Source organism: Granulicatella sp. zg-ZJ (assembly GCF_010892355.1).
In the GTDB taxonomy this organism is placed as follows: domain Bacteria; phylum Bacillota; class Bacilli; order Lactobacillales; family Aerococcaceae; genus WM01.
Genome location: NZ_WNJY01000003.1, coordinates 57,672 through 115,342 on the forward strand (window position 1 = coordinate 57,672; position 57,671 = coordinate 115,342).

Genomic DNA, 57,671 nt, shown 5'->3' on the forward strand with positions numbered 1-57,671 from the left:
CCAAAAATCAATTGATGTGTTAATTATTGTTGTATTTGGTGGTATCGGTAGTGTTACAGGGTCTATTATTGCGGCTATTTCATTAGGTATATTAAATACGCTATTACAACCAGTAGGAGAATGGCGTACGATTATTTATGCGATTGCCCTTATTTTAGTGATGATTTTTAGACCGAGTGGTCTACTAGGACGTAGAGAATTGATGATTTCTCCGTTTTTAAATCGTCAGAAAGGAGCTAGTCAAAAATGAGTTTGTTAGAAGTAAAACAATTAACAAAAAATTTTGGTGGTTTATCTGCTGTATCATTAGTTGATATGACATTTGAGCAAAATGAATTGATTGGCTTAATCGGTCCAAATGGAGCAGGTAAAACAACTTTATTCAATTTATTAACGGGTGTATATGTACCAACAGAAGGAACAATCACGTTAAAAACAGATAAAGGTGTGGTACTATTAAATGGTAAAAAGCCTTATGAAATCAGTGATTTGGGATTAACAAGAACATTCCAAAACATTCGCTTGTTTAGTGATTTGACTGTATTAGAAAATGTTGAAATAGCTATGCATAGTAAAAAAGGTGTAGGGTTATTTGATAGCTTTTTTAGAACACCTAAATTTTATAAAAATGAAACCGATATGCAAGAAAAAGCACTGTCTTTATTGAGTATTTTTCATTTAGATGAAAAAAGCAACGTCGTTGCTAAAAATTTATCTTATGGGGAGCAACGTCGACTAGAGATTGTACGTGCTTTAGCAACAAACCCGAGAATTTTGTTTTTAGATGAACCTGCTGCGGGAATGAATCCTCAAGAAACGGCAGAGTTGACAGAGTTGATTTATCAAATTCAAAGAGATTTTAATATTACGGTTGTTTTAATTGAACACGATATGTCTTTAGTAATGTCGATTTGTCAGCGTATTTATGTTTTAGAATATGGGCGTTTAATTGCGCATGGAACGCCAGAGGAAATCAAAAAAAATCCTGATGTTATTCGTGCGTATTTAGGAGGTGAATAGTATGTTAAAAGTAGAAAATTTAAGCGTCCATTACGGAATGATTCAAGCGATAAATAATGTGTCTTTTGAAGTGAATGAAGGTGAGATTGTCAGTTTAATCGGAGCGAATGGTGCAGGAAAATCGACCACTTTACGTACTATTTCAGGGTTAGAACGTGCTTCTAGTGGACAAATTACATATTTAAATGAACCAATTCATACGATTTCTGCTAAAAAAATTGTTGAAAAGGGTATTGCTCATGTGCCAGAGGGACGTCATGTCTTTAAAGGAATGAGTGTTCAAGAGAATTTGGATTTAGGTGCCTTTTTAAGAAAAGATAAAGACGGTATTCAAAAAGATTTAAAAATGGTTTTTGAGCGTTTTCCAATTTTAGAGCAACGTAAAAATCAAGATGCATCAACCTTATCAGGTGGTGAACAACAAATGCTAGCCATGGGACGTGCGTTAATGACTCGTCCAAAATTGTTGTTATTAGATGAACCGTCAATGGGGCTTGCTCCTATTTTCATTCGTGAAATTTTCAATATTATTCAAGATATTCAGCGCTTAGGTACAACTGTCTTATTGATTGAACAAAATGCAAATGTCGCTTTATCCATTTCTGATAGAGGCTATGTACTTGAAAGTGGAAAAGTGGTATTATCAGGTACAGGGCAAGAATTATTGGCAAGTGAAGAAGTACAAAAAGCGTATTTAGGAGGTTAATAAAAATGGATGTTAGAACCTATATGACCGATAAAGTTGTGACAGCTACTGGAGATGTACGTATTTTAGAGGCACTAGATTTAATGAAAAAGCATAATGTGACACGTTTGCCCATTGTGCAAGGCAAACATGTAGTGGGTCTATTAACAGAAAAATTGATTGCGAAAAGTACACCGTCAACGGCAACAAGTTTAAGTATGCATGAAATCAACTATTTGTTAACAAAAACAACTGTTCAAGATATTATGGAAAAACATGTGATTACCATTCATCCAGATGCTTTATTAGAAGAAGCAGCTGAAACAATGCGTCAGCATCAAATTAGTGTCTTACCAGTTGTTGAAAATGATGCTTTAGTAGGTATTATCACACATTCTGATGTGTTAGAAGCCTTTGTTGATTTATTAGGATATTATAAAAAAGGCACACGTTTGACGATTGCGTTAGATGATAGAGTGGGTGAGTTTGAAAAAGTATTAGCTTTACTACGTCAAGAAAATGTTAATATTAACCAAATTGCTGTTTATCACGGTGGAGAAAAAGTGCAAGTTGTCTTACACTTAGCAAGTCAAAATGCAGATAAAGTATCTACTGTTTTAAAAGATGCAGGTTATCCAGTTTTATCAGCTATTGTCAAAGAAGGTAAAGAATAACAAACAGGAACGACTGGGGATCGTTCCTGTTTGTTTGCATAAAAAGCCAAATCAGAGCTAATCATTATCATTTTGTTTAATAAAATAAAAAGGAATGTTTTGTCTATGTTTTTCAAGTTGTTCTCTTGCGTGTTGATTTACTGCTTTTAAATCAACACCTTGTTGTTTAGCAGCAAAGACACAACCGCAATAACATTGACGATAAATGTCATATTCTTTACACATGTCAACAGAACGGCGATAACCATTATTTTTTTTGAAATCAGATGGTAAATAATGAACGGTTAAAAATGTTTCAATATTAAAGCCAACGTCATTGATGATTTGGCTATTTTTATGTGGTGATAATGTTAAAGCACTTGCGAAATAGTCAAAATCTAATTCTTTTGCTTTTTCAGCAGCACGGCTTAAGCGCATGTCATAGCAGGCATGACATCTTTTGCCACCTTCTACTTCATCTTCCATACCTTTTGCCATTTCTAAAAAACGTTTTGGATTATATTCATCCGCTAAAAATTGAACGGTATGATTGGTTCTTTGGTTGAATTGGATAATAAAATCTTCTTGCACTTGTTTACGGTAGTCATATTCTGATTTAGGATGAATATTGGAATTTGAAAAATAAATAGTGACATCTGCCACATCGGCTAAATACTCTAACACAACTGTACTACATGGTGCACAACAACTATGTATCATGATTTTAGGTCTAAAACCATGTTCTTGCCATGACTTTACCATATTTTGTAAAATGCGGTCGTAATTGATATTACAATTTTTATGTTTGGCGTTGATAAAGTTTTTCGCATTGAAAAGTTCGTCCATAATTGCTCCTTTGATATGATAACGATATGTTTGTATTTTAGTAGATAAAACCTAGTGGTGTCAATCAAATACATAAAAAAGAGAACCAACCTCATGAGGTCGGTTCTCTTTTTTAAGCAATTAAAGCTAAAATGATAAAGTTGGCAATGAATAATGCGGTAGATAACCAAACGATAGGGTGTATCTCTTTGATTTTACCACTGACACATTTCACAATAACATAGAAGATAAACCCAGCTGCGATACCATAAGAAATGCTATATGCAAATCCCATGAAAACAGATGCGAAGAATGCGGGAACGGCTTCTTCAAAGTTTGTCCAGTTAATATCTGCAAAAGAGGACATCATTAAAATACCAACGATAATTAACGCGGGTGCTGTTGCAGCTGCTGGGACGATACTTACAAGCGGAGCAGCAAGTGTGGATACAACAAATAATAATGCTGTGACAACACTTGTCAAACCTGTACGGCCCCCTGCACCAATACCTGCGGCAGATTCAACATAAGTCGTTGTATTTGATGTACCAAAAACAGCACCGATAGATGTTCCAATGGCATCAGCGAACAAAGCTTTATCCATTTTAGAACTGAAACCAGAACTATTTTCTAAAGCACGTTCATCTTCTTCAGAGAAGATACCAGTACGACGACCTGTCCCGATAAATGTACCGATTGTGTCAAAGACATCAGATAAACTAAAGGCGAAAATGGTTAGTAGAACAGTTGGTAATTTTGATGTATCTGAGAACAATGATAACAATCCTTCTGAACCAAAAGCCGCACCAAAGGTTGTACCTAATTCAGAAAAGGCTGTACCGATACCTGCAGCAAAATCAATGTGACCAACAGTAACAATACCTGTTAAAATACCGATAATGGTTGTTGTAATAATACTTACTAAAATAGCACCACGTACTTGTTTTACCATTAAAATAATTGTAAAAATAAGACCAAATAGGGCTAATAATGATGTTGGATTGGTGAATTTTACTAATTCGGGAACAATGCCACCGCCGGATACAACAGATTGAACCCCATTTACTGTTGCTGTTGCTTGATAAGGTGCGTTGTTGACAGACAAGATAGAGCCACTGTCTGATAAAAAGGCTAAAAAGTTTGCATTTTTAACACCAATATAAGCAACGAATACCCCAATTCCTGCTCCGATAGCATGTTGTAAACTTTCAGGAATAGATTTAATCATCAGTTTACGAATTTTTGTCACTGTAATCAAAATATTAAACATACCACATAAAAAGACCATAGCTAATGCTTGCTGCCAAGAAAAGCCTAAACTAAAGACAACCGTAAATGTGAAGAATGCATTTAATCCCATTCCAGGAGCTAAAGCGTAAGGAACGTTGGCAAAAAGTCCCATAATCAGCGTACTGATTGCTGAAGCAATAATTGTTGATAAGAAGACGGCTTGAGAGGGCATACCTGTTAATGATAAAATAGCTGGATTAACGAATAAAATATAAGACATAGCAAAAAATGTTGTAAACCCTGCAATAATTTCTGTTGCAACCGTCGTGTTATGTTGCGATAATTTGAAAAATTTTTCCATAATAACTCCTTTTTTATTTTAAAAAACGAATAAACAGCGAGAAAATAATAATTCTCCTGTTTAATGTTCGTGTTTTTATTTATTTTTTAACCTTATGAATAAAGTGTACAATAAAAATGACAAAAAATCAATACAAAAATAAAAAAGTGATAAAAAATGTACGGATTTTAAATTGGTAGTGTTTTAGACATAATTTATGTATAATGAAAGACAAGAATAAATGAGGTGACAATATGTTTTTTGATACACATACACATGTGAATGTAGAGGCATTTGAGTTAGATTTAGAAGAAACACTGCAAAGAGCGAACGAAAATGGCGTTACGCACTTTGCTGTTGTTGGGTTTGATACGCCAACTATTCAAAAATCTTTAGAATTGAGTGCTTTACATGATAATATATATAGCATTATTGGCTGGCATCCAACAGAGGCGGGTGTTTACACAAAAGCCATTGAGGAAAAGCTGCAACAACAGTTAATTGATAAAAAAGTTGTGGCTTTAGGAGAAATTGGCTTAGATTATCATTGGATGACAAGTCCAAAAGATGTCCAAGAGAAAGTATTTAGACGCCAAATTGCTATATCTAGAGAACATTGTTTACCGATTAGTATTCATACAAGAGAGGCAATGGAGGATACGTATCGTATTTTGAAGAGCGAAATGTTTTATGGTGGTATTATGCACAGTTTTAGTGGGACGGTTGAGGATATGTACCGTTTTTTAGATTTGGGAATGCATATTTCACTAAGTGGTGTTGTGACATTTAAAAAAGCGGTTGATTTACATGACGTTGCAAAAAAAGTACCTTTAGATAGATTGTTGATTGAAACAGATGCTCCCTATTTAGCACCTGTTCCATTTCGTGGGAAAAGAAATGAACCAAGTTATGTACGTTTTGTGGCAGAAAAAATTGCTGAGTTACGAGAGTGTAGCATACAAGAAATTGCAGAGGCAACGATGAAAAATGCAAAGGAATTGTTTAAATTAAGATGAAAGAGATAATTGTTGTTGAAGGTAGAGATGATACAAGACGATTGACCGAAGTTTTTGGAAAAATAGATACCATTGAAACGAATGGTTCCGCTATTGATGAAGAAACATTATTGTTAATTGAAAAGGCACATCAGCTACGTGGGGTCATTGTATTAACTGATCCCGATTTTCCGGGTGAAAAAATTCGGAAAATCATCACTCAAAGAGTGCCAAACGTTAAACATGCTTTTCTTCATGTGCAAGAGGCGTTGCCAAAAGGAAAAGGTAGTCTTGGTGTTGAGCATGCTAGTGAGATGGCTTTAAAAAGAGCATTACATGACGTGAAAGTAATTGTTGATGATTTTTCACATGATAATATTACAAAATCCTTTTTAATGAGATGTTCACTGATTGGGAGTGAGCAATCGGCTTATTTACGACAAGCGTTAAGTAAGCAATTAGGGATTGGGCATGTTAATGGTAAACAGTTAGAAAAAAGATTGAATATGTTTGGTATATCAAAAGAAGATGTATTAAATGTTTTAACGAAGATAGTAGAGGAAGAGAATATCAAAAATGGATAAAAAGAAAGATATAGCGACACCGACTAGAACAGCCGATATTTTAAAAAAATATGGTTTGTTTATGAAAAAGAGTTTAGGTCAGAATTTTTTGATTGAACCAAATATTTTAACGCGTATTGTTGATGTAGCAGAGATTGATGAGGACACAAATGTCATTGAAGTAGGTCCAGGAATTGGTGCGTTAACAGAACGTTTGGCACGAGTAGCCAATCATGTACTGGCTTTTGAAATAGATGATAGACTCATTCCTATTTTATCAGACACATTAAGTGAGTATCATAATGTGACTGTCTTACATCAAGATATTTTAAAAGCCGATTTAAATACCTCTGTTATAGAGCATTTAAATATGTCTAAAAAATTAAGTGTTGTTGCTAATTTGCCTTATTACATTACAACACCGATTATTATGCGTTTTTTAGAGGCTGATTTACAAATTGATACATTTGTTATGATGATGCAAAAAGAAGTGGCTGAACGTATGACAGCTAAAGTTGGAACAAAAGCATATGGCTCATTAACGATTGCTATTCAATATTATATGATGTCTGAAATTGCGTTCATTGTTCCTAAAACAGTATTTTCTCCACAACCAAATGTCGATTCGGCTATTCTTAAATTAACAAGACGACAACAACCATTGGTCAATGTTACTGATGAGGCATTTTTCTTTGATTTAATTAAATCAGCATTTGTACAACGTCGTAAAACATTGTGGAATAATTTACAGCACAGATTTGGTAAAACGGAAACGATTAAAGAATGGCTTATGACGAGTTTGAGTCAAGCCAATATAGAACCGAGTGTACGTGCCGAAGCATTAAGCATTGAACAATTTGCTACCTTGGCAAATATCATGGCATTACATAAACCTTAAAAAAAGATAAAGATAAATAAAAAACTACTTATTTCATGTTATGATATAAGTAGTTTTTTAATAAGGAGTGACACGATGCGTATTTTAGTTGTAGATGATGAAAGAGAAATTGTTGATTTATTAACCATTTATTTGCGAAAAGAAAATTATCAAGTGTCAAAAGCTTATGACGGTATGAGTGCTTTAAAAAAACTTGAAGAACATGCCGATATTAAATTGATTATTTTAGATATTATGATGCCTAAAAAAGATGGGATTTCTGTTTTAAGAGCGCTTCGAGAAGCGAATAATCATGTGCCTGTATTATTATTGAGTGCTAAAGGAAGCGACATGGATAAAATTAAAGGTTTCAATCTTGGTGCTGATGACTATGTGTCAAAACCGTTCCATCCTCTTGAAATTATGGCACGTGTAAAATTATTGTTACGTCGATATGATACACAATTACCAACGCAAGAAGATGATATACAGGTTGGGCCATTGATTATAAAAAAAGAATCTCACGAAGTGTTATTTTCAGGAGAAAATATTCCATTAACAGCACTAGAATTTGGTATTTTACACTTATTGGCAAGTTATCCTAATAAAGTGTTTAGTGCTGAAGAAATTTTTGAAAAAGTGTGGAAGCAAGAAAGTATTGTTTCTGCAAAAACGGTCATGGTACACGTTAGTCATTTAAGGGATAAATTAGAGGAAGCAACAGGTGGTGAAAAAATTGTTGAAACCGTTTGGGGTGTTGGATACAAAATATCAAAAAATTAAACATAAATGGAAACGACTAAAGGCACTTGATAAAAAGCAATTAAATCATTTAGTTGTAGAGGGTTTAATCACATTAACAGCGATTCTTTTTATTTATTTTGGATGCTTATTTTTATTTAATAAATTATTATTTCCACTACCTAATGAACCGTTTTATGCGTTACATCTTCGACAAGTATTTGGTATTACACATCAAATGATTGGGGTATATCGTCAGATTTTTACAGTGGTTATGATTTTAGGTGCTATTTGGTTTACATACTGGCGATTGAGTAGACGATATAGACAATATGAATTAAGTCATATTTTAGAAGAGTTAGATTATATTGCTTCGGGTAACTATCATCATCGTATATCAGAAGACTTATTGGGACGTATGAGAAAAGTAGCAATTAGTATCAATAAACTCGTCGATAGTACCGTATCGGCAATGGAAGAAGAACGACATATTGAACAAACAAAAAATGAACTCATAACGAATGTGAGTCATGATATTAGAACACCTCTCACATCTATTATTGGGTATTTAAGTTTGATTGAAGAATCGGATGAGATTGATGAAGAAGAATTGAAACAATACGTGCATGTTGCTTATATGAAATCTTTGCAAATGAAGCGTTTGGCAGATAATTTATTTGATTATATAAAAATGCAAGACTACAAAGAAGAATGGCAATATCAACATATTCCTATAAAAAATTTTTTGACACAAATTGTTGTGGAGAATGAATTAGAAGCATTGGAAAAAGATATGACGATTGATATTGATGTGACACCGCCCAATTTACTCGTTCAAATGAATGGAGAACAAATGGTAAGAGTGTACGATAATCTCATTTCTAATGCATTAAAATATAGTCAAGCTAAACGATTACAGCTCACGGCAAGACAAGAAAATAATGGTGTTATTTTAGAAGTTAAAAATGACGGACAAATGATTGACTCAGATGTGATGAATAAACTTTTTGTTCGTTTTTATCGAGGGGATCAATCACGTTCAAGTCAAATTAGTGGTTCGGGTTTAGGGCTAGCAATTGTAGAAAGTATCATTTTACATCATCAAGGACATATTGATGTTTATTCAACACCCTCGGAAACTGTCTTTCGCATTTGGTTACCACAAACAGTCGTTACTAAATAAAAAGTTTTTAATATAATGTTAGAACAAAAAAGATAAGCCTGACTATTATGTTGGGCTTTTTGAATATAATGGCTCTTCGTCAAATTGTGTTGGTGGATTATTTCCACCGACACGATTGATTATAGAGCAAAAAACAAAGGACAGCATCCAAATCTTGCTGTCCTTTGTTTTTGCCTATATAAGTCATGAAGTATCTATTTTTATACAATGTTTTTGTAACTATTTTACCAATTTTATATTATTTGGATGAATAAAACATTGCATATAAATAAATACATATCGAATGCTTACGCCCATACTTTACCACGTTCGTCTTATAATTTCAACTTATTTTCATTTTTTTATCATGAAAACGTTAAATCCCACATGATATGCGAACGATTCATGTGGGATTTTAGGTTTAATTCATGTTTTGGTTTGTTGTCAGTGTGACAGTGACTTTTTCGAGTTTTCCATTTCTGTAAACATCTAGTGTGACTTTTTCGCCAATTGCGTGACTATATAAATGTTTTCTAAGTGATACAGCATTTTTAATGTCTTCGCCATTCCATTTTATGATGACATCGTATTGTTTTAGACCTGCATTATCAGCAGAAGAATTTTCTTGGACTTGGCTAATTACGACACCTTCTGTTACGTTTTCTGGTAATGATAATAAACGTTTGCGTTGTGTTGTAGAAACATCAGTCATATCAACTAAACCAACACCTAAATAAGGTCTTGAAATTTTTCCTTTGTTTTCAAGTTCTTCAATAATTTTCACAACTTGATTACTTGGAATGGCAAACCCGATACCTTCTACGGATGTGTCGGAGATTTTCATGGAGTTAATACCGATGACATTCCCATTTTCATCCACTAAAGCACCACCAGAATTCCCCGGATTGATAGCTGCATCTGTTTGAATGGTTTCCATTGTCCAGTCAGGTTGTTTATCACCATTTGTATCAATATCTACGCTACGATTGACAGCAGATATAATTCCTTTTGTGACAGTAGATGCTAATTTAGAACCTAGAGGAGAGCCAATCGCAAGGGCTGTTTCTCCAACTTTTAGTTCATCAGAATTGGCAAAACTAGCTGTTGTAGACACATCGCTACTTTGAATTTTTAATACAGCTAAATCTGTTAGTTTATCCGTACCAACAAGTTCAGCTTGTACCGTTTTTCCGTTTTTTAATAATACTTCTAATTCTTGTGCGTTTTCAATAACGTGGTTATTCGTAACAATATAAGCTGTATCGCCAGATACTTTATAAATAACACCACTTCCTTCACCGGCTTTTTGTAAACCATTTGAAGCACCAGATAGACCAAATAAATTATTTTCGGTATTAGACTGATATTTTGCGATAGAAACAATAGCACCTTGTACTTTTTCAATGGCACTTGTTATAGATGTTTCTGCCTTTGGAGATGATACGGTTTTTGTAACAGATGTAACATTTGCTGGTTGCTGTGTAGGACGAGTTGTGGCTTGCTGTATATATAATCCACCCATGATAAGAGATGCCCCTAATAAACTACCAGCTATACCAGAAATCAGCCCTATTTTAATAGGAGAAGCGGTCTTTTTGTGTGGTTTTTCAACGAGTATAGGTTGTTCTTCATTTTCTATTATTTGTTCTTCTACTGTTTGTTCGTTATATTCACTCATGTGTTTACCTCCTAAAATAAGCATATTGTTTTGTATGTCTATAAAATAGCGTGTAAACCTTAAAAGATTCTGAAACGTATTTAGGCGTGATGTTCTTCTTGAATGGCTTGTGTAATACTTTCCCAAGCAGCATCTTTTCCTTCGCCAGTTTCAGCAGAAAATAAAATAATCTTATCATCATGAGAAAGCTGTAATTTTTTTCTAAAAGTGGACTCGTGTTTGTTCCATTTTCCACGAGGAACTTTATCAATTTTTGTCGCAATAATTTGGAAAGGGATATTGTAATAGTCGACAAATTCTTTCATTTGAACATCTTCAGCTGTTGGGTCATGTCTAAAATCCATGAGTAAATAGACTTTTTTTAATGTGTTTCGTTGTGTGAAATATTCTTCTAACATATGTCCCCATTTTTCACGTTCGGTTTTTGATACACGAGCATAACCGTATCCGGGAACATCTACAAAATAAAAAGAATGTTCAATATCATAAAAGTTAAGTGTTTGTGTTTTTCCTGGTTTGCTAGATGTTCTTGCTAAATTTTTACGATTGACTAATTTATTGATAAAAGATGATTTACCAACATTGGAACGTCCTGCCAAAGCAACCTCAGGATATTGTGTTGTTGGATATTGTTTTTGAGATACAGCACTAATGACAATATCTGCATAATTGACTTTCATAAGTAGCCTCCTATATTGAACTATGATACAATACATCATAGCACATAATTGCTAAAAACGCATATTGGAGGAAAGATGACGACAAAAGAATTTTATAGAGAATATATTAAAATTGTCATTCCGTTGATGTTTCAAGGTTTGGTCACGACATTGGTGGCTATGGTGGATAATTTAATGGTTGGGCAACTAGGAGATTTAGCTATTGCAGCAGTTGCCATGAGTAACCGAATTTTAGGAATAGTCCTGTTTACCTTATTTGGCATTGCGGCAGCGTCTAGTGTGTTTATTGCACAGTTTTATGGTGCACGAGATAAAGAAATGCAAAAAGAAGCCTTTAGAACATCGCTTATTTTATCATCGGGATTAGTGTTCGTATCTTTTCTTGTTTTATTATTGATACCTGAAACAGTTGTGCATTTTTTTGTACAAGATATTGAAATTGAACGCCTCGCCGTAGCGTATATTCGCATTATGATTTTAGGATTTGTACCCTATTTATTAACAATCAATTATGGAACAGCGTTAAAAGTAGTTGGACAAGTACGCTTACCGCTTGTTGCCAGTTTAAGCGGTGTTGTCTTGAATACATGTTTGAACTATGTTCTTATTTTTGGGAATTTTGGTTTTTCGGCAATGGGAGTAGAAGGTGCGGCTATCGCAACAGTTTTTGCACGACTATTGGAATTTGGTATTATTTATTATGTTGTCTATACAACAGGTTTTGATTTTAATACGAAGTTTAAAGATATTTTTAAAGTAGATAGAGCATTATTTAAAGACGTTTGTTACAAAGCTATTCCACTAGCTGTCAATGAAATTATTTGGGCATTTGGACAAGCGACTATTTTGAAATTATATGGAGTAAGAGGAAGTAATGTTATTGCAGCTTTATCTATTTCGGATACGACTACTTCTATTTTTTATTCTATTACATAAGGTATTTCAGCGGCGACACCAGTATTGGTGTCACAGCGTTTGGGTGCCGGTAAATTAGATGAGGCTTATCAGAATGGAAAAATGTTGTTAAAAACTATTGGATTTGTTGCAGCATGTTTAGGATTGATAATGTTTGGTATGAGTCATATTGTACCGAACTTGTATCAAGTATCCAAAGCATCACATGATTTAGCGGTACAAATGATACAACTAACCGGTATGTTTTTTTGGATTTATTTAACAGGTGCACAAAATTACTTTATTATGCGTGCCGGTGGCGATATGAAATCTACATTATTAATGGACGGTGGGTTTAAATGGGGAGTTACCATTCCTGTTATGGCAATATTAGCCTATTTCACACAGTTTTCAGCTATTGCTATTTTTATGTGTACACAAGTTTGTGAATTTATTCAAATGTGTGTTGGGTTACGCTTTTTCTTTAAGAAACGATGGTTGAAAAATTTAACAGTAAAAGGCAATCGGTAGTCATAATATGTGATGACTACTGATTGTTTTAGCAATATAAAGGAGTATCTATGAGTAAGACATTAGTATTGGCAGAAAAGCCGAGTGTTGCAAAAGACTTAGCGCGTGTTTTAGGAGCAACACAAAAACAAAAAGCCTATTTTGAAGGAAAAAATTATATTGTCACATGGGCTTTGGGGCATTTGATGACATTGAAATTACCCGAAGATATTGACAAAGATTGGCAAAAATGGGATATGGCAACATTACCCATGATTCCTAAAGAAATTGGTATAAAACCATTGCCTAAAACAACACATCAATTAAAAGCCATTAAAGAATTGGTACAACGAAAAGATGTGAAAGATATTGTGATTGCGACCGATGCCGGACGTGAAGGAGAGTTAGTCGCAAGATGGATATTAGCATTTGCTAAGTGTCAAAAGCCGATGTATCGTCTGTGGATTTCATCTCAAACAGATAAGGCAATTAAGCAAGGATTTGCGGCATTAAAACCGGCAAACGAGTATGATGCTTTATACCAATCAGCCATCGCTCGAGCAAAAGCTGATTGGTTGGTAGGGTTGAATGTAACACGTGCATTGACGGTGAAATATGAAGATAATCTTTCTGCCGGACGTGTGCAAACACCAACATTAGCATTGGTACGTGAACAAGAGAAAAAAATAGAAACGTTTGTACCTAAGACGTATTTTGTTGTGAATGTTCAATATAAACAGTTAAAAGCAATGTTTCAAAAGCAATTCGACACTAGAGAGGAAGCAGAACGCTTTATGGAAACAGTGAAAAAAGGTGTTGTTTTAGAGGTAAAAGAAAAAACACATGTGGAAAAAGCACCGTTACCGTACGACTTGACAGAATTGCAAAAGGAAGCGAATCAACGGTATCAATTCTCGGCTAAAAAAACATTGTCAATTGTACAAAGTTTATATGAAACACATAAAATTGTGACGTATCCTAGAACGGACAGTAAGTATTTGACAACAGATATGCAAGCAACCATGAAAGAAAGACTTCAAGCTATTGCCAAGTATGACGAACGAGCAAAAGAGTATATCAAGTTGGGCGGGAAAGTGATACAAACCGCTGTATTCCAAAACGACAAAGTTAGTGATCATCATGCACTTATTCCAACAGAACAAATGCCAAACTTGTCTAAATTATCATCTGATGAAAACAAAATTTATCGCTTTATTGTTGAGCGTTTTTTAGGTTTATTTGCACCACATCATCAAGTGAAAAGTGTGTCTATTAAAGTCCAATTTAATGACAAACAAGAATGTGTCTTTAAAGAAAACAGTGTCCTTGTTCAAGGTTGGAAAGAGCAAGAAGTCAGTCGTGTGTCTGTGGACGTAAAACAAGGCGATATACTATATGTTCAAACGAACTGCGAGAAAAAAGTCACTACCCCTCCGAGTGCTTTGTCAGAGGGAACATTATTGGGTGCTATGGAAAAACACAGTTTAGGTACACCAGCAACACGAGCAGAAATTATTGAAAAATTGATTAAATCTGACTTAATGGAAAGACAAGCCGTGACATTGAGAGTAACACCTAAAGGAAAACAGTTGTTACAACTTGTTAATCCTTCTCTTGTGACACCGACTTTAACAGAGCAGTGGGAAAAATCTCTTGAAAAAATTGCCCATGGCAAAGAGCGTTCAGACAGCTTTTTAAAAGATATTGAAAAAAGTACACGACATCTAGTAGAGGAAATTAAGGGGAGTGAGGTTGCTTACAAAGATTTCACGATTACGTCCAAAAAATGCCCAGAATGCCAATCTTTGTTGCGTGAACGTAATGGAAAAGATGGCAAGCGTTATGTATGTACGAATGCTGAATGTTCATACCAACGACGTAAAGACCCTAAAGTATCCAATCATCGTTGTCCACAATGCCATAAAAAAATGGAAATCATTGACGGTAAAAATGGAGCATTTTTCAAATGTAAATTCTGTTCCATTACAGAAAAACTAGAAAATAAATCACAACGTCAACAAAAATTAAGCAAACACGAAGAAAAAAGATTGTTACAAAAAATCAATGCTAAACAAGAAACTGTTGAAAGTCCATTTGCTGTGTTAAAGCAATTAGCGAATGATAAGGTAGAGTAATCGAAAAAGAGCGAACCCATAGATAGTGGTTCGTTCTTTTTTGTTCAAAAAACTCTTTTTGTATATAGGGGGAGGTTGTTGAATCCGAGGGATTTTGAGGATATTTTATCTGTTTTAAGGATATAATATTATTTTTATAGATATAATATTGGAGCCATTGACAATTTTTGGATAATTTTATAATATTATTATAATGACTTTTCGCTTTATTTGCTTTCTAACATAAGGAGGAGAAAGAATGAAAAGTAAAAAAATGATATTAGGTGTTGTGATGTTAGCGTGTTTGTATGGTGTATCTACGGTAGATGCAGCTAGAGGGAATCTGACATGTGTTCATGGTGAAGAAAACGGGGAAGCAATGGCAGAGATTATTTCTACACATACAGAGGCTAGCAAGAGAATTGACATGCAACTAGTTTTTGATGATGGTTCAACAGGATATCCAAAAGGAGAAGCTAGAGATGTATCTAGATATAAATTAAAATCTGGTTTTAATTTTTGGAAACATGGCAGAAGTACAGCTGATTATTATGTTAACGGTGTACATGTTCATACAACAACAGAAACATATGCATTTTGATTTTTAAAATGTAAACGGATTAACTAGGGTGTAAACTTTTTAAGTGAGAGCATTGAAAGTAAAGGGTTTAAATTTTTGGGAGGGGATCTTATGCTTGTTTTAGAGAATATTGATGTATCAGTCGGAAAAAAGGAGAATAGACAACATGTGTTAAAAGGTGCATCATTTAGCGTACAAAAAGGACAAATTGTAACGATTGTTGGGAAAAGTGGTTCAGGAAAAAGCACTTTATTAAAAACAATTATGGGAATGCTAGATATTGATAATGGGGATATAATATTTCATAATCAGTATTTATCTCGTTTACCACTAAAGCAAAGACGCACTTACTCACATCAACATATGTCTTTTATTTGGCAAGATTTTAAATTGGTTGAGGAAATGACTGTCAAAGATAATATTTTATTGCCATTAGTCATTCATAAAAAGAAAATAGATACGACATTTTTTCATCATGTTGTTAAAACAATAGGGATTGAGCATCTTTTAAATAAATATCCCCATACTATTTCTGGTGGAGAACAACAAAGATGTGCAATTGCACGTTCTATTCTGTATAAGCCTAAATTAATATTAGCAGATGAGCCAACGGGTGCGTTAGATAGTCAAACGTCGAATGATATTGTGACTTTATTTTATCAAAGCCTTAAACAATTTGCCGATATGGTCATTATTGTGACACACGACAAAGATCTTGCGAGAATTGGTGATAAAAAATTGATGTTAATAGACGGAAAGGTTGTTGACCTATGAACCTTTTTAAAATTGTTTTAAAATCATGTCATATAAGAAATAAAGCATTTATAATGATTGTGATAACGTTAACATTTATTTTCGCTAGTATGGTGTCTATTGTTTCTGTAACGAATATTTATTTGAATGAAACGCAAAAAGCAAAAGAAAGCGTGTATGGTTCTTTTACAGATATTATTTATAAAGAACATACAAATGGGGACTTTGATTTAAATGAGCGTTATGGTCGTTTTTATATATCAAAATTACAAAACAATGGTCAAAGTGTTACGTATATAGGTGTTTTAAATGATAAGGCAAAAATATTGTCTAAGTTGAAAATAAAGAATATATCGTTACAAGAGAATGAAGTGATTGTTACTCGATCATTTGCGAAAGAAAATGAGTTAAATAAACAAGATAAACTCGTCATAAAAGGATATTCACTTGTTGTGAAAGACATTATAGATGATTATGGTATGCTTTGGGTAAAAGGTGAGGAAGAAGTACGGAAAGGGTATCATGAACCTAATGTACTTGTGTCACCAAATGTATTTTCTGAATTGAAAAGTAGTATCGTTTTTAGTGTAACTTTAGAAAAATTCAATGGACAACCGAGTGAACAGTGGCTAGATTTGGAAGGTAATCATTATCATAATGTGTTTATTGATAAACAGAATACCACCGCTATTTATTACTTCCCAAGTTTTTTTGAAAAACTTTTATCGATTATTTTTTCGTTTATTGTATTTACGCTAATAAAAGTTTATCAATCATCTGCACGCAAAAAATATCATGTATATGATTTAATGGGAATGAATACAAAATATATTGGCATGACGTGTGTTATAGAAACTATTTATATGGTATGTCTAGCAATGGTTTTAGGTTTAACTTTTTCATTTGTTTTTTCATCATGTTTATTAAGTCTTGTTTTTAAAAAAGTATTTTTTGTACCTGTTGATTATTTAATTATTTATATAGGGAAATACATGATATTGATGAGCATCATGTGCTTATTCTCTTTTTTATTTTTACCAATATTTACAAAAAAAGAAAGACGAGTAAAACGTCAATCTCATCAATTCTTTTTTATAAAAGGGACAAAACGGTATATGGTGTTTGCAGGAATGTTTAGTATCTTGCTTGTTTTTTTAGTGAGTTTAATGACAACTTATTTTCAAGCAGTCAATAAAGGAGTTTTATCAAGTGATGCATACGGAAAAATGACAGATCATTTTGATTATGAATTTTCAATAAAAAAACAGAATAATATAGTAAATAAGACTTATTATCATCAAGAGTGGCATGAGGCAAGTCAGCATTCTGATTGGATTTTGCAATATTATCGTGATACAGGTGAATTGGAAAAATTAGCTAAAAATATTAAAAGTAGTTTTCCAAATGCACAAGAAGATATCTATCAAGAACTATCTTCTGTTTATTTAGTCAATAAGGATAATGTATTTAATCAACCGTATATTGAAAGATTATACGTGGATAAAGTATTAGAAAATAATCCGTTCTTTACGTCTTTACTAGATGAAAATAGAAAAATATTACGTATTTCTTTAATCACGTATCCAGATGATACAATTAAAGAACTATCTTCTTTTTTTAATAAAGAGGTTGATGTAGATAGTGTTTTATCGGGAGAGGAAGCTTTAGTTGTAGCACCTGCTTATGAATATTTTGAGGAGAGAATAAAAGATGGAAATATTGTGAATAGATTTTCAAAACCGATTGATGCAACTCACTCGAATGCGACATTAGATACAAAAATTAGTAAAGAAAGTATTTTAGAAACAGTATTTTTATCGTCTTCTAGTTCGGTATATGGACGCCTTTCAACACAAGAAGCAAAAGATATTTTTAAAGTACATAAAGTGCCAATTACTGTTGCAGGGGTTGTTTATAGACAAATTGGTTGGTTTACACTTGAGGAAATGAGTGCTCCGTATCGCTTAATTGTTTCTCATGCTTTTATGGAAAAGCACCATTTACCACAATATATGACACGCTTAAGGGTGCGTATACCAGATAAAGAGTATGAACATGTGAATAGTCAAATAAGAAACTTTATGAGTGGATATAAGGATATTGATTTTATTGATCAATTTGAAAAATTAAAAATCTTTAAAGAATATAGTATTCTTCAACAAAGTTTTAATATATTGATTGTTATTATGTTTGTTACATTGATAACGCTTATTCTGAATAGTTTTATTCAAAGTTTTTTCATACATCATCAACAAAGATATAGTATCTATGTTTTATTGGGGTTATCTGATAAAAAACTCGTGATGATATGTTTTTTACCGATGTGTTTAAGCATTCTTTTATCTAGTATCATTACATTTGGATTAGTATTATTTTTGACTGCCGGTCCAGTAGTGTGGTGGACTGTTAAAATGATATTAGAATTTGTATGGAATGTAGGAATACCTTATCTTATAATTATCGTTATTTTATGGATTATCACATGGATTCAAACCAAACGTTTTATGAAACAAGTACATACATATTATTCAGAATAATATTAAAACGATAATAAAAAGACGACAGTATCATCATGCTGTCGTCTTTTTCGTTATTGATTTATCCAATGAAATCCGTCTTTTTCTAGTAGTTGGATGCTTTCAATAGGTCCCATGCTACCAGCAGTATATGTTGGTATGTTTGATTGTGTGTCATTGTCCCATGCGTGACGAATGCGGTCAATAAAAGCCCACGATAATTCAATTTCTTCACGGTGTGCAAAGTTTGTCATATCACCATGTAAGCATTCTAAAATCAAACGTTCATACGCTTCGGGAGCATTTTGTTGCGTATAGGTTTTTGTTAAGTCAATCATTTGGATATGATGTGATAATCCTTGTTCTTTTGTATTGATAAATAGACGTATTTGTTCTTCGGGTTGTATATGAATACTTAATAGATTACCTGCAACTTCTGGGCTTGTTGGTTTAAATTGGATATGTACACTCGTGTCTTTATGTGACAGACGTTTCCCAGTACGAATGTAAAAAGGAATGTTTTTCCAACGTGCGTTATCAATGAAAATTTTTCCTGCTACGAATGTTTCCGTACGTGTGGATGCATCAATATCTGGTTCTTCTTTGTATCCGATAATATCATCATTGCCAATGTATTGTGCACGAACAAAATGTTCTTTAATGGCATTTTCATCATACATACGAAGATGACGCAAAACAGAAGCTTTTTCTTCTCGAATATTTTCCCCATTTAATGTTTCGGGTAGTTCCATGCTTAATAACGATAAAATTTGGAAAATATGATTTTGTACCATATCTCGTAAAGCACCACTTTTATCGTAATAGCCAGCACGGTCTTCAAAGCCAACGGATTCAGCTAAGGTAATTTGAATATTGTCGATGTATTCAGCATGCCAACAAGCTTTTAATAGTGCATTATGGCAGCGTAAAGCGGTAATGTTTTGTACCATTTCTTTGCCGAGATAATGGTCGATACGGAATATTTGATTTTCATCAAATGTTTGAGTGAGTTGATTGTTTAACTCAATAGCCGTTTGTAAATTATGTCCAAATGGTTTTTCAATAATTAAACGATTAAACCCATTTGATGTTAACAAATGTTGCGTTTTAATATGTTGAGCAATCGTACCAAAAAAGTTTGGAGCAACAGATAAATAGAACACACGATTACCCAATGTGTGATATGTCGCATCTAGTGTATCTGCCAAATGTTTTAGTTGATCATAATGTTGTGTATGTTCGACGTTATGTGATAAATAGTAGAAATGGCTTGCGAATGCTTTTTTTTCTGCATCATCATTCGATAATTGTTGAATGGATTCTAAAACAACTTCTTGATAGTAATCATTACTCCATTCACGACGTGCTGTTCCTATAACGGCAAACGAGTTTTTTAAATGTCCTTTTTTAAAAAGGCGGAACAAGGCTGGATATAGTTTGCGTTTTGCCAAATCACCCGTTCCACCAAAGATAGTGATTAAAACAGGTATTTCTTGAATAATGGTCATAGTGTTCCTCCATAAATAATGTACGCTTTATTATACTAATGCGACGTATTTGTTGCAATGAAAAAGCAAGGGTTTTATAAAATATAAATTGGAATATTGCTTTTAGATGAAATAATGAAATTGACTGTGATATAATACCCATAACTATCATCATAGGAGGGAATCATGACGCAATTATTTATTAAAGGTACCGTTGAAACGATTTATTTTCAAAATGCATCCAATTTTTATAAAGTCATGCTCGTTTCCGTAGAAGATACAAACACTTCTTATGATGATACGACGATTGTGGTAACGGGGACATTTGGTGATATTCATTTAGATACTCAATATATTTTTTATGGTGATTTAGTGGAGCATGCCAAATACGGTCTGCAATTCCAAGTAACAACCTATCAACAATCGTCTACTCTCTCTGAAAAAGGGCTTATTCAGTATCTATCAAGTGATAAGTTTCCAGGGATTGGCACAGTGTTAGCAACACGTATTGTCGATATGTTTGGTGTAGAGTCGATTGAAATGATTTTGAATCATCACCCCAATTTAAAAACAATCCCAGGATTAACCACACAAAAAAGAGAAGTATTACATGATACCTTGTTGAGTATACAAGGAGAAAATCACATCGTATTATCCTTGTTAAAATATGGATTTAATGACACATTAGCGTATCGTATTTTTCAAACCTTTAAAGAAAAATCTTTGGAGATTATTGAAACCAATCCATATTTATTGATTGAAAAAATAGACGGTATCGGTTTTTCAAAAGCAGATCAAATTGCTGAAAGTTTAGGCTTTCCAGCAAATGCAGTGGAAAGATTAAGAGGTGCTCTGTTTTTTACACTAAAAGAAAGATGTTACACAACGGGGAATACGTATGAAAAAGCCGAAGATGTACTCGTGCATAGTTTACAGCTACTTGAAAAAAGTCGAGCAGTTTTAATTGATGAAGAAACATTGGCAAATGAACTAATTGCCATGGGGCAAGTGGGGACAATTATTGAAGATAATGGACGATTTTCAATTCCTAGTATTTATTATGCTGAAAATGGGATTGTATTGTCGTTAAAAGGATTGACGCATCAAGAAAAGATCTCTTATTTACAAGTTGATATTGATAAAGAAATACAGAACATTGAAAAACGTCTACATATTACATATAGTCCTACGCAAAAAATAGCTATTAAAAAAGCACTAGAATGTCCAGTTTCTATTTTAACTGGAGGCCCAGGTACAGGGAAAACCACGGTTATCAATGGCATTGTTACATTATTTGCGAAACTCAATGATATTGATTTATATAGTCATACTTATGTTGATGATTTTCCTATTTTGTTAGCGGCACCGACAGGGCGTGCGGCAAAACGGATGAAAGAATTGACAGGATTACCTGCTTCTACATTACATCGTTTGTTAGGTATTGGATTAACTGGTCAGTTGATTGAAGACGATATGCTCGATACTAAAACATTAGAGGGACGTTTGTTAATTATTGATGAAATGTCCATGGTGGATACATGGTTAATGAACTGGGTATTAAAAGCTATTCCTATGGGTATGCAAGTTATTTTAGTTGGTGATAGACACCAGCTACCTTCGGTTGGACCTGGGCAAATTTTACATGATTTATTGATGTCGAAAAGTATTCCCTATACAGAATTGACCGATGTGTACCGACAAGATGAGCAATCGACGATTGTGGAATTGGCACATTCTGTTAAAGACGGTATTTTACCAGATAATTTTTCTCAAAATTTTAAAGATAGATCTTATTTTTCTTGTTCTGCCAATCAAGTGGCACTCGTTGTTGAAAAAATTGTTGAAAAAGCAGCTTTAAAAGGTTATACAATGTCGGATATCCAAGTATTAGCACCAATGTATAAAGGTGCAGCAGGTATCAATCAGTTAAATCAGTTAATTCAAAATATTTTAAATCCAGCTAAATCAACAAATCGACAAGTCGAACATTTTGATAGAGTATTTCGTGTTGGCGATAAAGTATTACAATTAGTCAATCAGCCAGAGCAAAATGTGTTTAATGGTGATATAGGTGAAATTATTTCTATTTTTTATGCAGAAGAAACAGAAAGTAAAATAAATGAATTGGTTGTTTCTTTTGATGGGAATGAAGTTAGCTATCAAAGAAATGAATGGCATCAATTAACATTAGCATATTGTTGTTCAGTACATAAAGCTCAAGGAAGTGAGTTTCCTTTAGTGATATTACCAATGGTAAAACAATATGGACGTATGTTACGTAGAGATATTTTTTATACAGCTTTGACACGAAGTAAAAAAAGTTTAGTGTTATGCGGCGAGTTAGATGCTTTTATATACGCTACAGAACAAGAAGTAACGTATCGACAAACATTGCTTGTGGAAAAATTGCAAGGAGAAGGTTTGGCGGTAAAAGAGATATCGGTTGAACAAAACGAAACGATACAGACAAAATCACTTATTTTAACAGAAGAAACACTATATGAGATTGATGCCATGATTGGCATGGACGGTATAACACCGTATGATTTTATGACATAATAGAGGTAGAGAATGTTTACAATAATTTTAATCATTATCTTTTTGAATACATTAGCAGCCTTAATTACTGTTTTTAGAGAAAGTAGGGGGATTTCTTCGACGTGGACATGGTTATTGGTGTTAGTGTTATTACCTATTATTGGGTTTATTTTATATTTATTTATTGGAAAGAAAATTTCTAAAGAAAATATTTTTGATTTACAAAAACAAGAACGCTTAGGATTACGTGTGTCTGCGAGTGAGCAAAAAGAATTGTTGGAAAAAAGACAACTAGCACAAAGGCATTCTCGTGCTGAAAAAGAAATGATTTCTCTTTTTTTGAATACGGAGGAGGCTTTGTATACAAAAGGGAATGTTGTTGACATTATAGATAATGGCAATGTTAAGTTTGAACAGCTATTAGAAGATATAAACAATGCAACGCATCATATTCATTTGCAATATTACATTTTTAATAATGATGATTTAGGGAAAAAAATCATGAGAGCATTGTATAAAAAAGCGTCACAGGGCGTTGAAGTTTTAGTGTTGTATGATGCTTTAGGTAGTCGAACATTAAACCCTCAATTTTTTAGACGTTTAACAAAAGCAGGAGGAAAAGCTCTGTCTTTCTTTGGGTCGTCTATTCCGATTGTTAACTTACGGTTTAATTATCGCAATCATAGAAAAATTGTTGTTATTGACGGGAAAATTGGTTATGTTGGTGGGTTTAATATTGGCGATGAATATTTAGGAAAAGGTAAACTAGGGTATTGGAGAGATACGCATTTACGCATTTCTGGAGAAGCTGTACATTCGCTACAAACACGCTTTTTCGTTGATTGGAATGCTGTTGCCAAACTAGAAGATGAAAAAGGATATAAAGAAGAATATTTTCCACCATTTGAAGAAATAGGGCATACAGCAATGCAAATTGTGTGCAGTGGCCCAGAGTCTGATTGGGATCAAATTAAATTGGGCTATGTCAAAATGATTTCTCTTGCGAAAAAAAGTATTTGGATACAAACACCTTATTTTATTCCCGATGAAAGTGTTATGGATGCGTTACGTATTGCTATTATGTCGGGGATTGAAGTGAATATTATGATACCTTGTAAACCGGATCATCCTCTTGTTTACCGTGCAACAGAATATTATGCAAAAATTTGTGGGAGTTTAGGTGCAAATATTTATGTGTACCAAAAGGGATTTATGCATTCTAAAGTTTTGTCGATTGATGGGAGAATGGCAAGTGTTGGTACAGCTAATTTTGATATTCGCAGTTTTGAATTGAATTTTGAAGTGTGTGCATTTATGTATGATGCTTATATTGCTAAAACATTAGAAGAACAATTCAAGCGTGATATTGAATTTTGTGAACAAGCAACTTCAGAGTATTTCAGTCAACAATCTTTATGGCGAAAACTAAAACAACTTTTTTCAAGATTATTTTCTCCTGTTCTATAGGAGGTTACGATGATAAAAATGTATATAGATGCAGCATGCTCTATACCACCTCAAAGAATCGGTATAGGCATTGTCATATATAAGGATAAACAGCAACAACAATTATCTATACCTTTAAATAAAGCCTTGAATAATCATGAAGCAGAATATGAAGCGATTTATCAAGGTTTGTGTTATTTAATTGAAAAAGAACTTCATCATGATATTGTATTGATATATTCGGATAGTAAAGTTGTTGTGACGGCATTGAACCGAAAAAGTGCTAAAAATAGTTGGCAGCAGCCGTATTTAGACAAAATTTTACCTTTATTAAATCAGCTACATCACTATTATATTGAGTGGTTTTCAGATAAAGAAAATAAAATGCCTGACATACTCGCTAAAAGAGCACTTACTTTACGTGAATAAGAAGTAAGTTAATGTTAGTTGCTATGTAAACAAAATATCAAAAAAGAAAATATAGGTTGATAATTAACTCGATTTAAGCCATAATAAGAAAAGATAAATTTGACAAACCGATATATTCCTTGTATAATTCGGTATGTTGCTTTAGGAGTGATAAGATGAAATGGTCAATGAAACAAATTGAAGAACATGGTGTTGAACCGTTAAAATTTTTGCAAGAAGTGGATTTGAAACAATCACTGATAAAGCGTGAATCTGACATTATAGATGTATCACCTGTGAAGTTGAATGGGTCACTTTTGTATGACAATCATAGCGTTATTGCGACGTTTGTTGTAGAAGTTACTGTTACTCTACCTTCTTCACGAACATTGGAGCCAGTCCAAGTTCCTTTAATGATTGATGTATCTGAAAGATATGTTGAACAAGGCTACTTATCTCAGTATGTAGAGGTGGCTAAAGAGGAAATTGTTACTGTTATTGAGGAAAATTATGTTGATTTAACAGAAACGATTATTGATAGTATTTTGTTAAGTTTACCACTAAAAGTTTTATCTCAAACAGAACAAGAGGACGACAATTTACCAAGTGGTAATGGATGGGTTCTTTTGACTGAAGATGCATACAATATGCAGAAACAAAAAGAAGCAGAAGACAATATTGATCCTAGACTTGCAGGGTTAAAAACTCTCCTTTTAAATGAGGAAGACGAAGATCAAAGTCTGTAACAACTTTGGTGAATACCAATATAAGATAGACAGTAATCAGGAGGTGTAGAACATGGCAGTACCTAAAAGAAGAACATCAAAAGCTAGAAAAGCAAAACGTCGTACACACTTTAAATTAGAAGTACCAGGTATGACAGCATGTGCAGATTGTGGCGAATTGAAAAAAAGTCATCACGTTTGCCCATCTTGTGGTAAATACGACGGTAAAGAAGTTGTATCAGTTGGCTAATTATAATGAAACAGTCTTTGTATAAAGGCTGTTTTTTGTTTATAGTAGATAGTTTTAAAGGCGTTTTGTATAAGATATAGGAGAACCTCAGCAAAAGAGGTTCTATAATATTTGGTGTTGGTATCTTCCAAAAGGAAGCTACCAACACCTTTAAAATTATGGTTCTTTATCAAATTATGGTTCTTTATCAAATTGTATTGGTGTCAGTATACTGATAGTGAATAGCATTCGATAATATTTCACTAATGAGAATGATGTATATGATATGGAACATAATGAAAAAAGAGTGTATATTAAGGTGTCAATGCATCGTTTTTTGATAATATATCAAATCTAATTTTATTCGTTTACGTTTATATGAACATATACATATATTTTTTCTTAGGATTAAGCTATTTTAAATGTATTGTACTATCCGGTTTTATTTCGGCTTATAATACTTTTGTTTGACCTTTTTGTAGTGCTGGTATAAACTTAGAATGTTACAGGCTTAATGATATGAAAGGAAAAATGTGTATTCATGATGACAATAACAGAGTTAATATGGTATTTGATACCCTTGGTTGTTGCATTCGTCTATTTAATATTTAGAAAAATATTGTATAAAATAGGGTTTTCAATCATTCTTTTCCCATTTGTACTCATTGGTATAGAAGAAATAGGAGAAGTGATTTTTCGCTATTCTATTTTGCCATACGTCTTTTTTGGCTATGTTTTAGTAGGATTTTTTTTATTATTTTATAATTATAAAGCAGACCGCTTTTTTACGACAATGCAATTTTTTAAAAAGTATAGTGTCGTCATTGGATATGTATCCATATTTGTTTGGGCGGTACTGATTATTTATCGTCTTATGGATGTTTTTCTATTGACTTAATACTTTAGACTGATGTCAAAAAATGATAAAGTGTAGTATGATAAAAATTATCAAAAAACGAAGGATGTATGTACATGCAGGAACAATTTATGAAACAATTAGAAGATGAAAAGAAAAAAGAAATATCAGAAAAATATCGTAAAATTGTCCAAATTGGTGCCACGGTTGGTCTAGTTTTAACAGTGTTGATTGCGATATGGGTTGCAACAGGTACCTATTTTAAACCGACTGACCAAGGTGGTATGTTTGAAACACACTTAAAACAATTGGGTGTATTTGGACCGATTTTATTCATTTTGATACAAATTATTCAAGTTGTCTTACCTATTATTCCCGGAGGAGCGGTTTCTGTTAGTGGAACGGTCGTTTGGGGCTATGAATGGGGATTCGTTTATAATTACATAGGTATTTTTATAGGCTCTATGATTGCCTTTCATTTAGCAAGACAGTATGGAGAGTTTTTTGTAAAATGTTTTGTATCAGATGAAACATATGATAAATATATGGGTTGGACAAGAAATGAAAAACGTTTCTCATGGATTTTAGGTATTTTGTTCTTTTTACCTGCTGCTCCAGATGATATTTTATGTATGATTGCAGGTTTAACCACAATGTCATTCAAAAAATTTGTATGGATTTTTATCCCAACAAAAGCTGTTTCGACCTATGTCTTTACCGTGATGATGCAAGAAATGATTTTCTTCTTTATTCATCATATTTGGCCATGGTTAACGAATTTCTTTTCATAATAAATCGTATAAAATAGAAAGAAGTGAAATCTTTGAAAAAAAGTCAAATCAATATGCTTTCTAGTGCAACAAGTGTGAAAGGGCAAGGTGTTGGTTCTGCTTATATTGAACAAGTCAATTTAGTCAAAGATGGCTTAGCAGATGAGTTTGATATATTCGAGAACGCTTTAAAATGTAGTGAAATTACACACTACCATACTATTGATTTTAAATTTGCCATTTCAAAATGGTTTATGACAAAAAATGGTAAATCAGTTGGTTATGTACACATGCTACCAGAAACAGTTGAAAACAGTTTGAATTTACCCAAACCAATTAAAAAAATCTTTTTTTGGTATATGATTAAATTTTATAAAAGCATGGATTACTTAGTAACTGTTAATCCATATTTTATTGGTGAACTCGAAAAATATGGTATTGACCGTAATAAAGTTACATATATTCCTAATTATGTATCAGGTGATGATTTTTACAAAGTATCAAAAGATGAAAAAGAGCGTTTAAGAGAAAAGTACGGAATAGATAAAGACGCCTTTGTTGTTTTATCTGCAGGGCAATTACAAACCAGAAAAGGTATCTTTGATGTATTGAAAATGGCAGAACAACTTCCCGATATTCAGTTTGTATGGGCAGGTGGTTTCTCGTTTGGGAAAATAAGTGACGGCTACAAAGAAATTGAAAAAGTTGTCGATAATCCACCACACAATGTTAAATTTTTAGGTATTGTTGATAGAGAATATATGAATGAAGTCTATAATTTAGCAGATGTGATGTTACTTGCTTCTTTTGAAGAACTATTTCCAATGACCATTTTAGAGGCAATGTGTGTCAATACCCCAATTCTACTAAGAGATTTAGAAATATATGAAGATATTCTTTTCGATTTTTATGAAAAGGCAAATTCTATTGATACATTTGTGTCTGTACTAAATCGTCTAAAGCAAGATGAATCATATTATGAACAAGCACAACAAGCATCTGCCAAAGGAAATATTTTTTATGCAAAAGACAATGTATTGTCTATGTGGAAAGAATTTTACGAACAAGTTGAAGAACAAGCGAAACAAGAAAATTAAGAAAAAGAGTTCTCATCATAAAATAAGATGATGACTCAAAAGAAGTGGTACTCTAACACTTAAAATGTTAGAGTACCATTTTTTTCTGTTAATTAAACAATCATGATATGGGTATCTATTTTCATTACATACTGACTTTTACAACAATATCTTATTATATGGTCAAGAAATAATTATGTACAATCAGATGCGATAATATATGAAACTATCTTTTCATCAATAAAAATCGAGTTTGTGCAGAAATTTGATTAAATATTCAAAAAATATTAATGATTTTATTCCAAGAAGTGAAAATATGGTATAATAATATATAATAAATAAAAAATTATCATAAATAGAATGGAATGAGGTAACTATGCGGACAAAAGACGAATTGAGACAAAAAATAGCCATAACATTTAAACAAAGAAGAAAACAATTAGGTTTTTCTCAAAAAGAACTTGCTGAAGGTGTATGTGCACAGGGGATTATTAGTAAAATTGAGAAAAACGAATTATTACCGTCCATTGAGATTATCATTAAAGTTGTTCATAAGTTAAAAATTCCAAAATCATTTATTGATGATTTATTCAATTTTGATGATAGCACAACTTTTTATTCGTCCGAAGTGAAAGATTTATTAAAAGCGAATAATTACAGTGCGTTAAATTTTATCGTGAGCAAAACAAATGATGTTCAATTATCTCCAGTAGAGCGTTTATACTATGATTGGATTAAGGCAGTTGTTTTGTATCATTATAAACACAATAAAAAAGAAGCAATGTTTATTTTGAATAACTTACTTGAAAGAACAGAAAGCGACAACCCTGTTCATGTGAAAGCACAAATGATGATTGGTAATATTTATAGTAATGATAAAAAATATACTAAAGCTATTAGTGTTTTTGAAGATATTTTACCAAAAATTGCACAATTAACAGAATGGGAAGAGGGCGTTAGATTGTATTACAATTTAGCCCAAGCGTATTTTTTAACTGATAATTTTGATTTAGCTCTTAAGTATGTATCATTTGGCATTGATTTAGCTGTTTTACACCAATCCATGTACTTATTAGGTGATTCATATTTGATGCGTGCACAGTTATTAAAAGAGAAAAATTTTGAGAATGAAGCATTAGATGCAGCACAAAAAGCGATTTCGATTTTTACTATTCAAAATAATTCTTACTTAGTGAGTATGGCATTGAATTTTTTGAGTACATTAAAATACTGATTGAAAATTGCTCTATTTGAAAAGTGGAGAACCAACGTTTTAAGCGTTGGTTCTCCACTTTTGGTATATTGGCATTATTTATTTTCCTCATTTAAATGTACGCGTAATTTTTCTTGATTTACAAAATCAAATTGATTGAAAAAGTGGTGGAGTGTTTTTAGGACACTTGGCATGAAGCCCATTTCATCGTTTTCGATTTGTAAGACGAGTAAAGGTTCGTGCAAACTTAAGCGTAATAAGAACCATCCATTACCGTATGGTGATGTTATATTAAAGCGTACGCCTTCTTCATTTTCATAATCTATTTGGAAACCGTCAATTTTGGTGTTTTCTAGATCTTGAATAACACGTTGACCTTGCTCTTTAAAGTGTTGTCCCGATAATTTAAAACGTACTTCTAATGTCTCGACGGGTTGTTTTAATGTACTAATTAAATCATCAAAAGTTTTCCCTTGTTGCATTAACGTTGGTAAAAGCATTAAACATTTGGCAATAACGTATGCTCCATCGTCTAAAAAATAGTTTTCTTTAAATGCCGCATGTCCACTCGTTTCAATAGCTAGTGGGCAATTCACACCGTCTTTATTCAGTTGAATAGCTTTGTTAATGACATTTCTATATCCAGAAATATAACGACATTGCTTCCCACCTAAATGCTCAATAAATACTTTTAAATGTGAACTTGTTGGTGAATTGGTTACAATAGTTGAATGAGGATGCTCTCGTAACACGATTTGACTTAAAACAGCAATTAAATTATTACGATTTAAAAGATGTCCACTTTTTGTTACGATAGCCGAACGATCCACATCTGTATCAAAAATAATACCCAAATCTGCTTGATGACGGATAACTGCTTCTTTAATACTTTCCATTGCTTCTTTGTTATCGGGATTTGGAATGTGATTTGGGAATGTACCGTCGGGTTCTAAAAATTGGGATCCAGCTGTATTAGCCCCTAAAGCACCTAGCACTTTATCGACGAAAAAGCCTCCTGCACCATTTCCTGCATCAACAATAATGTGCATATTTTTAAGAGGAGTTTCATCAGTTGTTTGCATCCCGTTTTTGATTTTTTGTACTAAATCTTGTGCATAAGGTGTTAAAATATCATCTGTTTTGATTGTTCCTATACGACCATTTGTGTTAGGAGTTGTGTGTGATAAAATATAGTCAATATCATCGTGTTCTGCACCACTTACTGCACTGAAAATTTTAATACCATTAAAATAATAAGGTAAATGACTTGCGGTAATCATAATACCAATATCACATTTAAACATTTCAAATTGTGTACTCATAAACATGGCAGGTGTTGTGGCAAGCCCAAAATCAATAAGATTGACGCCTTGTTCACGTGCAGATTGAATAAAGGCATTGACCAATGTTTCTCCACTAATACGACTATCTCTTCCAATACCGATTGTTAGTGTTCCGTTTTGATACTTATTTTCTTGAGTTTGTCTTGCCCAATGTATAATTCCAGATACGATACTAGGAATTTCTTTTTCTGTTAAATTTGCTTCATAATCTGTTGTTGAAATGGCGATACCACGAATATCTGAACCATTTTGTAATTGTTGCAGTGATGACATGTTCTTCCTCCTAAGTTTTATTATATCTATCATACTATTAAAGGAGAAAATTGTTAAATACTTTTCATAATTCGTGAAAAATATTAGTGTGTTGATAAAACAAATGATAACGTCAAATAAGCGTAGAATACGGTTGTTTGACGTTATTTTTATGATAAAACAAAAAAATTAGCACATTGTTGACAAGAGTGCTAAAAGATGTTAAACTCTTTTTAGCACTTGAGATTAAAGAGTGCCAGAACAAAGACGTTATGGTAAAGAGGTGAGAATATGCTAACCGAACGTCAATTAAAAATATTGCAGTTAATTATTCGATTGTATGCTGAACAACAAGAACCTGTCGGTTCTAAAACATTATTAAAAGAAGCTGATTTACCGTTTAGTTCTGCAACGATTCGAAATGAAATGATGAAATTGGAAGAATTGGGTTTTTTAGAAAAAACACATTCTTCATCGGGACGTATTCCATCAGTTTTAGGGTATCGTTTTTATGTTGATAATATGTTACCGGCTGTTCAAACAGCCAATATTCAACCACAAGAGTTAACAGATATTCGACAAACATTAAGACATCGGTATCATGAAATTAGTGAAATTGTGGATATATCAGCGAAAATGTTATCTAATTTAACCAATTATACAACTATTGTTTTAGGTCCTGAAACAAGACAAAGTAAGTTGACTGGTTTTAGATTGGTGCCATTAAGTGATACACAAGTAATGGCTATTTTGGTAACGGATAAAGGAATGGTTGAAAATCGTATTTTTAATATTCCGGCAAGCATTATACATGATGACTTAGAAAAAATTGTCCGTATTTTAAATGATGAATTGGTGGGTTTATATTTATCCGAAGTTTATGATAAATTACAATACGATATTCCACAACTCATTCGACAAAATATTTCAGAGCAGTTTGATATTTTACCAATTTTACAAGAATTGATGACTAAAATGGAAACAGATCGCATGTTTATTGCTGGAAAAACCAATTTATTTGATTACATAGATTATGAAAATAGTCGGACAAATTTAAAAAACTTATACAATATGATTGAAAATTCGAGTGATTTGTATCAGTTAATGTCACCGACACATCAAGGTGTGGATATTAAATTTGGTTCAGAGTTAAATCATGAAGCGTTTAAAGATTTAAGTTTTGTGACGACAACTTATGAAACGAACAATGGGAAAGGTGTTATTGCTTTGATTGGGCCGACAAATATGTCGTATGCACGTGTTGTTGGTTTGATGAATGCGTTAAGCGAAGAGTTATCGGGTAGCATCAACCAGTATTTTGATGATTTAGATATATAATATAAGGAAAAGAGGGATAACGTGTCAGAAGAAACACATCAACCTGAAGTAGAAGAAACTGTGGAGCAACCAACGGAATTATCGCAAGAAGTGACGGAAGAGGTTGTGGAAAAGACCGAACAAGAATTGGAAATCGAACGATTACAGCAAGAAAACGATGCGCTGGCAGATAAAGTGTTGCGTGCTCAAGCAGAATTACAAAATGTTCAAAAAAGACAAGCAAAAGAACGTCAAGATTTATTGAAATATCGTTCACAAAAATTAGCAGAAGAATTGTTACCAGTTTTGGATAACTTAGAAAGAGCATTGGCTATTGAAGTGGCTGATGAACAAGGGCAAGCGTTGAAAAAAGGTATTGAAATGGCATATTCAAGTTTTGTGGCTGCATTAAAAGCTGAAAATATTGAAATGGTAGATGCTTTAAATCAAAAATTTGATCCGATGTATCACCAATCTGTGCAAGTCGTTCCTGCTCAAGAAGATCAAGAAGCAGATACGGTCGTACAAGTGTTTCAACAAGGTTATAAAATGCATGATAGAGTTATTCGTCCTGCAATGGTTGTCGTTTCACAATAGAAACATCACTTTTTGATAAAAGTAATTTAAACAGAAAAGAAAGATAAGAGGTAAAAAATATGACAAAAATTATTGGTATTGACTTAGGAACAACAAACTCAGCAGTAGCTGTATTAGAAGGAAATGAAGCAAAAATTATTCCAAATCCAGAAGGAAACCGTACAACACCTTCTGTTGTCGCATTTAAAAATGGTGAAATTCAAGTTGGTGAAGTAGCAAAACGCCAAGCTGTGACAAATCCAGATACAGTGATTTCTATTAAGAGCAAAATGGGTGAAGCAGGTTACAAAGTAAAAGTAGAAGATAAAGAATATACACCACAAGAAATTTCAGCAATGATTTTACAATACTTAAAAGGATATGCTGAAGATTATTTAGGTGAAAAAGTACAAAAAGCAGTTATTACAGTACCAGCTTACTTCAATGATGCACAACGTCAAGCAACAAAGGATGCAGGTAAAATTGCAGGTTTAGAAGTAGAACGTATTGTGAACGAACCAACAGCAGCAGCATTGGCTTATGGTTTAGATAAAACAGATAAAGATGAAAAAGTACTTGTATTTGACTTAGGTGGCGGTACATTTGACGTTTCTATCTTAGAATTAGGGGACGGTGTTTTTGATGTATTAGCAACAGCCGGAGACAATAAATTAGGTGGAGATGACTTCGACCAAAAAATTATTGATTTCTTAGTAGCTGAATTCAAAAAAGACAATGGTATTGATTTGTCACAAGATAAAATGGCTTTACAACGTTTGAAAGATGCTGCTGAAAAAGCGAAAAAAGATTTATCAGGTGTGACATCAACACAAATTAGCTTACCGTTTATTACAGCAGGTGCAGCAGGACCATTACACTTAGAAACAACATTAACACGTGCAAAATTTGATGAATTAACACATGAATTAGTAGAGCGTACAAAAGTTCCAGTACGTCAAGCATTAAAAGACGCTGGTTTATCACAATCAGATATTGATGAAGTTATTTTAGTTGGTGGATCAACACGTATTCCAGCGGTTGTAGAAGCTGTTCGTAAAGAAACAGGTAAAGAACCTAATAAATCTGTAAACCCAGATGAAGTTGTTGCGATGGGTGCTGCTATTCAAGGTGGTGTTATTACAGGAGATGTTAAAGACGTTGTTTTATTAGACGTAACACCTTTATCATTAGGTATTGAAACAATGGGTGGTGTGTTTACAAAACTTATTGATCGTAATACAACAATTCCAACAAGTAAATCACAAGTATTCTCAACAGCAGCAGATAATCAACCAGCAGTAGATATTCACGTGTTACAAGGTGAACGTCCAATGGCTGTGGATAACAAAACATTAGGTCGTTTCCAATTAGCAGATATTCCAGCAGCACCTCGTGGTGTGCCACAAATTGAAGTAACATTTGATATTGACAAAAATGGTATCGTAAGCGTACGTGCAAAAGATCTAGGTACTCAAAAAGAGCAAACAATTACAATCAAATCTTCTTCAGGTTTAACAGACGAAGAAATCGAACGCATGGTAAAAGATGCTGAAGCAAATGCAGAAGCAGATAAAAAACGTAAAGAAGAAGTTGATTTAAGAAACGAAGCTGATCAATTATTATTCAGTGTAGACAAAACATTGAAAGAGTTAGAAGGCAAAGTAGATGCTGAAGAAGTGAAAAAAGCAGAAGTAGCTCGTGATGAATTAAAAGCAGCTGTTGAAGCAAATAACTTAGAGGACATGAAAGTAAAACGTGATGCATTAAATGAAGTTGTTCAAAATTTAACAGTAAAATTATATGAACAAGCGGCAGCAGCACAACAAGCAGCTCAAGCAGATGCAGGTTCTTCTACAAATTCAGATGACAATGTTGTTGACGGTGACTTTGAAGAAGTAAAATAAGAAGCGGAGATGATAAGCAGCTATCCTGAATAGGATAGCTGTATATCCGTATAAATTGCTATAGCCGTTAAAACGTAGTGAGTTACGGATGCAGTATGAAACGGACGATTGCTACTAAAAAGATGTTGTCTAAAAAGGACGTGTCATGAAAAAGGTAATGAATGATGATACGTAAAGCGATCGGAGTACTAGTGATCAAAAGCAAGAGAATCTTGCAAGTTTGGAGGAGAAAATGTCAAAGAGAGACTACTACGAAGTTCTTGGTGTGTCAAAAACAGCATCAGATGATGAGATAAAAAAAGCCTATCGTAAATTATCAAAAAAATATCACCCTGACATTAATAAAGAAACAGGTGCAGAAGAAAAATTTAAAGAAATTTCAGAAGCATATGAAATGTTGAGTGATCCGCAAAAACGTGCTGCGTATGATCAATACGGGCATGCAGCCAATGACCCTAATTTTGGTGCTGGTGGTTTTGGCGGTGGTTTTGGTGGTTTCTCTGGTGGCTTTGGTGCCGGTGGTTTTGAAGATATATTTGATACATTCTTTGGTGGCGGTATGGGTGGTTCTCGTGGTAGAACAAGAAATATGGCACGACAAGGGTCGGATTTACAATATCGTATCAATTTGAGCTTTGAAGATGCCATTTTTGGTAAAAAAGAAACGATTAAATATCGTCGTGAGGAAGAATGTCATACATGTCATGGTAGCGGAGCTAAAGAAGGAACAGATCCGGTTACATGTCATAAATGTCATGGTAGTGGTGTTATCAATGTTGAACAAAATTCTATTTTTGGACGTGTAATGACACAAGCTGCGTGTGATGTATGTGGTGGAACAGGAAAAGAAATCAAAGAGAAATGTTCAACATGTCATGGTTCAGGTCGTTCTAATGAAGAGCATACAGTGAATGTGACGATTCCAGCAGGTGTGGAAGATGGGCAACAAATGCGATTGTCTGGACAAGGAGAAGCCGGATATAATGGGGGACCTTATGGTGATTTATACATCATCTTTTCAGTAGCTAAAAGTGACCGATTTGATCGTGATGGTTCAGAAATCTATTTTGAACAACCAATTAGTTTTGTTCAAGCTACTTTAGGTGATGAAGTAGAAGTACCAACTGTTCATGGAAATGTTAAATTAAAAATTCCTGCTGGGACACAAAGTGGCACAACTTTTAGATTAAAAGGAAAAGGAGCTCCAAAACTAAGAAGCTCTATTATGGGCGATCAACATGTGAAAGTACGTGTATTAACACCACGTGATTTAAATGATAAACAAAAAGACTTATTACGTCAGTTCGCACAAGCAGGTGGAGCTGATTTACCAGATGAGGAAGGTAACTTCTTTGATAAGTTATTCCATGGTGGGAAAGATAAGAAGAAAAAATAAATAAGTAGTTTAGTAGTGAATGGCATAGCTGTTCACTGCTTTTTTGTTCTATGTCAAATGGTGTTGGCAGAATTTTAACCTACTAACACGACTTATTATAGAACCAAAAATATGATGAAAGAGTCATTTATCTACAAATAAGGTATATTTTATTGAATAGTATCCAAAGATTTTGACAAAGTATCTGTATTGAGCTAAAGTTAGTACATCAATTAGAAAAGAGGATATGCCCTATGCAAATGTATACAAAAAAATCAAAATTTTTAGAAATAAAAGATATAGATTTTTGAATTATTGATTGTTCGATAATTCAAAAGTTGAGAAAGGGAAAGAATGGATTATCAAGAACTAAATTTTCAAGAGATAAAAGGATATGTAAAATCATTAGCTATATCTGATTATGCCAAAAAGGAAATTGATAAAAGAGAACCGTCGTCTTCTTTGGATACTGTAGAAAAAAGGTTATTAGAAACAGTCGAAGCGTGCTATTTATTAGATAGTGGTCTGTATATGCCATTTATGGGGCTTACCAATATTGAGCACTTAACACAAAAAATCAAAAAAGGATTATTATTGGAGCCAAATGAGTTGGTTGATTATGCCGATTTTTTGAGAAGTGCAAGATTAATTTCGGCTTTTTTGAATAAGCATGTTGATAGAGTACCAACTTTATGTCGATATGCGAGTGGATTAGGCTCTTTTTGTCATATTGAAGAGGTAATTTATGATAAAATTAGACATAATCAAGTTGATGATGACGCCAGTAGAGAGTTGCGTAAAACAAGGCGAGCATTATTGCTAAATGACGAAGAAATCAGACAGCGATTGAAAAAGTTTTTGAAAGACGCTCGCTATAAAGAAAAAATACAAGAATTTATTGTTGTTGAAAAGGATACTCACTATACCATTCCGATTAAGAGTAGTTTTAAAAATCAAGTGCCGGGTATTGTGATTGACGAATCGTATAAAGGTCTAACAACATTTATTGAACCGAATAGCGTGGTTGGTTTAACACAAGAAAGAGCATTATTAAAAGCAGCGGAAATTGCTCAAGTGTATGAAATTTTAGCCGAATTAACGGAATTGATTGCACAAGATTTAGATAGTATTTATCAAACAATTGAAATTATTGTTGAGTTTGATGTCATTTTTGCACGAGCAAAATATTCAAAACAGATTGACGGTAAATCGGTTATAGTTAATAAAGAGGAATATATACGCTTTTGCCAAGTTAGACATCCTCTATTAAAAAAAGCAGTTCCACTGTCTTTAGAAATTGGGCGTCAACATCGAGCGTTGATGATTACTGGTCCAAACGCGGGAGGAAAAACGGTTGTGCTAAAAACAATCGGATTGATTACCGTCATGGTCATGTTTGGCTTGCTTGTGCCATGTGAGGACGGTACTCAAATAGCCATTATGGACGATATTTATGTGAATATTGGCGATAATCAAAACTTAGAGAATGCATTAAGTACATTTTCTAGTCACGTGCGTGATTTAGCATTTTATTTGAAAGATGCGAAAAGGCATACATTAGTCTTGCTTGATGAAATTGGGAGTGGTACCGAACCTAATGACGGTGCAGCTTTAGGTATGGCTATTTTGTCGGAGTTTTATCAAAAAGGAAGTTTAATTGTGGCGACAACACATTACGGTGAACTAAAAGAGTTTGCTTTACAACATCCCGATTTTCAAACGGCAGCAATGCTCTTTGAAAAAGACACATTAAAACCAACCTATCAATTACAAATGGGACAGACTGGTAAAAGTCATGCGTTTTTTATTGCTAGCCAAATGGGAATAGAAGAGATTGTACTCCAAAAAGCAAGACAAGTGCTGACACATCATATATATCCATTAGAACAGATTGTGTTTGAACCTTTAAAACAAAAACAGAAACGTATCCATGACATCACTTATGAAAAGGGAGATAAAGTATGGATACAAACACTTAAAAAAGAAGCGCTTATTTATGAGGTAGATATGTATCAACAATGTGCAACCGTTTATTTTGATAAACAGATGCATACAATACCATTAAAGAAAATAAAACTTGTTTTACCTGCAAAACAATTATATCCAGTTGGATACAATATGGGATTGCTGTTTACGGAGTATGCCATTTATAAACAGCAAAAAGATTTAAATAGAGGATCTAAAAAAGCGTGGAAAAAATATCGGAAAGAAAAAGAGAAAAGAGGTAATTAAGTGCAAGTACATACATTTGATGGCATTGTTTTATCTATAAGAGATTATAAAGAGTCCGATGCAATGGTAAAAATCTTTACAAAAGAATATGGCAAGCAAATGTTTTTTGTACGACACTTTAAATCGGGCAATCATGTGTTAAGAGGAGTGTTATTGCCTTTTACACAGGCTACTTTTTTAGGAACAATCAATCGAAATGGTTTGTCATTTTTACGAGAATATAAAGATATTGGATTGTTTAAACGGGCACAAGAAGATTTATATGTACATGCTTATGCAACGTATATTGTGAATTTATGCGATGCGGTTATTGATGATAGAATTGTAAATGAAGATTTATATGACTTACTAAAACAGACATTGAGTGCGATTGAAAAAGGACTTGATGTTGAGGTTGTCACCTTAATATTTGAATTAAAATTATTACGATATTTTGGTATCAATCCAAATTTAAACAGATGTATGGTTTCTGATGAAGAACAAGGGCCTTTTGATTATTCTTTAAAATATGGGGGATTACTTGCTAAAAATCAATGGCATTTAGATACATATCGTTTGCAAGCAAATCCTAATGCAATTTATTTATTACAAAAGTGTCAACGTATCTCTATGGATAAACTCACGAGTATAGATATTAGTGATGCTATGAAAAAAGAATTAAGACGCATTATGGACGCATTATATGAAGAGTATGTCGATATTCATTTAAAAAGCAAAACATTTATTGAACAAATGAATCAGTGGTATATTTAGTTTAAAAGCTCAAATCGTGTTGAGGGTGTCCTCAACACGATTTGTATTAAACGTAGGTCAATAATCAACATTTTGCGATGTTGATTATTGACCTATCTTTGTCATTAAACAGTTGTCAAGAGTTCAAAAATTACATATAATTGACGCAGCATGAAATAAAAAGGAGTTTATTATGAACCAGAAGAAATTTGGTTTTTTTACAGCACTGTCTATGTTGATTGGTATTTGTATCGGGTCAGGGATTTTTTTTAAAACCTCGAATATTTTATCTTCAACGAATGGAAGTGTTTCATTAGGTGTACTAGTATTTATATTGGCAGCAATATGTATCGTTTTTGGTGGATTAGCCATGGCAGAATTGGCATTGCGCTCAAAAAAAGAAGGGGGACTTGTTGGCTATTTTGAAGAATTTGTATCGTTTAAATGGGCAAGTGCATACGGATTATTTTTTATGTCGCTCTATTTACCGACGATTACGGTTATTCTATGTTGGGTTTCAAGCATTTATACACTGGTCTTATTCGATATACAAATACCTAAATATTATGAATTACTCGTTCAAATAGCTATTGGTGTTGTATATATGATTATGTTTATTTATTTGAATACTCTCTCGACAAAACTAGGGGGACGTATTCAATCACTCACAACGATTATTAAATTGATTCCATTATTTTTAATTGCACTTACAGGATTGATTTTTGGGAAAGAACAACAGACGACTTTACAAAGTTTATCGCAACTAGATATAGGTATGTCAGGTTGGCTCTATGCAATAGTACCCATGAGCTTTGCGTATGACGGCTGGACAGTGTCGACAACGATGGTGCATGATGTTGCAAATCCACAAAAAACATTTAGAAAAGTGCTTATTATAGGGCCGCTGCTTATTTTAAGTATTTACGTCCTTTACTTTTTAGGGGTAACATCTTTCTTGGGTGTGGACACGGTTTTAAAAGAAGGAAAAAATGCTATATTTTTAGTGAGCGATATGTTATTAGGTAATATCGGTGGAAAATTATTGTCTATTATTGTACTTATTTCTGTTTTAGGTACAACAAATGGTCTTGTTATGGCAATGGTACGTATGCCACAAATTTTAGCTAGCAAAGACATGTTGGGACACTATTCAAAACAAGTTGATATAACAGAATCAGGTGTATCGAAACAATCAAGTGTCATCGCTGGATGTATTTTATTTGTATGGTTTGGTATTCATTATTTTGTCATGAAGTATATGCTTTTGGGAGAAAGTGATATTAGTGAGATTGCGATTGTATTTAACTATATTTTGTACATATTATTATACAGTCAAGTATATAGACTAAACTCTATTAAAAATCCAATTTTTAGATATGTAGTGCCGACAGTGGCTATGTTAGGATCTTGTGTTATTTTATTTGGTTCTTTAACGATAAATGCATTTAATGTTGTATTGTTTTTCGGTGTTTGCGCTATTCCTTGTGTTTTAGGTTATCGTTTAGGTAAGAAAGCACTTATACAACATAAACAATAGAAATCAATTAAAAAAAGTGCTAAACTAAGATAAGTTAGCACTTTTTTATTTAGAAAGGCATCAACATGATAAAAGGAATTGGATTAGACATTATTGAGATAGAACGTATTCAAAAGGCTTATGACAAAAATCATTCGTTTGCAAAGAAGATTTTAACAGAGAAAGAATATACATATTTTTTAACTTTAGTAGAATATAGACAAATGGAATTTTTAGCTGGACGCTTTTGTGCGAAAGAGGCATTTTCAAAAGCGTTTGGAACAGGCATTGGGACATTGGGGTTTCATGATATGGAAGTGTTACCAAATGATAAACAAAAACCAGTGATGACATGTACAAAATATCATGGAAAGATATTTGTATCTATTACGCATTCAAATGAATATGCAGCTGCTCAAGTAGTTTTGGAGGAAGAAGAATGAACCCAGCAATACACAGACCTGCCACTGTTACGATTCATTTAGACAGATTGGCATTTAATATTGACATGATAAAGCAACATCTGACAAAGGACAAAGCATTTTTTGCAGTTGTGAAAGCAAATGCCTACGGGCATGGTGCTATTGAAATTGCAAAAAAAGCACAAGCGTGTGGAGTAGACGGGTTTTGTGTTGCCATGTTAGATGAAGCGTTGGAACTACGACACGCAGGTATTACAAAACCTATTTTAGTCTTAGGTTTAACACAAATTTGTGATGTACCATTAGCTATTGAATATGATATTTCACTGACCGTAACAAGCTTGATATTTTTGAAAGAGGCACAAGTTCATATAAAAAAAGGTCGTTTAAAAGTACACTTGGCGTTAAACACGGGAATGAATCGACTAGGGTTACAAACCAAAGAGGATGTCATCACCTTTGAGCAAGGTGTTTTGGAAATGAAGAATATTGATTTTGAAGGTGTTTTTACACATTTTGCAACAGCAGATGGCGAAGATGATAACAAAGTCAAACAACAGTGTCGCTTATTTGAAACATTATTAAGTGTTTTGACAACACGTCCAAAATATATACATTTAGCCAATTCGGCAATGACACTATGGCGAGAAACCGTTGAAACAGATATTGTACGTGTAGGAATTGGGATGTATGGTGTGAATCCGTCAGACTTTGCTTTAAAATTGCCGTACCCATTGAAACCGGTACTCACATGGGAAACAGAAATTAGTTTTGTACATCGCTTAAAACAAGGTGAATCGGTTAGTTACGGTGCTAAGTATATTGCAAAACAAGATGAATGGATTGCCACATTACCTATTGGATATGCAGACGGATTTCGTCGAGCACTAGGCACACAAAGTGTGTATATAGGTGATGAAAAATGTGATGTTGTAGGTGTTGTTTGTATGGATCAAATGATGATACGTATTAGTCAACCATATCCTATCGGGACAAAAGTCGAGTTAATTGGTGAACACAATACCGCATCAAGTTTAGCTGTTAGCATAGGAACGATTGGTTATGAAATTTTATGTGGTATTTCAGATAGAGTGCCACGTATCTATGTTGAGTAACAATGACTTTTATATAAAGAAAGGGTGCGAAACAAAAACTTGAGTTTTTGGTTCGCACCTTTAATTGTATAAATGAAATTATCCTATATATTTTTTCAAATCTATTTTTTTATCAAGAGTATATAATAAAATACCGCTAGCTGTCATAATAATCAATTCGCTTAAGACAAGTGGTCCATATAAAGTGAAGAATACTTCTTCAGCTTGTCCAATATAGATGATTAAAAATGTAATAGGTATCATACCGACAAAAGAAAAATTTAGTGTATTAAAAATAAAACGCCCGAGTTTAGATTTAATAAATTTGAATGCCGCAATGGAAAGAACGGAGCATAGTAATGTAGCACCTGTTCCAAAAATAACGTCGTAAATACCAAATGTTGAAAAAGAATTAACAATAGCAACACCGATACCTAATGAAATAATATATTTTTTGTTGTAAATCAATAAATGATTTAAAAATTCAGAAATACGGAATTGAATGGCTCCGTATGCCATAGAAATAACAGGTGTTCCCAATGTTAAAGCAACATAAACACCTGCCATTAAAGCAAGATAAACTTGCTCTTTAATAGACAACTTTTTCATAGAATCCTCCTAGTTTTTTTTCGTGGGATGGTTGCGAACCACGTTGATTACGGTTGGAACGATTGTTTATCCAACCAATCACTTAATTGTTTTGGAGTAATACCTTGCATTTCTTCAAAATCTAATTTATCCGTTATGATACCTTTTTCTACTTTAGCGACAACGGGCGTACCGCTAATGTGATAAGTTTGTTTAAATACTGTCCATTTTTCTTTGTCTTGATGAACCGGCAAGACATTGACATAAAAAATAGATGAGTGTAATTGTCTTCTTTGAATCTCTTTTATAAAGAAAGGCTCAAAAAATTGACAATCAGCACATGTTGGTCTACCAATGTAGACATAAAATGTGTCTTGATTTGCCATTTTTTCTTCAAATGTACTCGGTAATAAGCTATTTAATGTATAGTAGACATCACTATATTTTTCTTGTATGTGCTGTCGTTCCATTTCTTTTTTATCAATCATTTCTTGTTTTTCATGCAATAAAGTTGTTGCTTTATCGTGTTGGCGAAAGAGATTAAAAATAAGTGAAAGACTAATGAGGACAAAGAAGATACTGATGTAATAAGGAATAAACGTTTTTTTCATTTAGGTAACCTCCATGTAACAGTATACGTTTTTTTTATAAATTTTCAACTTATAAATAGAATATATCCTCAATGTTGTGATAAAATAGATGTGTATATCACTATTCGACTAGGAGGAATTTTTTTATGGTGTCTACAAAATCAGTAAATGCAATACGTTTTTTAGGAGTTGATGCTATCAATAAAGCAAAATCAGGGCACCCTGGTGTTGTTATGGGAGCGGCTCCAATGGCGTATGCTCTTTATGCAAATCATTTCCATGTTAATCCAGAGCAACCTAAATGGTTCAACCGTGATCGCTTTGTATTATCTGCGGGACATGGTTCAGCATTATTATACGCTTTATTGCATTTAAGCCAATTTAAAGATGTTACGATTGATGAATTAAAACAATTCCGTCAATTACATTCTAAAACACCAGGACACCCTGAGTATGGCTATACACAAGGGGTTGATGCTACATCTGGTCCATTAGGGCAAGGTATTTCTACAGCTATTGGTATGGCTGTTGCAGAGCGTTATTTAGCTGCACAATATAATAAACCAGAATTTCCTGTTGTAGATCACTACACATATGCTATTTGTGGTGACGGTGATTTTATGGAAGGGGTTAGTGCAGAAGCAAGTTCTTATGCAGGACAACAAAAATTAGGAAAACTAATTGCTTTATATGATTCAAATGATATTTGTTTAGACGGTAAAACAGAAGATGCTTTAACAGAAAGTGTACGTAAAAGATACGATGCATACGGTTGGCATACACTTTTAGTTGAAGACGGAAATGATGTAGAAGCATTGTCAAAAGCAATTGAAGAAGCAAAAAATGATCCACGTCCATCGTTAATTGAAGTAAAAACAATTATTGGTTTTGGTTCTAAAAAACAAGGTACAAATGCTGTACACGGTGCTCCTTTAGGTGAGGAAGACACAGCGTATGCACGTGAACAATTAGGTTGGGACTATGCTCCATTTGAAGTACCAGAAGATGTTTATGCTGATTTTGATGAACATGTTGTCAAACGTGGAAAACAAGCCTATGACAAATGGATAGATTTAGTTGAAAAATATAAAGCTACTTATCCAGAATTAGCACAAGCATTTGACCGTGTTGTAAACGATGATGTGTTAACAGAATTAAAAGAAAATGATTTTCCGGTATATGAAGTTGGCTTTAATCAAGCGACACGTAATTCGTCACAAGATGCCTTAAATGCGATTGCTAAAGTATCTGCACAATTTTTAGGTGGTTCTGCTGACTTAGCACATTCTAATATGACATACATTAAAGAAGATACATTACAAGACGATACAAATCGTACACAACGTAATATTCAGTTTGGTGTTCGTGAATTTGCGATGGGAACTATTTTAAATGGGATGACTTTACACGGAGGTGTACGTGTGTATGGTGGTACATTCTTCGTCTTTAGTGACTATCTAAAAGGTGCTATTCGTTTAGCAGCTATTCAAAAATTACCAGTTACGTATGTCTTTACACATGACAGTATTGCCGTAGGGGAAGATGGTCCAACACATGAGCCGATAGAGCATTTAGCAGCATTAAGAGCATTACCGAATATAAATGTTATTCGTCCGGCAGATGCAAGAGAAACACAAGGAGCATGGTACTTAGCAGCAACATCAACACAAACGCCAACAGCATTGGTGTTAACAAGGCAAGCATTACCTGTACTAGAAAATACATCTTTTGAAAATGTATCAAAAGGTGCGTATGTTGTCTATGAAACAAGTGACACACCAGACTATTTATTATTAGCATCTGGTTCAGAAGTATCATTGTGTATTGAAGCAGCTAAAGTGTTAAAAGAAGAAGGAAAAGCTGTACGTGTTGTCAGCATGCCATGTTTTGAATTATTTGACAAACAATCTGCTGATTATAAAGAAAGTATTTTACCAAGCAATGTGACAAAACGTTTTGCTGTTGAAATGGCTGCAACAATGCCATGGTATAAATATGTAGGTTTACAAGGATCTGTTTTAGGGATTGATAGTTTTGGAGAAAGTGGTCCAGCAAATGATTTATTAAAACACTTCGGATTTACAGTTGATAATGTGGTTGAACAAGTGAAAAAATTAGGATAATAAAAACCTAACTTAAAAAATAAGATTATATTTATATACACTAAGTGGTGAACGGATGCTTAAACTTATCCGTTCACCACTTTTGTTAAATTATCGTGAGATTATATGTGATTCTTATAAAGCAAACAGACATGTGTTATGTTGATGTGTTGAAGTGAATGAGATATATAGTATTTTTAATAAAATGATGAAAACTATCACATAAGTAGTAGCTTTTTTATAGTCTTAGTGGTATGATGTGCCAATAATATCATTCGAAAAGAGTTGAATAAATTAAAATGGACATTGTAATTGTTGGTGCTGGAAAAGTTGGTCAAACATTATGCGAAGAATTATCGCAAATTCATAATGTGGTGATGATTGACTTATCATCAAATTTAGTAGATGAACTAATGAATAAATACGATATTACAGGTATGGTTGGAAATGGGGCAAGTATTGACACGCAAAAAGAAGCTGGTGTGGAACATGCGGATATTTTTATTGCAGCAACAGATTCAGATGAAGTCAATTTAATTTCTGCTACTTTAGCGAAAAAACTAGGTGTACGACATACCGTATCTCGTGTACGAAATCCAGAATATGCAAAACAACTAGACTTTATGAGAAATGCGCTAGGTATTTCTTTAATTATCAATCCAGAAATGGCAGCGGCAATGGATATTGCTAGAGCAATTCGCTATGCCTCAGCATCAAATGTTGAAACATTGGCAGGAAATAGAGCCTCTCTTGTTGAGGTAGATATCACAGACAAATCTACCTTAAATGGTTTGAGTTTAAGTGATTTTAGAACAAAATATGGTTCTGTTTTAGTTTGTATTATTGATAGAGATGGCGATGTCTTTATTCCGTCTGGTAGTGATACATTACAAGCTAACGATAAAATCTATGTGGCAGGATTGCCAAAGGATATGACGACGTTTCATCGACAAATTGGAAATAGTGAAAAAGCCATTAAATCTGTTTTTGTTTTGGGCGGTGGGAAAATTGCATATTATTTATTCAAATTGTTAGAGCATACACACATGGATATGAAAGTTATTGAACATAATTTAGAAAAATGTGAACAATTAAGTGCGGAATATCCAGCATTAAAAGTCATTCATGCAGACGGAACAAATCCGGATGTTTTAGATGAACAAGGTTTAGAAAATTATGATGCTTTTGTGTCTTTAACAGGAGTTGATGAAGAAAATTTAATTGCGTCTATTTATGCAGATAAAAAAGGTGTGCGTAAAGTCATTACGAAAATGAGCCGTACAAATATTTTAAAAGTATTAGATACAAAACAATTAAAGAAAATTGTAACACCTAAAAACTTGATTGCTAGTCAAATTTCTCGATTTGTTCGTTCACGTGCCAATGCACAAGGTTCACGTGTTGAAGCGTTGTATCGTGTTGCACAAGGTAAGGTTGAAGTACTCATGTTTAAAGTATCTGAACAGTGTCATATTTTAGATAGACAAATTAAAGACATGCCATTGAAGAAAAATTTATTGATTGCGTATATTTTAAGACAAGGAAAAATTATTTATGCGAATGGACGAGATAGTTTACAAGCAGATGATAAAGTCATTGTTATTACAACAAACAAACATTTTTCTGATTTAGAAGATATTTTGGATAAATAGGCAGGCTCAGAAGATGAATCGAAAAATTATTATTTATTTAATAGGAAAATTATTACTAGTTGAAGCATTATTATTATTGGCACCACTTTTTGTATCCCTAATTTATCAAGAAGATTGGAAATACATATCGGCTTATTTAATGACCATAGGATTATTACTCTCATTAAGTTGTATCATGTCATTAAAAAATCCAAAAGGCATTACACTACGTGCTAGAGATGGTGCTGTTATTGTCGCATTGGGTTGGATTTTACTCGCCTTTTTTGGAGGTTTGCCATTTGTCTTTTCAGGAGATATTCCATCTCTTGTCGACGCATTTTTTGAAACAGCAAGTGGATTTACGACAACTGGTTCCAGCATTTTAACAACACTAGCTCCATTGTCCAAATCAAATTTATTTTGGAGAAGTTTTACTCACTTAATCGGCGGTATGGGTGTGCTTGTTTTTACGTTAGCAATTTTGCCAGATTCTAAAGCAGATTCCGCACAATTACTGCGAGCTGAAGTTCCCGGACCTGTTTTTGGAAAACTCGTATCGAAATTAAGCGATACAGCACGTATTTTATATGCGATTTATTTATCTTTAACCCTTATTTTAATACTTATTTTAGTATTAGGTGGCGTACCGTTATATGACTCAATGCTATTATCATTCGGTACAGCAGGAACAGGCGGTTTTGCCATTAACGATGCAGGATTTTCTATTTATGCCAATCCAGCTTTTGTTGAATACGTGATTGGTATTGGTATGCTTATATTTGGTATTAACTTTAATTTATTCTTTTTAATGATGATTGGTTATGCCAAAGCTGCTTTTAAAGATGAAGAGTTACATTACTATTTAGGTATCGTTATTATTGCCATTTTACTGATTACGCTATCTTTAGCACCAAATTGGGCTACGCTAGAAGAAACGTTTAGACATGTGTTGTTTACAGTAGCATCTATTGTCACGACAACGGGATATGCAACAGCTAACTTTGGAGAATGGACATTGTTTGCTCAAGTGATTGTGTTAATTTTAATGTTTATTGGCGGCTGTGCAGGTTCTACGGCAGGGGGTATGAAAGTATCTCGTATTGTGATGTATATAAAAGAAGCTGTTTCTGAAATGAAGCGTTTAGGGCATTCAAACCGTATTGTAACGACAAAATTCAATGGGAAAGCATTACGAAAATCAGATAGTACAAAAGTATCGAATTATTTACAAATATATCTATTAACCTTTATTCTTTTATTGATTTGTGTGTCTATTGAAGCCCCAGATTTTCTAACGGCATTTTCAAGTGTTGCAGCAACATTTAATAATATAGGCCCTGGATTAGCAGCGGTTGGTCCTATTTCTAATTTTGCATTTTACTCGGATATGACAAAAATCATTTTATCGTTGAGTATGATAGCAGGACGTTTGGAAATATATCCAATTATTATTTTATTGGCGCCATCAACGCTTAAAAAATTATTTAAAGGAAATAAAGCTCATTAGTATGAACTGATGAGCTTTTTTTGATATAATAAGAAAAAGTACTCTAAGGAGTGGAAACGAATGAAAATAGTAAAAAAAATTATTTTAGTATTAGGTGGATTAAGTGCTGTAGGATGGATTTTTACCCTTTTGTCAGCATATCATATCTTACCAGAAATAGCTCATTCCTTTATGCTTATACAAGGGACAGTCGTTCTGACTGGGATGACGTGGCTATTATATTTAGGAGTTGGGTTATCGAATGTTTTTTATGCAAGAAAACATGAGATACACGTGGAACAAACGACAAAATTGACGACACGTATTGTATCGTATGCGATATATGCATTGATATATTGCCTTTTGAAAAAGTTAAGTGTACAAGACTTTTTTGCCTATTTTCTCATGATGTGTGTCTTATTTTTACCAAGCGCTTTTCTATTCCCTTATTATCTCTTAAAAAGAAATTAGCATCTTTTATAGATGCTTTTTTTGTAAAAGCAAAAGCTAGCTTATTATTAGGAATTATTATAAAATAAAGACGATAAAATTTGAAAAGAGGTATAATATGTCTATTTTAGAAATTAAAGATTTACATGTATCAATTGAAGATAAAGAAATTTTAAAAGGTGTCAACTTAGTCATGAAAACAGGAGAAATTCATGCCGTAATGGGACCTAATGGAACAGGTAAATCAACTCTATCAGCAGCGATTATGGGGCATCCAAGCTATACAGTAACAAAAGGTGAAATTTTACTCGATGGTGAAAGTGTTTTAGATATGGAAGTAGACGAACGTGCAAGAGCTGGATTGTTTTTAGCCATGCAATACCCAAGTGAAATTGCAGGTGTGACAAATGCTGAATTTATGCGTGCAGCCATGAATGCAAGACGTGATGATGATAATAAAATTTCCGTACGTGATTTTATTAAAAAATTAGATGAAAAAATGGCTTTATTAGACATGCCTGAAGAAATGGCAGAACGTTATTTAAATGAAGGTTTCTCTGGAGGAGAGAAAAAACGTAATGAAATTTTACAATTATTGATGATTGAGCCAACATTTGCTATTTTAGACGAAATCGATTCTGGTTTAGATATTGATGCCTTAAAAGTTGTCTCAAAAGGTGTGAATGCAATGCGTGGTAATCGTTTTGGGTCATTGATTATTACACACTATCAACGCTTATTGAATTATATCGAACCAGATATTGTTCATGTGATGATGGGTGGAAAAATTGTGAAAACAGGTGGCGCAGATTTAGCGAAACGTTTAGAAGCAGAAGGATATAAAGGTATCCGTGATGAGTTAGGCTTAGATATTGAGATTGATGGAGAATAATAGAATGGATACATTACAAACATTTTCTATGTTAAAGCAAGAACCTGAGTGGGCAATTGCACAACGGACACAAGCATACGGATTATTAGACACATTAGCATTACCTATTATTGAACGTGTGAAATTTAATCGTTGGCATTTGTTTGATACAATGATTGATTCAGATGAGCAAAGTGATGAAACAGGATATGGTGTTTTAACGAATTTAGAGCATGATAAACCATTATTAGTACAATATGGAACACGTACTGTTTTTGAACAATTACCTACATCGTTGGTTGAACAAGGTGTTATTTTAACAGACCTATTCACAGCAATGCAAGAATATCCAGAGTTGGTACAAGCCCATTTAAACACTGTTGTAGCAGTTGATGAGGATAAATTAACAGCATTTAATCGTGCGTATATGAACAGTGGTGTGTTTTTATATGTTCCAAAAAATGTCGTGATTGAAGAACCTATTCAAACGATTTTATTACAAGACAGTAGCATTCAAGAAGCCTTTGTTAAACACGTTCTGATTGTTGCCGATGTGAATAGTCAATTAACATACGTTGAAAAATTAGAAACATTTGGCAATAAGAAAAACACAGCGAATATTGTGGTAGAAGTAATCGCTAAAGACGGTGCAAAAATAAAATACGCTGCCGTTGACAGACTGGGTGAACAAACACATGCGTATATCAATCGTCGTGGACGTATCCAAAAAGATGCAGATATTAACTGGGCGATAGGTGCTTTAAATGACGGTAATGTCATTGCCGATTTTGATTCCGATTTAGTAGGTACCGGTTCGACAAGTCATGTAAAAGTTATTGGTATTTCAACTGGTAAACAAGTGCAAGGGATTGACACACGTGTGACAAATTATGCTAAACATTCCGTAGGGCATATTTTACAACATGGTGTTATTATGGATAAATCAACGCTAACGTTTAATGGTATTGGACATATTATTAAAGGAGCAAAAGGAGCAGATGCACAACAAGAAAGTCGTGTGTTAATGTTATCTCAATTTGCTAGAGGAGATGCCAACCCAATTTTATTGATTGATGAATGTGATGTGACAGCAGGGCATGCAGCAAGTGTCGGACAAGTGGATGAAGAACAATTATTCTATTTAATGAGTAGAGGTTTAAGCCAAGATGATGCAGAAAAACTTGTTATTCGTGGTTTTTTAGGTGCTGTTATTACAGAAATTCCAATGCGTGATATTCAAAAAGAAATGATTGACGTGATTGATCATAAGCTAGGTGAATAGTATGGATAATAGTATTATGGATAATAGTATGGATATAAAAAAGGATTTTCCCGTATTAAATCAATCTATCAATGATGAACCTTATATTTATTTAGACAGTGCAGCTTCTTCATTTGTGCCACTTCCTGTTCAAGAAAAAATAACAACATTTTTAAATACGACGTATGCGAATGTGCATAGAGGTGTGTACACAACGGCATACCAAGCAACGCAAGAGTATGAAACAGTCAGAGATATTGTGAAAAACTTTATTCATGCTACGTCTGAAAAGGATATTATTTTTACAAGTGGTACAACAGATAGTTTGAATATAGTCGCAAAAAGTTATGGTGAAAGTATACTACAAGAACAAGATGAAATTTTTGTATCTGCTTTAGAGCATCATGCAAATTTAGTTCCTTGGCAAGAATTGGCGAAAAAAACAGGTGCAAAATTGATTTTTATGCCTCTATTAGAAACAGGCGAAGTAGATGTTAAGGCTGTATCAAAAATGGCGACACATCGCACCAAAATAGTGGCTGTGACACATGTATCCAATGTTTTAGGTGTTCATAATGATATAGAAACATTAGCCAATATAGTTCATAATGTAGGTGGTGTTATCGTTGTTGATGGAGCACAATCTACACCACATCTGTCTGTTGATGTAACCCATTATGATTTTTATGCTTTTAGTGGACATAAATTAGGAGCGTTGAATGGAATAGGCGTTCTGTATGGTCGTCATGAATTACTTGAAAAGATGCCACCAATCACATTTGGAGGCGATATGATTGAATATGTAGGCGATATGGAAAGTACGTATCAAAAAACACCTTATAAATTTGAGGCGGGGACACCAAATATTATTGGTGCGATTAGCTTAGGTGCCGCTATTGAATATATACAACAATGTGATATGGATACTATTCGACAATATACACAGCAGTTAACAATGGCTGCATTACATCAGTTACAGACTATACCGGATGTACTGATTTATGGGCATGAAAAAGGCTATAATGGTGGAAGCATCATTAGTTTTAACTTAAAAGGTATTCATCCTCACGATGTCGCAACAGCTTTAGATATGGAAGGCGTTGCTGTTCGTGCAGGGCATCATTGTGCACAACCTTTGATGCGACAGTTAAATGTCACAGCAACAGTTAGAGCAAGTTTTTATATATATAATACCAAAGAAGATGTGGATCGTTTTGTTGAGGCGGTCAAAAAAGTAAAGGAGTTTTTTACGAATGGTCGCATTGAAGAAATTAGATGATTTATATAGACAAGTGATTTTAGATCATTCAGCACACCCACGACAATTTCGTAAACAGATTGAAGAAACAGACTCTTTAGAAATGTTAAATCCAACGTGTGGAGATGTGATAACTGTTCACATTCGTGCCAAAGAAAATCGTATTGAAGACATCTCGTTTTCAGGAGAAGGATGCACCATTAGCAAGGCAAGTGCTAGTATGATGTGTGAGTTGTTGAAAGGCGAAGATGTGGCACTTGCAAAAGAAAAAATCAAATCATTTTTTGAACTTGTGCAAGGGCACGATGTGGGGATTGATTTAGCAGATGCTGAATTATTGCAAGGTGTATCCAAATTTCCAACACGTATTAAATGTGCTACATTGAGTTGGAAAGTGCTAGAAACATTATTAGAAAGGTTGGAAGAAAATGAGTGAAGTACCTGCTTTAGCAGAATATAAATTTGGATTTAAAGACGATGCTGAAATATTATATTCGACAGGACAAGGATTGTCTGAAGCGGTTGTTCGAGATATTTCTCAACAAAAAAATGAACCGGAATGGATGCTAGACTATCGTTTAAAATCTTTGAATTTATTTTATAAATTAGATAAACCAACTTGGGGTGCCGATTTATCTGAACTTGATTTTTCAGATATTACATATTATCAAAAAGCGAATGAAACAGTGGCAAAATCATGGGATGATGTGCCAGAAAAAATTAAAGAAACATTTGAACGAATTGGTATTCCAGAAGCTGAGAGAGCTTATTTAGCAGGTGCAACTGTACAATATGAATCTCAAGCTGTTTACCATAGTATGAAGCAAGAATTTGAAAAATTAGGGATTATTTTTACGGATACAGATACTGCATTGAGAGAATATCCTGACATTTTTAAAGAACATTTTGGAACAGCTGTTCCTGCTTCGGATAATTTTGAAGCGGCATTGAATGCGGCAGTATGGTCTGGTGGGACATTTATTTATGTGCCAAAAGGTGTTAAATGTGATGTGCCATTACAAACTTATTTTAGAATTAACAATGAAAAATCTGGACAATTTGAACGGACACTGATTATTGTTGATGAAGGTGCAAGTATTCATTATGTAGAGGGATGTACAGCACCAACCTATTCAACAGCAAGCTTACACGCAGCTGTTGTTGAAATTATCGTTAAAAAAGATGCGTATTGTCGTTACACAACTATTCAAAACTGGTCAAACAATGTCTATAATTTAGTAACAAAACGTGCCATTGCGCATGAAGGTGCAACAATGGAATGGATTGATGGAAACTTAGGTGCCAAAACAACAATGAAATATCCAAGTGTTTACTTAAACGGACGTCATGCTAGAGGAACAATGTTATCCATTGCTTTTGCTGGAGAAAATCAAGTACAAGATACAGGTGCAAAAATGATACATAATGCTCCACATACATCTAGTTCTATTGTATCAAAATCCATTGCTAAAGACGGTGGAAAAGTAAATTACCGTGGACAAGTTGTTTTTGGAAAAAAATCAGAAGGATCTATTTCGCATATCGAATGTGATACGATTTTAGTTGATGATAAATCTTATTCAGACACTATTCCATTTAATGAGTTACACAATGGAAAAGTTTCGCTAGAACACGAAGCAAAAGTATCTAAAGTTTCAGAAGAACAATTATTCTATTTAATGAGTAGAGGGTTATCTGAAAGTGAAGCAACAGAAATGATTATCATGGGCTTTGTCGAACCATTTACAAAAGAATTGCCAATGGAGTATGCCGTCGAGTTAAACCGATTGATTGCCTATGAAATGGAAGGTAGCGTTGGGTAAAAATAGAAATCGTGTTGGTGTCTTTGCTAGACATCAACACGATTTCTTATAAAGATAGTGAATAAGACATATCTGGAGAGAAACAATGAAAAGTAAAAAATATACATTAATGATGATTAGTTCGATGACAATTTTTGGGACAATTGGTGTTTTTAGACGCTATATTACACTTCCGTCCAGTCTTATATCACTTGGTAGAGGATTTATTGCGGTTTGCTGTTTGTGTCTTTTTCTAGTTGTCACACGTAAACCGTTAAATTGGCGTTTCCTTTATCAAAAGCGTTATTTACTACTATTATCAGGTGCTCTTATTGGTTTTAATTGGATTTTATTATTTGAAGCACTACAATATACAACAGTTGCAACAGCCACTGTATGCTATTATATGGCGCCTATTTTTGTCTTAATTGCATCGCCATTTGTTTTAAAAGAACGTTTAAATATTGCACAGTGCATGACTATTTTAGTTGCTTTATGTGGCATGATATGTGTATCAGGTGTGTTTAACACATCCATTCAAAGTATAGACGATATAAAAGGTATTTTATGTGGGTTAATGGCAGCTATGATGTATGCGACGGTCATAATGCTTAATAAGAAAATGAGTGAGATTGATGCTTACGACAAGACAATGACACAATTAAGTATTGCTACACTCGTCTTATTTCCTTATGTGTTATGTACTGAAAATTTATCTCAAATAAAAGTCGATACATTAAGTATCGTGATGTTACTTTTACTTGGTGTACTTCATACAGGTATTGCTTATGCCATGTATTTTGGAGCTATTAATCAATTACCTGCACAAACGGTTGCATTATTAGGCTATATTGATCCAGTTGTAGCGGTATTCATATCTAGTTTTATATTAAAAGAGCATATTGGTTTATTGGAGTATATTGGTGCTGCTCTTATTTTAGGTTCTATGATGTGCCATGAATATATCAGTACAAAAAATAGCAGCATATAAGCTGATATAATTTGAGAAAAAGAGATTGTCTTAACAGTAAATCAATAGATTTAATATGACTCAAAAATGCTTGAAATCAACTTGTTGAATGTGTTGATTTCAAGCGTTTTACTTATTTTTCAGGGTAGTTTCTCAAAAAATTTGTAGTATATCATGAAAATATTTTAACGTTGAATAGGAATATCTTTTTTTATATTCTTGACTATTTAATGCTATTTTATTTTGTGCATGATTGATATAGTCATCTAAATATTTGGTTGCTTCAGAAATGATACGCTCTGAATGATGCATTGCCTCAACATATTCATCTTTATCTATAAGAATATGACTCGTACTTAAATATTGAGTAGCATTTTTTACGATCACAATTTTTGAATAATCCAGACCAGATGAAACATGACGTGAACGAACGGTATTTTTAAAATGATACCCATTTTTATGTTTCATATGGCTTCGAAATGGAATACAGATAAAATAGTCTTTATATTCAACTATAATACAATTATAAGTACGATTTCCATGAGGTTTTAGAAGTTCTGGGAAAGAACTATTAGGGTAATCATTGTAGAAATCACTTGTTAATGTATATAGTGCTTGTTCGAATTGAATTGTCACATTTTATTCCCCTTTTTGTTACTAAAAAACGATAGAGAAAACTCTATCGTTAACATCGTTTCGGTTAATTTTTATTTGGCAAAGGAGTCAGAACCGTCACTCCTATCATCAATTCGGTCAATTTTTATTTGGCAAAGGAGTCAGAACCGTCACTCCTATCATCTTTTAACGATGTTCTCTATTTAAAGTATAGTATTAAAATGATATTTTGTCAAAGTAATCGTATTTATTGTTAATCGACTGTTTGCTATTTGTAAAACCGTATCGATAGATATAAATATAATACATTTTTAGATTGTCTTAACAGTAAATCAATAGATTTAATATGACTCAAAAATGCTTGAAATCAACTTGTTTAATGTGTTGATTTCAAGTAACTTATAAATAATTCTAATTCTTTATTTTTTACTTTTGAGAGAACGGCATTTTAATGTTCATATCGAGATAGACTGTCTTTTAAACGATGTAAAGCATCTATAAGAGTAGAGGTAGGGCAAGCTAAATTTAAACGTTCAAAACCATAGCCTTCTTTCCCAAAGGTATAGCCTTCATTGCAAAAAACAAATGCGTCTTGTCTTAATAGATTTTGTAATGTTGTGGTTGAAAAACCATATGCCGAAAAATCAAGCCATTGTAAGTAAGTCCCTTGTAATGCATAAACTTTAACTTTAGGAAGATGTGTTTCCATAAAATCTTTGACTGTTAAATGGTTTGTCCAAATCAATGCTAGAAAAGCCTCTAGCCATTGTTTTCCTTGCGTGTATGCTATAGCCGTTGCTTGCATACCAATCATATTGGCACTAGGAACGCCGTGTATTAGTTGTGTATGTGTGAACCGTTCTCTTAATGTTTCATTTGGAATAATAATGCTCGAAATTTGCAATCCAGCAAGGTTAAAACTTTTACTTGGTGCTGTGCAGACAATGCATTTTTGCTCAATTTCTTTGGATAAGGTTGGTAATACATGATGTGTATGATTTGGCATGATTAAATCATAATGAATCTCGTCTGAAACGATGAGCACATCATACGTTAAAGCAAGAGAAATGATTTTGTCCAGTTCTTCCTTTGTCCATACACGTCCAACAGGATTGTGAGGGCTACACAAAATCATCAATGTTGTTTCTTTTAAAGACATTTTTTCTTCTAAATCTTGAAAATCTATATGGTACGTTGGAAAATCGTTGATAAGTGACGATGCTAATACTGTTCGACCAGTATGTAGAACCGTTTGTTTAAACTGTGGATAAACAGGTGTCATAATCAGTACATTGTCATTCGGCTGTGTAAAAGCATAGATAGCAGAGTGTAATGCTGACACAATGCCTGGAGATGTCGCAATCCACTCTTCTTCTATATCCCAGTTAAATTGGTCTTTATTCCATTGTTTAATGGCTTTTTTGTAGTCCGGTGTCATTGTTGTATAGCCTAGAACCGTTTGTTGAATATACTCTTGTAAACCCTCTACGATTTCCGGTGCTGTTTTTAAATCTGCATCAGCCACAGAAAAAGGGGAGATATGTTCAGGAATATTCGTTGCCCATGTGTGCATCAATTCCCATTTTTTTGATGATTGTGTTTGACGATTGATGAGTGTATCAAAATCGTATGTTTGCATATAATCACTCCTTTTTCTCATTGTAACATAATTTAAGTATTATTTGGTGTGATATGAAAAAGCATTTCATTGTTAGATAAA

General features: G+C 33.4%; 52 protein-coding genes, 1 pseudogene and 1 riboswitch (1 of these 54 only partly in view). Of the genes and pseudogenes, 43 read left to right on the forward strand and 10 right to left on the reverse strand.

From position 1 onward, the window contains the following. The 4 genes in view from GMA11_RS01655 to GMA11_RS01670 are tightly spaced (at most 5 nt apart) and all read left to right on the forward strand, a layout consistent with a single transcriptional unit that may run on beyond the window. A protein-coding gene (locus GMA11_RS01655; RefSeq protein WP_163545470.1) for a branched-chain amino acid ABC transporter permease crosses the window boundary here: on the forward strand, positions 1-250 show its end. 707 nt of this gene lie to the left of the window's left edge; 250 of the gene's 957 nt are visible here — the last part of the coding sequence; the start codon falls outside the window, past its left edge; it ends in the stop codon at positions 248-250. Further along, entirely contained in the window at positions 247-1,020 is a 774-nt protein-coding gene (locus GMA11_RS01660) for an ABC transporter ATP-binding protein (protein WP_163545471.1), read from the forward strand. Before GMA11_RS01655 ends, GMA11_RS01660 begins: the two co-directional genes overlap by 4 nt. Position 1,021: 1 nt before the next feature. After that, positions 1,022-1,726: an ABC transporter ATP-binding protein gene (locus GMA11_RS01665; RefSeq protein ID WP_163545472.1), complete on the forward strand. Its 705-nt coding sequence runs from the start codon at positions 1,022-1,024 to the stop codon at positions 1,724-1,726. A 5-nt stretch (positions 1,727-1,731) separates the two neighbouring features. Further along, positions 1,732-2,379 carry a CBS and ACT domain-containing protein gene (locus tag GMA11_RS01670; protein ID WP_163545473.1) on the forward strand — a complete coding sequence of 216 codons (648 nt, stop codon included), beginning with the start codon at positions 1,732-1,734 and terminating at the stop codon, positions 2,377-2,379. Positions 2,380-2,436: 57 nt separating this feature from the next. On the opposite strand, the gene GMA11_RS01675 is transcribed toward GMA11_RS01670, so the two are convergent. Beyond that, positions 2,437-3,204: an epoxyqueuosine reductase QueH gene (locus tag GMA11_RS01675; protein ID WP_163545474.1), complete on the reverse strand. Its 768-nt coding sequence runs from the start codon at positions 3,202-3,204 to the stop codon at positions 2,437-2,439. A 112-nt stretch (positions 3,205-3,316) separates the two neighbouring features. Continuing rightward, positions 3,317-4,774 carry an NCS2 family permease gene (locus GMA11_RS01680; protein WP_163545475.1) on the reverse strand — a complete coding sequence of 486 codons (1,458 nt, stop codon included), beginning with the start codon at positions 4,772-4,774 and terminating at the stop codon, positions 3,317-3,319. Positions 4,775-5,007: 233 nt separating this feature from the next. Between GMA11_RS01680 and GMA11_RS01685 the strand changes: the two genes are divergently transcribed. The 5 genes from GMA11_RS01685 (at position 5,008) to GMA11_RS09490 (ending at position 9,112) form a co-directional block, all read left to right on the forward strand. Further along, complete coding sequence (locus GMA11_RS01685; protein WP_163545476.1) at positions 5,008-5,769, forward strand: TatD family hydrolase; 762 nt, start codon at positions 5,008-5,010, stop codon at positions 5,767-5,769. Further along, on the forward strand, positions 5,766-6,332 hold the full coding sequence (gene rnmV, locus GMA11_RS01690; RefSeq protein WP_163545477.1) for a ribonuclease M5: 567 nt from the start codon (positions 5,766-5,768) through the stop codon (positions 6,330-6,332). Before GMA11_RS01685 ends, rnmV begins: the two co-directional genes overlap by 4 nt. Further along, a complete protein-coding gene (gene rsmA / locus GMA11_RS01695; RefSeq protein ID WP_163545478.1) occupies positions 6,325-7,209 on the forward strand; it encodes a 16S rRNA (adenine(1518)-N(6)/adenine(1519)-N(6))-dimethyltransferase RsmA in 885 nt (294 codons plus the stop codon). Before rnmV ends, rsmA begins: the two co-directional genes overlap by 8 nt. Positions 7,210-7,284: 75 nt before the next feature. Beyond that, positions 7,285-7,971: a response regulator transcription factor gene (locus GMA11_RS01700; protein ID WP_163545479.1), complete on the forward strand. Its 687-nt coding sequence runs from the start codon at positions 7,285-7,287 to the stop codon at positions 7,969-7,971. Further along, positions 7,913-9,112 carry a HAMP domain-containing sensor histidine kinase gene (locus GMA11_RS09490; RefSeq protein WP_163545480.1) on the forward strand — a complete coding sequence of 400 codons (1,200 nt, stop codon included), beginning with the start codon at positions 7,913-7,915 and terminating at the stop codon, positions 9,110-9,112. Before GMA11_RS01700 ends, GMA11_RS09490 begins: the two co-directional genes overlap by 59 nt. A 400-nt stretch (positions 9,113-9,512) precedes the next feature. On the opposite strand, the gene GMA11_RS01710 is transcribed toward GMA11_RS09490, so the two are convergent. Together GMA11_RS01710 and yihA are read right to left on the reverse strand one after the other, a co-directional pair. Beyond that, a complete protein-coding gene (locus GMA11_RS01710; protein WP_163545481.1) occupies positions 9,513-10,769 on the reverse strand; it encodes a S1C family serine protease in 1,257 nt (418 codons plus the stop codon). A gap of 80 nt (positions 10,770-10,849) precedes the next feature. Next, the gene (yihA, locus tag GMA11_RS01715) at positions 10,850-11,449 is read right to left on the reverse strand and encodes a ribosome biogenesis GTP-binding protein YihA/YsxC (RefSeq protein ID WP_163545482.1); all 600 of its coding nucleotides are present in this window, start codon (positions 11,447-11,449) and stop codon (positions 10,850-10,852) included. Between the two features lie 75 nt (positions 11,450-11,524). Here yihA and GMA11_RS01720 point away from each other — a divergent pair, with 75 nt between their 5' ends. The 6 genes from GMA11_RS01720 (at position 11,525) to GMA11_RS01745 (ending at position 18,837) form a co-directional block, all read left to right on the forward strand. Continuing rightward, positions 11,525-12,385, forward strand: a complete 861-nt coding sequence (locus GMA11_RS01720; protein WP_163545483.1) for an MATE family efflux transporter — start codon at positions 11,525-11,527, stop codon at positions 12,383-12,385. Between the two features lie 3 nt (positions 12,386-12,388). Beyond that, positions 12,389-12,874: an MATE family efflux transporter gene (locus tag GMA11_RS01725; protein WP_370516564.1), complete on the forward strand. Its 486-nt coding sequence runs from the start codon at positions 12,389-12,391 to the stop codon at positions 12,872-12,874. A 50-nt stretch (positions 12,875-12,924) separates the two neighbouring features. Next, positions 12,925-14,988, forward strand: a complete 2,064-nt coding sequence (locus GMA11_RS01730) for a DNA topoisomerase 3 (RefSeq protein WP_163545485.1) — start codon at positions 12,925-12,927, stop codon at positions 14,986-14,988. Positions 14,989-15,226: 238 nt separating this feature from the next. Next, on the forward strand, positions 15,227-15,568 hold the full coding sequence (locus GMA11_RS01735; RefSeq protein ID WP_163545486.1) for a hypothetical protein: 342 nt from the start codon (positions 15,227-15,229) through the stop codon (positions 15,566-15,568). A 90-nt stretch (positions 15,569-15,658) separates the two neighbouring features. Further along, positions 15,659-16,321 (forward strand): ABC transporter ATP-binding protein, encoded by a 663-nt coding sequence (locus GMA11_RS01740; protein ID WP_163545487.1) that lies wholly within the window; start codon positions 15,659-15,661, stop codon positions 16,319-16,321. Positions 16,322-16,374: 53 nt separating this feature from the next. Continuing rightward, positions 16,375-18,837, forward strand: coding sequence for a hypothetical protein (locus GMA11_RS01745; RefSeq protein ID WP_163545488.1), 2,463 nt, complete (start codon positions 16,375-16,377; stop codon positions 18,835-18,837). A gap of 53 nt (positions 18,838-18,890) precedes the next feature. Here GMA11_RS01745 and zwf read toward each other — a convergent pair whose 3' ends face one another. Further along, positions 18,891-20,318 carry a glucose-6-phosphate dehydrogenase gene (zwf, locus tag GMA11_RS01750; RefSeq protein ID WP_370516565.1) on the reverse strand — a complete coding sequence of 476 codons (1,428 nt, stop codon included), beginning with the start codon at positions 20,316-20,318 and terminating at the stop codon, positions 18,891-18,893. A gap of 171 nt (positions 20,319-20,489) precedes the next feature. On the opposite strand from zwf, the gene GMA11_RS01755 reads away from it, so the two are divergent. From GMA11_RS01755 to GMA11_RS01795, 9 genes are all read left to right on the forward strand, one after another. Beyond that, complete coding sequence (locus tag GMA11_RS01755) at positions 20,490-22,862, forward strand: ATP-dependent RecD-like DNA helicase (RefSeq protein ID WP_205422855.1); 2,373 nt, start codon at positions 20,490-20,492, stop codon at positions 22,860-22,862. 12 nt (positions 22,863-22,874) lie between these two features. Further along, positions 22,875-24,308, forward strand: coding sequence for a cardiolipin synthase (cls, locus tag GMA11_RS01760; protein WP_163545489.1), 1,434 nt, complete (start codon positions 22,875-22,877; stop codon positions 24,306-24,308). 9 nt (positions 24,309-24,317) lie between these two features. Beyond that, on the forward strand, positions 24,318-24,716 hold the full coding sequence (locus GMA11_RS01765) for a ribonuclease HI family protein (RefSeq protein WP_163545490.1): 399 nt from the start codon (positions 24,318-24,320) through the stop codon (positions 24,714-24,716). 155 nt (positions 24,717-24,871) lie between these two features. Then, positions 24,872-25,441: a DUF177 domain-containing protein gene (locus GMA11_RS01770; protein ID WP_163545491.1), complete on the forward strand. Its 570-nt coding sequence runs from the start codon at positions 24,872-24,874 to the stop codon at positions 25,439-25,441. Positions 25,442-25,493: 52 nt separating this feature from the next. Continuing rightward, on the forward strand, positions 25,494-25,670 hold the full coding sequence (gene rpmF, locus GMA11_RS01775; protein ID WP_163545492.1) for a 50S ribosomal protein L32: 177 nt from the start codon (positions 25,494-25,496) through the stop codon (positions 25,668-25,670). Between the two features lie 520 nt (positions 25,671-26,190). After that, positions 26,191-26,547, forward strand: a complete 357-nt coding sequence (locus GMA11_RS01780; RefSeq protein WP_163545493.1) for a hypothetical protein — start codon at positions 26,191-26,193, stop codon at positions 26,545-26,547. 74 nt (positions 26,548-26,621) lie between these two features. Continuing rightward, entirely contained in the window at positions 26,622-27,296 is a 675-nt protein-coding gene (locus GMA11_RS01785; RefSeq protein ID WP_240328871.1) for a TVP38/TMEM64 family protein, read from the forward strand. Between the two features lie 23 nt (positions 27,297-27,319). Next, positions 27,320-28,372, forward strand: coding sequence for a glycosyltransferase family 4 protein (locus GMA11_RS01790; protein WP_370516560.1), 1,053 nt, complete (start codon positions 27,320-27,322; stop codon positions 28,370-28,372). 355 nt (positions 28,373-28,727) lie between these two features. Continuing rightward, positions 28,728-29,585 carry a helix-turn-helix domain-containing protein gene (locus GMA11_RS01795; RefSeq protein ID WP_163545494.1) on the forward strand — a complete coding sequence of 286 codons (858 nt, stop codon included), beginning with the start codon at positions 28,728-28,730 and terminating at the stop codon, positions 29,583-29,585. A 74-nt stretch (positions 29,586-29,659) separates the two neighbouring features. Here GMA11_RS01795 and GMA11_RS01800 read toward each other — a convergent pair whose 3' ends face one another. Next, a complete protein-coding gene (locus GMA11_RS01800) occupies positions 29,660-31,180 on the reverse strand; it encodes a phosphomannomutase/phosphoglucomutase (RefSeq protein WP_163545495.1) in 1,521 nt (506 codons plus the stop codon). Positions 31,181-31,450: 270 nt separating this feature from the next. Between GMA11_RS01800 and hrcA the strand changes: the two genes are divergently transcribed. The 9 genes and pseudogenes from hrcA (at position 31,451) to alr (ending at position 42,348) form a co-directional block, all read left to right on the forward strand. Further along, complete coding sequence (gene hrcA, locus GMA11_RS01805) at positions 31,451-32,497, forward strand: heat-inducible transcriptional repressor HrcA (protein ID WP_163545496.1); 1,047 nt, start codon at positions 31,451-31,453, stop codon at positions 32,495-32,497. Between the two features lie 18 nt (positions 32,498-32,515). Further along, positions 32,516-33,073: pseudogene (grpE, locus tag GMA11_RS01810) on the forward strand (nucleotide exchange factor GrpE); the annotation flags it as partial. Positions 33,074-33,132: 59 nt separating this feature from the next. Then, complete coding sequence (gene dnaK / locus GMA11_RS01815) at positions 33,133-34,956, forward strand: molecular chaperone DnaK (RefSeq protein WP_163545498.1); 1,824 nt, start codon at positions 33,133-33,135, stop codon at positions 34,954-34,956. Positions 34,957-35,188: 232 nt separating this feature from the next. After that, entirely contained in the window at positions 35,189-36,352 is a 1,164-nt protein-coding gene (gene dnaJ, locus GMA11_RS01820) for a molecular chaperone DnaJ (protein WP_163545499.1), read from the forward strand. 333 nt (positions 36,353-36,685) lie between these two features. After that, positions 36,686-38,563, forward strand: coding sequence for an endonuclease MutS2 (locus tag GMA11_RS01825; RefSeq protein WP_163545500.1), 1,878 nt, complete (start codon positions 36,686-36,688; stop codon positions 38,561-38,563). After that, positions 38,564-39,316: a DNA repair protein RecO gene (gene recO / locus GMA11_RS01830; protein WP_163545501.1), complete on the forward strand. Its 753-nt coding sequence runs from the start codon at positions 38,564-38,566 to the stop codon at positions 39,314-39,316. It begins immediately after the preceding gene. Positions 39,317-39,488: 172 nt separating this feature from the next. Continuing rightward, entirely contained in the window at positions 39,489-40,832 is a 1,344-nt protein-coding gene (locus GMA11_RS01835; RefSeq protein WP_163545502.1) for an APC family permease, read from the forward strand. Between the two features lie 65 nt (positions 40,833-40,897). Next, a complete protein-coding gene (gene acpS, locus GMA11_RS01840; protein ID WP_163545503.1) occupies positions 40,898-41,254 on the forward strand; it encodes a holo-ACP synthase in 357 nt (118 codons plus the stop codon). Continuing rightward, complete coding sequence (gene alr / locus GMA11_RS01845; RefSeq protein WP_163545504.1) at positions 41,251-42,348, forward strand: alanine racemase; 1,098 nt, start codon at positions 41,251-41,253, stop codon at positions 42,346-42,348. The genes acpS and alr overlap by 4 nt, the downstream gene beginning before the upstream one ends. Positions 42,349-42,426: 78 nt before the next feature. Here the strand turns inward: alr and GMA11_RS01850 are convergent, their stop codons facing one another. Together GMA11_RS01850 and GMA11_RS01855 are read right to left on the reverse strand one after the other, a co-directional pair. Next, positions 42,427-42,936, reverse strand: a complete 510-nt coding sequence (locus GMA11_RS01850) for a QueT transporter family protein (RefSeq protein ID WP_163545505.1) — start codon at positions 42,934-42,936, stop codon at positions 42,427-42,429. Between the two features lie 3 nt (positions 42,937-42,939). Continuing rightward, positions 42,940-42,984, reverse strand: a riboswitch (PreQ1 riboswitch). Continuing rightward, positions 42,984-43,526: a thioredoxin family protein gene (locus GMA11_RS01855; RefSeq protein ID WP_163545506.1), complete on the reverse strand. Its 543-nt coding sequence runs from the start codon at positions 43,524-43,526 to the stop codon at positions 42,984-42,986. (Overlaps the previous riboswitch by 1 nt.) 128 nt (positions 43,527-43,654) lie before the next feature. Between GMA11_RS01855 and tkt the strand changes: the two genes are divergently transcribed. The 10 genes from tkt (at position 43,655) to GMA11_RS01905 (ending at position 55,357) form a co-directional block, all read left to right on the forward strand. Then, complete coding sequence (tkt, locus tag GMA11_RS01860; RefSeq protein WP_163545531.1) at positions 43,655-45,628, forward strand: transketolase; 1,974 nt, start codon at positions 43,655-43,657, stop codon at positions 45,626-45,628. Positions 45,629-45,906: 278 nt separating this feature from the next. Continuing rightward, positions 45,907-47,259, forward strand: a complete 1,353-nt coding sequence (trkA, locus tag GMA11_RS01865) for a Trk system potassium transporter TrkA (protein ID WP_163545507.1) — start codon at positions 45,907-45,909, stop codon at positions 47,257-47,259. 13 nt (positions 47,260-47,272) lie between these two features. Next, complete coding sequence (locus GMA11_RS01870) at positions 47,273-48,745, forward strand: TrkH family potassium uptake protein (RefSeq protein WP_163545508.1); 1,473 nt, start codon at positions 47,273-47,275, stop codon at positions 48,743-48,745. Positions 48,746-48,805: 60 nt separating this feature from the next. Further along, positions 48,806-49,195, forward strand: a complete 390-nt coding sequence (locus GMA11_RS01875) for a hypothetical protein (protein ID WP_163545509.1) — start codon at positions 48,806-48,808, stop codon at positions 49,193-49,195. A 97-nt stretch (positions 49,196-49,292) separates the two neighbouring features. Beyond that, the gene (sufC, locus tag GMA11_RS01880) at positions 49,293-50,066 is read left to right on the forward strand and encodes a Fe-S cluster assembly ATPase SufC (protein ID WP_163545510.1); all 774 of its coding nucleotides are present in this window, start codon (positions 49,293-49,295) and stop codon (positions 50,064-50,066) included. Positions 50,067-50,070: 4 nt separating this feature from the next. Further along, positions 50,071-51,327 (forward strand): Fe-S cluster assembly protein SufD, encoded by a 1,257-nt coding sequence (sufD, locus tag GMA11_RS01885; RefSeq protein ID WP_370516561.1) that lies wholly within the window; start codon positions 50,071-50,073, stop codon positions 51,325-51,327. Positions 51,328-51,343: 16 nt separating this feature from the next. Continuing rightward, the gene (locus GMA11_RS01890; protein ID WP_163545532.1) at positions 51,344-52,585 is read left to right on the forward strand and encodes an aminotransferase class V-fold PLP-dependent enzyme; all 1,242 of its coding nucleotides are present in this window, start codon (positions 51,344-51,346) and stop codon (positions 52,583-52,585) included. Further along, on the forward strand, positions 52,560-53,000 hold the full coding sequence (gene sufU / locus GMA11_RS01895; RefSeq protein ID WP_163545512.1) for a Fe-S cluster assembly sulfur transfer protein SufU: 441 nt from the start codon (positions 52,560-52,562) through the stop codon (positions 52,998-53,000). The genes GMA11_RS01890 and sufU overlap by 26 nt, the downstream gene beginning before the upstream one ends. Continuing rightward, positions 52,993-54,387 carry a Fe-S cluster assembly protein SufB gene (gene sufB / locus GMA11_RS01900; RefSeq protein ID WP_163545513.1) on the forward strand — a complete coding sequence of 465 codons (1,395 nt, stop codon included), beginning with the start codon at positions 52,993-52,995 and terminating at the stop codon, positions 54,385-54,387. The genes sufU and sufB overlap by 8 nt, the downstream gene beginning before the upstream one ends. 85 nt (positions 54,388-54,472) lie before the next feature. Continuing rightward, the gene (locus GMA11_RS01905; protein ID WP_163545514.1) at positions 54,473-55,357 is read left to right on the forward strand and encodes a DMT family transporter; all 885 of its coding nucleotides are present in this window, start codon (positions 54,473-54,475) and stop codon (positions 55,355-55,357) included. Positions 55,358-55,489: 132 nt separating this feature from the next. On the opposite strand, the gene tenpIN is transcribed toward GMA11_RS01905, so the two are convergent. Both tenpIN and GMA11_RS01915 read right to left on the reverse strand, forming a co-directional pair. Then, complete coding sequence (tenpIN, locus tag GMA11_RS01910) at positions 55,490-55,972, reverse strand: type III toxin-antitoxin system TenpIN family toxin (RefSeq protein ID WP_163545515.1); 483 nt, start codon at positions 55,970-55,972, stop codon at positions 55,490-55,492. Between the two features lie 427 nt (positions 55,973-56,399). Next, positions 56,400-57,590, reverse strand: coding sequence for a MalY/PatB family protein (locus GMA11_RS01915; protein ID WP_163545516.1), 1,191 nt, complete (start codon positions 57,588-57,590; stop codon positions 56,400-56,402). Between the last annotated feature and the right edge of the window lie 81 nt (positions 57,591-57,671).

Excerpts from the sequence above, each read along its gene's own strand:
- sufU (WP_163545512.1), top strand. The coding sequence starts at position 52,560 with ATGGTCGCATTGAAGAAATTAGATGATTTATATAGACAAGTGATTTTA.
- GMA11_RS01875 (WP_163545509.1), top strand. The coding sequence starts at position 48,806 with ATGAAAATAGTAAAAAAAATTATTTTAGTATTAGGTGGATTAAGTGCT.
- GMA11_RS01665 (WP_163545472.1), top strand. The coding sequence starts at position 1,022 with ATGTTAAAAGTAGAAAATTTAAGCGTCCATTACGGAATGATTCAAGCG.
- GMA11_RS01765 (WP_163545490.1), top strand. The coding sequence starts at position 24,318 with ATGATAAAAATGTATATAGATGCAGCATGCTCTATACCACCTCAAAGA.
- GMA11_RS01785 (WP_240328871.1), top strand. The coding sequence starts at position 26,622 with ATGCAGGAACAATTTATGAAACAATTAGAAGATGAAAAGAAAAAAGAA.
- GMA11_RS01755 (WP_205422855.1), top strand. The coding sequence starts at position 20,490 with ATGACGCAATTATTTATTAAAGGTACCGTTGAAACGATTTATTTTCAA.
- GMA11_RS01660 (WP_163545471.1), top strand. The coding sequence starts at position 247 with ATGAGTTTGTTAGAAGTAAAACAATTAACAAAAAATTTTGGTGGTTTA.
- GMA11_RS01740 (WP_163545487.1), top strand. The coding sequence starts at position 15,659 with ATGCTTGTTTTAGAGAATATTGATGTATCAGTCGGAAAAAAGGAGAAT.
- rsmA (WP_163545478.1), top strand. The coding sequence starts at position 6,325 with ATGGATAAAAAGAAAGATATAGCGACACCGACTAGAACAGCCGATATT.
- dnaK (WP_163545498.1), top strand. The coding sequence starts at position 33,133 with ATGACAAAAATTATTGGTATTGACTTAGGAACAACAAACTCAGCAGTA.
- GMA11_RS01720 (WP_163545483.1), top strand. The coding sequence starts at position 11,525 with ATGACGACAAAAGAATTTTATAGAGAATATATTAAAATTGTCATTCCG.
- GMA11_RS01835 (WP_163545502.1), top strand. The coding sequence starts at position 39,489 with ATGAACCAGAAGAAATTTGGTTTTTTTACAGCACTGTCTATGTTGATT.
- GMA11_RS01700 (WP_163545479.1), top strand. The coding sequence starts at position 7,285 with ATGCGTATTTTAGTTGTAGATGATGAAAGAGAAATTGTTGATTTATTA.
- sufD (WP_370516561.1), top strand. The coding sequence starts at position 50,071 with ATGGATACATTACAAACATTTTCTATGTTAAAGCAAGAACCTGAGTGG.
- GMA11_RS01905 (WP_163545514.1), top strand. The coding sequence starts at position 54,473 with ATGAAAAGTAAAAAATATACATTAATGATGATTAGTTCGATGACAATT.
- GMA11_RS01730 (WP_163545485.1), top strand. The coding sequence starts at position 12,925 with ATGAGTAAGACATTAGTATTGGCAGAAAAGCCGAGTGTTGCAAAAGAC.
- GMA11_RS01795 (WP_163545494.1), top strand. The coding sequence starts at position 28,728 with ATGCGGACAAAAGACGAATTGAGACAAAAAATAGCCATAACATTTAAA.
- trkA (WP_163545507.1), top strand. The coding sequence starts at position 45,907 with ATGGACATTGTAATTGTTGGTGCTGGAAAAGTTGGTCAAACATTATGC.
- acpS (WP_163545503.1), top strand. The coding sequence starts at position 40,898 with ATGATAAAAGGAATTGGATTAGACATTATTGAGATAGAACGTATTCAA.
- cls (WP_163545489.1), top strand. The coding sequence starts at position 22,875 with ATGTTTACAATAATTTTAATCATTATCTTTTTGAATACATTAGCAGCC.
- GMA11_RS01800 (WP_163545495.1), bottom strand. The coding sequence starts at position 31,180 with ATGTCATCACTGCAACAATTACAAAATGGTTCAGATATTCGTGGTATC.
- hrcA (WP_163545496.1), top strand. The coding sequence starts at position 31,451 with ATGCTAACCGAACGTCAATTAAAAATATTGCAGTTAATTATTCGATTG.
- rnmV (WP_163545477.1), top strand. The coding sequence starts at position 5,766 with ATGAAAGAGATAATTGTTGTTGAAGGTAGAGATGATACAAGACGATTG.
- GMA11_RS01670 (WP_163545473.1), top strand. The coding sequence starts at position 1,732 with ATGGATGTTAGAACCTATATGACCGATAAAGTTGTGACAGCTACTGGA.
- GMA11_RS01855 (WP_163545506.1), bottom strand. The coding sequence starts at position 43,526 with ATGAAAAAAACGTTTATTCCTTATTACATCAGTATCTTCTTTGTCCTC.
- GMA11_RS01770 (WP_163545491.1), top strand. The coding sequence starts at position 24,872 with ATGAAATGGTCAATGAAACAAATTGAAGAACATGGTGTTGAACCGTTA.
- GMA11_RS01780 (WP_163545493.1), top strand. The coding sequence starts at position 26,191 with ATGATGACAATAACAGAGTTAATATGGTATTTGATACCCTTGGTTGTT.
- GMA11_RS01735 (WP_163545486.1), top strand. The coding sequence starts at position 15,227 with ATGAAAAGTAAAAAAATGATATTAGGTGTTGTGATGTTAGCGTGTTTG.
- dnaJ (WP_163545499.1), top strand. The coding sequence starts at position 35,189 with ATGTCAAAGAGAGACTACTACGAAGTTCTTGGTGTGTCAAAAACAGCA.
- GMA11_RS01915 (WP_163545516.1), bottom strand. The coding sequence starts at position 57,590 with ATGCAAACATACGATTTTGATACACTCATCAATCGTCAAACACAATCA.
- GMA11_RS01890 (WP_163545532.1), top strand. The coding sequence starts at position 51,344 with ATGGATAATAGTATGGATATAAAAAAGGATTTTCCCGTATTAAATCAA.
- GMA11_RS01685 (WP_163545476.1), top strand. The coding sequence starts at position 5,008 with ATGTTTTTTGATACACATACACATGTGAATGTAGAGGCATTTGAGTTA.
- GMA11_RS01710 (WP_163545481.1), bottom strand. The coding sequence starts at position 10,769 with ATGAGTGAATATAACGAACAAACAGTAGAAGAACAAATAATAGAAAAT.
- yihA (WP_163545482.1), bottom strand. The coding sequence starts at position 11,449 with ATGAAAGTCAATTATGCAGATATTGTCATTAGTGCTGTATCTCAAAAA.
- GMA11_RS01870 (WP_163545508.1), top strand. The coding sequence starts at position 47,273 with ATGAATCGAAAAATTATTATTTATTTAATAGGAAAATTATTACTAGTT.
- GMA11_RS01680 (WP_163545475.1), bottom strand. The coding sequence starts at position 4,774 with ATGGAAAAATTTTTCAAATTATCGCAACATAACACGACGGTTGCAACA.
- alr (WP_163545504.1), top strand. The coding sequence starts at position 41,251 with ATGAACCCAGCAATACACAGACCTGCCACTGTTACGATTCATTTAGAC.
- sufC (WP_163545510.1), top strand. The coding sequence starts at position 49,293 with ATGTCTATTTTAGAAATTAAAGATTTACATGTATCAATTGAAGATAAA.
- sufB (WP_163545513.1), top strand. The coding sequence starts at position 52,993 with ATGAGTGAAGTACCTGCTTTAGCAGAATATAAATTTGGATTTAAAGAC.
- GMA11_RS01850 (WP_163545505.1), bottom strand. The coding sequence starts at position 42,936 with ATGAAAAAGTTGTCTATTAAAGAGCAAGTTTATCTTGCTTTAATGGCA.
- GMA11_RS01825 (WP_163545500.1), top strand. The coding sequence starts at position 36,686 with ATGGATTATCAAGAACTAAATTTTCAAGAGATAAAAGGATATGTAAAA.
- GMA11_RS01745 (WP_163545488.1), top strand. The coding sequence starts at position 16,375 with ATGATTGTGATAACGTTAACATTTATTTTCGCTAGTATGGTGTCTATT.
- rpmF (WP_163545492.1), top strand. The coding sequence starts at position 25,494 with ATGGCAGTACCTAAAAGAAGAACATCAAAAGCTAGAAAAGCAAAACGT.
- GMA11_RS01675 (WP_163545474.1), bottom strand. The coding sequence starts at position 3,204 with ATGGACGAACTTTTCAATGCGAAAAACTTTATCAACGCCAAACATAAA.